This window comes from Streptomyces sp. NPDC005262 (assembly GCF_042872425.1).
Classification (GTDB): domain Bacteria; phylum Actinomycetota; class Actinomycetes; order Streptomycetales; family Streptomycetaceae; genus Streptomyces.
Genome location: NZ_JBIAKK010000004.1, coordinates 44,622 through 101,248 on the forward strand (window position 1 = coordinate 44,622; position 56,627 = coordinate 101,248).

The following is a 56,627-nucleotide window of genomic DNA, read 5'->3' on the forward strand; positions in this document are numbered from 1 at the left end:
CCCCCCCCCCCCCGGGGGGGGCCCCCCCCGCCCCCCCCCCCCCCGCCCCCCCCGCCCCCCCCCCCCCCCCCCCCCCGCGGGGGGGGCGGGCCCCCCCGGGGGGCCCCCCCCCCCCCGCGGCTCTGTCTGTCGTGCGGGTGCCCCCGGGGCAGGCACCCCACCGGACGGCCTGTGCGGCTCCACGGCGCAGGGCGAGGTTCCCGGCACGCCCGGACGTCGAGCGTTCGCGGAAGGTCCGCCGGACCTCACGTGGACGTGCTCAGCGCCGCACGGCTCGGATTTCCCGGCCGGTGCCGACTCGAGCACGAACGCCCGACGCGCTCGGATTCTCCGGACGTGAACACGGACACGGACGGACAAGTCCGTCCGGGCCGAGGACAGCGGTTCGGCGCAAACCGTGGGACAGGGCCCGGTCAGGGGGTCAGCGGGGGGCGCGGCTTCTCGTCCGGGTGGGAGTCGGTGTCGCGGATGACTTCGCCCTGGACGACCTTTCCGTCCGGGCGGTGGATCCGGGCCTGCTGGAACGCGTCGGAGAGGCTCCCCGGTGTCGCGGTGCGCATGCGCCGCTCCAGGGACTTCTCCACGCGCCTGCCGAGCATCGCCCGCACCGGCGGCACCAGCAGCAGAAGACCCGCCACGTCCGAGATCAACCCCGGGATCATGATCAGCAGGCCGCCGAGCATCAGGAGCCCGTTGCCCTTGCTCCCCGACGGGGCGGCAGATGACGCGGTGGTGGCCCCCGGCTGTCCCGGCATCCGCTGCAGCGTCTCGGTGAGATTACGGAAGGCCCGGCGGCCGGCCGACTTCATCACGACGGCCCCGAGCACGACGCCCCCGATCAGGAGCAGCAGCACGGTGAACCCGCCCGCGACGTCGGCCACCACGGTCAGCAGCCAGATCTCCAGCACCGCCCAGGCGGCGACGGCGAGAGGGATGAAGGTGCGGGCGCGCGAGCGCCGCGGGGCGGTCGGGGGCGGTGTGCCGGTCGTCATGGTCCCCAGTGTGCCTGGACGCACGTCCGAGCGGGGTAAGCGGGATGTGAGGGCGATCAGGAGGGCTTGCGGCCCAGGACCCGGTTCGCGCGGGCGGTTACGCCCCAGGCCGTGACCCGCCACAGCGCCTCGACGAGGATGTCGCGGCTCATCTTGGAGTCGCCGATCTCGCGGTCCACGAAGGTGATCGGAACCTCGACCACGTGGTATCCCGCGTCGACGGCGCGACGGGCCAGGTCGACCTGGAAGCAGTAGCCCTGGGAGGCGACCTCGTCGAGGCCGATGCCCTGCAGTGTCTCCGCCCGGAAGGCCCGGTAGCCACCGGTGACGTCCCGGGTCCGCAGCCCGAGCAGCAGCCGGGAGTACGTGCTGCCGCCCCGGGAGATCATTTCGCGGGACTTGGGCCAGTTGACCACGCGCCCGCCCGGCACCCAGCGGGAGCCGAGCACCAGATCGGCCCCCTTGAGGGCGGTGAGCAGCCGGGGCAGCTCCTCGGGCTGGTGGGAGCCGTCGGCGTCCATCTCGACGAGGACGCCGTAGCCGTGCTCGATGCCCCAGCGGAAGCCCGCCAGGTACGCGGCACCGAGCCCTTCCTTGGCCTGCCGGTGCAGTACCTGGACCTGACTGTCGGCGGCGGCGAGCTCGTCGGCGATCTTGCCGGTGCCGTCGGGGCTGTTGTCGTCGGCGACCAGGATGTCCGCGTCCGGCACCGTGGCGCGCACCCGGGTGACGATCGGCTTGATGTTCTCGGCCTCGTTGTAGGTCGGGATGATCACCAACGCTCTGCCGAGCGGGCCGTATCGCCTCTGACCGCCGTCGTTCACTTACTGCCCCTCACGTCCGTACGCAGGTGCACACCATATCGACCGCATCCGGGGCCGAGGACAGACGTGGTCGGAAGGTACCGGGAGCCGGGCCGGACAGAAGGAGGGAAGTACGGACAGAAGCCCGGATGGAACTGCGGATCGGGGCCCGGCGTCCTTCGGGCCGACCTGGGTCCCGCTGGCTGCGGGTCGACCGAAAGCCGTTGTCTACTGAACGTCCGGGCCCCACCCGGGTCGCACCTGCCGTCCGGTTCGAACCTTCCCTCGCCCCCGAGGCGCGGGCGCTGAACCTGGCTGTCAGTGGTGGTGCACCGGTGCGGCGCACCACCCCATGACCCAGCGGCGTTCGACGACTGCATGGAGGTTCAACCGGTCGGACGTCCTGTGGTGGACTCGGCCGAACCTACCGGCCCGTGGGCGCATTCTGTCAATACCCGTCTGACCTGCGGCGTTTACCGAAGTCGCCTGGTCAGTACCGGAGATTCCCAGGTCGCGGGGAAGCGACGGCGCCTTCGATCGGCGGTACGAAATGTCCGGACGTCACCCGTTCGGCCTTACGTAGACAGTTTGTCCGAAGATCACGGTACGCAGACAGACCGGAAGTTCACCGCCAGGGGTGAGGTCCGGCAGTCCGGGCGTCCCGGACCGCGGGTCCGTGGACCAGCGGGCGACCCGGTCGTCCGGCGCCTGGACCACAAGCTCCTCGGTGCGCCAGACGGCGTAGTCGGCAGGCGCGCCGGGCACGAGCGTGCCCGCGTCGTCGCGGCCGACGGCCCGCCAGCCGCCCCTGGTGTGCGCGGTGAATCCCGCCCGTACGGAGATCCGGTGCTCCGGCGAGCGGTGGAACGCGGCGGCCCGTACGGTCCCCCACGGATCCAGCGGGGTCACCGGGCTGTCCGAGCCGAAGGCGAGGGGCACACCGGCCCTCAGTAGGCCCGCATAGGGGTTCAGGGTGCGGGCCCGTCCGGCGCCGAGCCGCCGCGCGTACATGCCGTCCTCGCCGCCCCAGGCAGCGTCGAAGGCGGGCTGGACGGAGGCGGTCAGACCCAGCTCCGCGAAGGCGGCGATGGTCTCGGGGGTGAGCATCTCGGCGTGCTCGACGCGGTGCCGGGCGGCCCGGATGCGAGCCAGTCCGAGTGTTTCGGAGGCGGCCCGGACCCCGGCCACCACGGCGGAGACCGCGGCGTCGCCGATGGCGTGGAAGCCGGCCTGCAGACCGGCCTCGGTGCAGGCGGTGACATGGGCTGCGATCTGCGCCGCGTCCAGGTGGGCGGTACCGGTGTGTCCGGCCGGACCGTCGGCGTACGGCTCGTGCAGGTACGCGGTGTGCGAGCCGAGGGAACCGTCGACGAAGAGATCCCCGGCGGCGCCGGTCGCGCCGAGTTCACGGATCCTGCGGGCGTCCTTCTCGTCGGCCACCTGCTCGGCCCAGTACCCGAAGACCCGCGGGCCCGGCCGCCCGGCGGCGAGCTTCAGCAGCCCGGTGAAGTCCTCCTCGTCGGAGATGTCGGGTCCGCCGCACTCATGGACGGTGCCGATGCCGAGCGAGGCGGCGTGGTCCAGGGCGGCGCGCTGGGCGTCGGCGCGCTGCTGCGGCGAGACGGCGCCGTGCGCGGCGGCACGCACCGCGTGGTGGGCGGCGCCGGTGAGCGGGGCGTCGGGGTGGTAGCCGGCCATCGCGGTGACACCGGGGACCAGATCGAGGAGGGCTGTGGTGACGACGGCGGAGTGCACATCGATCCGGGGCAGATAGACGGGCCGGCCGCCGGCCGCCGCGTCGAGTTCGCCGCGCGACGGGGGGCGCTGCTCCGGCCAGCGCGTGGCGTCCCAGCCGTGGCCGAGGACGACCCGGTCGGCGGGGTGCGCGACCGTGTGCGTACGAACGCGATCGAGGGCCTCGGCAAGGGTGCGGGCACCCGAGAGGTCCAGACCGGTGAGGGCCAGACCGGTCGACGTGGTGTGGACGTGCGCGTCGGTGAACGCCGGAGTGACCAGCGCCCCTTCGAGGTCGATCACTTCGTCGACGCCGCCCGCGAAGGCGCCGGCGGCCCCTTCGGAGCCCACCCAGGCGACATGGCCGCGTTCGACGACCATGGCGGTGGCGAAGGGGTCGGCGGGGCTGTGGACGTCTCCACCGCGCAGCAGCACGGTGCGGTGTTCGCTCTGGGGGGCGGTGCTCTCGGTCATGACACCAGTCTCGCGCCTGCGCGGAGCGGCGCGGTCCGCACCCCCCTCCTCCGGGGCGGGCGTGTCTCAGATCTGCGGGGGCCGTGCCTCGTACGGGGTGGAGAGGACCACGGTGGTGCGGGTGGAGACGCCGGCGAGCGAGCGGATCCTGGTGAGCAGGTGCTCCAGCTCCAGCGGGGTCGCGACCCGCACCTTGAGGATGTAGTTCTCGTCGCCCGCGACGCTGTGGCACGCCTCCAGTTCGGGCACGCCGGCGAGCCGCTCGGCGATGTCGTCCGGCGCGCTCGGGTCGAAGGGTTTCACCGAGATGAACGCGGTGAGGGGCAGCCCGACGGCCTCGGGGTCGACGACCGCGGCATAGCCCCGGATCACCCCGCGCTGCTCCAGCCTTCGGACACGCTGATGAACGGCCGAGGTGGACAGGCCGGTGGCCTTGCCCAGGTCGGTGTAGCTCATCCGCCCGTCCTTGACGAGCAACTCCACAATCTGACGGTCCAGCTCCTCCATGCGGTCAACCTATGGCCCCGGGTCCCTCCAGGCACAGTCGCCGGGGCTCCGAACAGGGCACCTGCACCGGGCATGTGACGAATGCCACAGGTTTACGGGTGGGTAGCCGGCGGCCTCGCGGTTACGGCCGATGCGCGACGGGAAGTGCTTGCTGTGGTCGAGGCCGTGGCGCCTTGTCGGCCCACCCGAGGGGGAGATTCTCCATGCAGAGCCTGAAGCTCACCGGACGTACCGAACCGGAGCCTGTCGAACCCGTCGAGGACTCCGCTCCCGACGCCTACGACACTTTTGAGATGTACCGGGTGATCTGCCCGGACTGTGCGCAGCCGATCGCGCTGCTGGCCGACGAGGATGTGCTGCCGGAGCACGCGCTGTGCCCGACCCCGTGGAACCCGTTCGTGCTCACGGTGTGCGCCGGTACCGGCCGCGGCGTCGCTCAGACGCGTCCCGCCGACGAGTCGCTCGAACTCCACGAGCAGGAGACGGCACTGCTGTTGACGCTCCCTCAGGGGCTCGACTGGCGGATGCAGCCCTTCTCGCACGCCGGTGGTGCCGGTTCGCGCCCGCTGCGCGTCCCGCGGATGCGCCGTAACGCCGCCTGACACGGTCCGACGCCGCCCTGCGCGGCCGTCCTTGCCACCGGAGACCTCCGGCGGCACCTGAAGTCACCTGCACTGCACCACGTCGGCCGGACCGGCGTGGTGCAGTGCAGCATCGAGCCACGCCCGCGAGGCAGGGGAACCTGGCGAACGGGCGCTCGAATCCCCCCGGCAGTGACCCGGCCCCGCCCCACGCCGTTGGCCTGACATGACGCTGCTGCATTCAACAGCCGGCCCCGGTCGCCGCCGTCTCGCCGCTCCGGCCTCCGAAGAATCGGTTCCGCACCCTGGCTCCCAGCCGGCGCCGAAGTCCGCGCCCGCACCTTCTCCGCCGCGCCCGGTGCCGCATTCGACCGATCCGCCCATCTACCGGGCCATGCTGAGCCATTGGGAGTCCACCGGGCGGACCCTGCCGGGCCGCCATGACCAGGAGTGGAACCGGATCATGACGACGCCGGTGTGGTCGGACCGGCCGCTGCGGCTCAGCGCGTCTCGGGACCTGCGAGGTGGCGCGCGATGACCATGCGCTGAATCTGGTTGGTGCCCTCGACGATCTGCAGCACCTTCGCCTCGCGCATCAGACGCTCGACGGGGAAGTCGAGGGTGTAGCCGTAGCCGCCGAGGACCTGGACGGCGTCGACGGTGACCCGCATGGCCGCGTCGGTGCAGAACAGCTTGGCCATGGCGGCCTGACGGGAGAACGGCCTGCCTGCGTCACGCAGCCTGGCCGCCTCCAGGTAGAGTGCGCGGCCCGCCTCGATCTGGGTGGCCATGTCGGCGAGCATGAACCGCAGTCCCTGGAAATCCGCGATGGGACGGCCGAACTGCTGCCGCCCGGTGGCGTATCCGACGGCCTCGTTCAGGGCCGCCTGCGCGACACCGATGGCACAGGCTGCGATACCGAGACGCCCGGAGTCGAGTGCCGACAGGGCGATGGCGAAGCCCTGCCCCTCCTCACCGATCCGGCGCGCGTCGGGCACCCGGACGCCGTCGAAGTGCAGTTGGGCGGTGGGCGAACCCTTCATGCCCATCTTCTTCTCGGGGAGGGCCGCGTTCAGCCCCTCGGCGTCGCCGGGGACCAGGAAGGCGGTGATGCCGCGGGCACCCTCGACGCCGCTCCGCGCCAGAACCGTGTAGAAGTCGGCGATCCCGCCGTGGGTGATCCACGCCTTGGTGCCTGTGATGACCCAGTCGTCGCCGTCCCGTACGGCCTTCGTACGAAGTGAGGCGGCATCGGAGCCCGAGGCGGGCTCCGAGAGGCAGTAGGCGCCCAGCAGGCCGCCGCCCAGCATCGCCGGCAGATGTTCCGCCTGCTGATCCTTGGTGCCGTATCCGGCGAGGGCGTGGCAGGCGAGCGAGTGGACACTGACACCGAGACCGACGGTGAGCCGGGCGGCCGCGAGTTCCTCGAGAACCTGGAGATAGACCTCGTACGGCTGGTCGCCGCCGCCGTAGGCGGAGTCGTACGGCAGACCGAGGAGTCCGGACTCGGAGAGCAGGGTGAAGACCTCGCGCGGGAACCGGCCGGCGTCCTCCTCCTCCGCCGCCCGTGGCGCGATCTCCCGCTGGACGATGTCGCGGACCAGCGCGACAAGCTGCCTGGACTCCTCGGTGGGCAGACGACGCTCCACCAACTGCGGGGCACGGTCGGACATGACGGCGCTCTCCTCCCTGTCGGGCGTTGCGGCGGTCGCGCGCGCGGGGTGTGAGCGGCGCCGCCGGGGAATTCCGGGCCGGGGCCCGGACAAGCACTACTGCTCAGCCGATGCTGCCCTCCCGGATTACGAGAGTTGCTGGCCAGCGGCTGTGGCGGGTCGAGTATGCCCGATCGGACGGTATCCGTCACCGGGTGCCGGAGCGGGCGGCCGGGCGGTCCACGCGGGGCCCGGATCGCCATCGGAATGGTCCGAACCATTGACCAACTGGTCTAGTCCATCTACGGTTCCAAACCGGTCGGCCTTATCGCGTTCATGCCAAGTCCGAGCGGGGTCGGCCGCACGTCCCCCCACTCGCAAGCCCCCTCCCCCACGAGGAGCCACGATGATCGGACTTCACCGTCCCCGCGCCCGGTTCCGGGCGCTCGCCGCTGCCGTCTGTACCGCCGCCCTCGGCGCCACCCTCCTCGGTGCCGCGGGCCCGGCATCGGCCGGCGCGGCCACCGCCACCGAGCGCGCCTCGGCCACCGCGGCCGCCGAAGCCACCACTGCGGCGGCCGGCAGCAAGGTGGTCGGATACTTCACCGACTGGGGTGTCTACCAGCGCAATTACCACGTCAAGAACATCGAGACCTCGGGCTCGGCCGACAAGCTGACACACATCAACTACGCCTTCGGCAATGTCACCGGCGGCAAGTGCGCGGTCGGCGACAGCTACGCCGACTACGAGAAGGCGTACACCGCCGACCAGTCGGTCGACGGCGTCGCCGACACCTGGGACCAGCCGTTGCGCGGCAGTTTCAATCAGCTGCGCAAGCTGAAGAAGCTGCACCCGAATCTGAAGGTCATCTGGTCGTTCGGCGGCTGGACCTGGTCCGGCGGTTTCGGTGAGGCGGCGAAGAACCCGGCCGCGTTCGCCCAGTCCTGCTACGACCTGGTGGAGGACTCCCGCTGGGCCGATGTCTTCGACGGCATCGACATCGACTGGGAGTACCCCAACGCCTGTGGTCTGACCTGCGACACCAGCGGCCGTGACGCGTACGGCAACGTGCTGGCGGCGCTGCGCGCCAAGTTCGGCACGGGCAACCTGGTCACCTCGGCCATCACCGCCGACGGCTCGGACGGCGGCAAGCTCGACGCCGTCGACTACGGGGGCGCCGCGCAGTACGTCGACTGGTACAACCCGATGACGTACGACTTCTTCGGCGCCTGGGACGCGCAGGGCCCGACGGCCCCGCATTCCCCGCTCACCTCGTACACCGGCATTCCGAAGGAGGGCTACACCAGCGACGCCGCCGTCACCAAGCTCAGGGCCCTCGGCGTCCCCGCCTCGAAGCTGCTGCTCGGGATCGGCTTCTACGGTCGTGGCTGGACGGGCGTGACGCAGGACGCGCCAGGCGGTACGGCGACCGGCGCGGCCACGGGTACGTACGAGGCAGGCATCGAGGACTACAAGGTCCTCAAGGGCAGCTGCCCCGCGACCGGCACCGTGGCCGGCACGGCGTACGCGCACTGCGGGACCAACTGGTGGAGCTACGACACCCCGGCCACCATCGCCACGAAGATGGACTACAAGAACCAGCAGGGCCTGGGGGGCACGTTCTTCTGGGAGTTGAGCGGTGACGCCGCCAACGGCGAGCTGATCAAGGCGATCAACTAGCCGGAACCGTGCGCCCCCAAGGGGCGGGGAGCCCGAGAGGCTTCCCGCCCTTGTTCCGCCGACGGCCGGCTTCTCACATGAGGCCGGCCTGGGTGACGAACATGGCGATGAGGACGACGAGCGTCCAGCCCAGGACGTTCTCCAGCAGCTTGGACCGGTCCTCGGGACCTCCGGTCCGCGCGCGGCGGCGGGCAGTGACGGTTGTTGCGGTGGTCGCGGTCATGGCATCTCGCTCGGTCGTCCGGCAGTGACGTCCCCCCGTGACCCGTCCAGAGTGCCAGCCGGTCAGGCTCCGGGGGTAGATGACATCGGTCACTGCCCCGGGAGCGCCGGACCGCGTCAGCGGATGCCGGCGGCAGCCGGAGCCCACTGCTGGGCGGGCGTCGGGTGCGCCAGGAAGCAGAGGTGACAGACGCCGCCTGTGCCGGACACCACTTTTCCGCTCGCGTCGCAGCGCTTGGTGCGGAGAGGGATCGTCTCCAGATGCGCGGGCGTTACCTGTCCCGCACCGCCCTCCGAACAAACATGCAGGTCACAGACGTGGAGCACGTGAGACGTATGCAGCGCATACACGCCCGTGCCGACCCGGTGCCGGGCAGCGCTGCGGGGCCGGGGCCGAGGCCACTCGGGGCCCCTCCGGGCTGGACGCCACCGCACCCGGGCCTGGCGCCCGGCTGTCCTGCCGGCCCGGACACTCTCGCTCCAGACCTGGCGGCCATCCCCTGGCGCCGAAAGAGCGGCCGCGTCTGACGGCCACCTCACGATCGAACTGTTGCGCGAGTGATCGGCCAGGATCCGGTTCGACCGACAGCAGATCGCGGAAGGCCAGGTACACGACGCCCGAGGTCCGAGGGCACGTCGCACTCCGTCCGATGCGCGTCCGCAAACCAGTCATGAGCGATCTTGAGGTACTTCGGCGAGCGCAACGGACGTCGACCTCCGGCACAAGCGGCGAGCCGCACTTCAAGGAACTGATCCGCGGGCCGCGATGCTGCGTGGCCGTGGCTCCTACGTTGACCCGAAGCCGGGCGTGACCGGCTGCTCCTGCCCGGCCCCGAGGCACCAACGGCAAGCGGTACGGGCGGAGTTGAAGACTCCGGAAGGCTGCTGGAATCAACATCGGATCACCCGCCGCCTCCCTCATGACACGGGTCCGGTCGAAACCCGGACCTTCGACGCGATCACCGATCCGCCAAAGGATCTTGTGCACCTGGAGGACGCTTCCCGGAGTGGATCGGCGAGGCGAGCACCCAGGCCTTCCCAGCCGTCCGCCGCCTGGATCCCGAAGCCCATACGTTGAACTGACTGCTCATCAGAATCCGCGCCACCCCCAGGACCTGCTGCGATGCCGGACCGGCACCTTCCCCACGTACGGACACACCCCCGCACCGAACCAGCCGCACCGACCTGACGAAGCAGTCCAGGTCTCGACAACGCCCGCCCCCAGGGCCTCACTTCGACCGCCCGAAGCCCACCACCCGACTCGCGTGCGGGACGCGTCACATCCCGCACGTGGGGCACGAAACAGGTTGCTTTCCGTGATTCCTTGGCCCTAGGATCACGCTGGCTTTTGCATCTGCAGAGGCTCAAAGTTCGTACAGGGGGCACGACTTGAGACTAGGACGTATGGCCAGTGTGGTCGCCGCGAGCGCCGCGCTCGTTCTGGGAGTGACCAACTCCGCGGTGGCGGCCGACCACACCATGCACACGGGGGATGCCTGGGGAAACGTTCCCGGCGTCGACTGGAGCGGTACCGGATTCTTCAACGAGTACGGTGACGTCGTAACGATCAAGGACAATGACGCCGACGGCCGCGGTGTCACGATGAACGTGTACATCGGCGACCCGAGCGGCAACCCGCGCTATTCGTTCAGCGTCGGCGGCGAGGGCAACACCAACACCCGCAAGGCCTCGATGGGTGGCGTGTACAACCTGCCGGAGAACACCTACATCGGCTTCAAGTTCTGCCGTTCGCCTGACGGCGAGTGCAAGGACTACAAGTTCCTCAACGACCACTGATGTCGGTGTGAACCACGACGGCCCCACTCCACTTCACAGGGGTGGGGCCGTTCCCGCGCAGTTGGAGACGCGCTGGGAGTCTCCGATTCACCGTGTAAGCCCTGGTGCCGACGTGTGTTCTCTGACGTCCGGTGCTACTGATTGCCAACTCCCCTCCGTGCGTGCGTTGTTCGCGCTGTCGCGGGGCGTTCGTCCTTACTTCCCACCGGTGGTCCTTCCTGGGTGAGCGCCGCCCACTCCCGGACGGTGGCGTTCTCGTCGGCCAACAGTCGATCCGCGCGGGGCCGCAGCGCGGATCGCCCACCTACTCGAAGACCTCGACAGCGGACAGCCGGCCGAAGCCGCCGAGCGACGGGAGGCCGTCGGCATTCGCAGGGCGTCGCCTGAAGACCGGCAGCCATCAGCACAGCCGTGAGCGGTCCTGTGGCCATGGGACACATTGCTCGGCCTCCCACTCCTCAAAGGACTCCCTGGACGGATCGATCGGGCGCCAGGCCGGATCAAGCGGTTCGTCCGCCGCTGGTGGGCGTACGTGCGGCAACCCCTGCCGGTCGCGGGCACCGAAGTCCTGATCATTGCGCTGTGCCTCGACGAGCGAGGTCTTATCGGCTCCGCCGGCCATCGCCGGCCACCGGAACTGCACCCGGTCGTCCTCCGAAGCAGACGGCTGCCGTGGTGATCCGATGCCCGAGCACGGCCTTGGCAACAGCCGTTCCGGAGGCTCTCTTTCATGTCCATAGACGGCCAAATTCTCGGTTCGCACCGTTACCCCGAAGGCTTGAACACTTTCATGACCTCCCGAACAGCCCTTCTCCGGCGGCGCCTGCCCCTCTGGCTGATCCCGATGCTATGGACCCTCGCCCTCGGCCTGTGGGGACTGTCCCGGCAGCACAGCGTATGGCGCGACGAGGCCGCGACCTGGCAGGTGGCCCGGCGGTCCACCGCCGACATCTGGCACATGCTCGGGCAGGTCGACGCCGTGCACGGGCTCTACTACGAGCTCATGCATGGACTCTTCGAATGCTTCGGGCCCAGTACCACGACGCTGCGGCTGCCCTCCGTACTGGCCACGGCGGTGGCGGCGGCCTGTGTGACGGTCATCGGACAGCGGCTGGCCGGGGCCTGGGCCGGCTTGGGGGCAGGGCTGGCGTTCGCCCTGCTTCCGGCCGTGCAGTTCTATCTCCAGGAGGGGCGCCCGTACGCGCTGGTCGCGGCAGGGGCCGGGATCTCGACACTGCTGCTGCTGACGGTGCTTGAGGGACGCGGCCGGGCGGTGCATTGGGCGGCGTACGGCGGCACAGTCCTCATATGCGGCCTTCTGAACTGGCTCTCGCTGCTGATTCTGCCCGCGCACTTGGCGACCTTGGCATGGACGCAGGCCGGACGTGCGATCTGGGTGCGCTGGGCGGCGGCCTCGGCGGCCGCCACGGCGTTTGTGCTGCCGTTGATCCTTTTCAGTCGAGGCCAGTCCGCGCAGGTGTCCTGGATACCGCCGCTGACCTGGCACATGATGATCGGTCCTGCCATCCTGCTGGCGATCGGCGGCCTCGGGGCAATACTGGACCGGCCACAGGTGGGCCGACTGTCGACGGCGGCCGTCGCACTACCGCTGCTGGCGGTGCCGCAGGTCGGTCTGATCAGTCTCTCCCTGATCCAGCCGCTGTTCCTGGACCGGTACGTTCTGTTCAGCCTGCTGGGTCTGGCGCTGCTGATCGGCGTGGGGCTGGGTACGGCCGTACGGGCCACCAAGCCGCGGTTCCCGAAAGCATCGGCGTGGCTTCTCCCTGGGGTGGTAGCGGTAGCGGTAGCGGCGTTGTTGCCACAGTCCCTGGCCAAACGCTCGCCGGCCAGCCGGGTGGACGACGTCCTGTCGGTAGCGGCAGACGTGCGTCGGCTGAAGGAGAACGGCGCTGCGGTCCTCTTCGTGCCGGCGGCGCGGCGCGACACCATGTTCGTCTCCCCCGACGCCTTCATCGGTCTGCGGGACATCGCTCTGGCGTCGAGCCCGGAGGAGTCAGGGACGCTGAAGGGTGTGGAGGCCGGCCCGGCTCAGATACGGGCAGCGATGCTGGCCCAGCGGCGAATCCTTCTGGTCACGGACGCAACGACGGTGGCGACGCCGGTGTCGGCGGAGCGGGACAGGGTGAAGTCCTCCGTGCTGAGAAAATACTTCACGGTCGTGGCGGACGAGCAGGTCCGAGGCCGAAGGGTGACTGTGTACGAGCACCTCGGACCAGCGCACTGATCATCCGCCGGAACGCCGGCGGGCGTGGGATCGCGTCATGTCATCAGGCGGTTCGGTCCGCCCGGAGACATCCGCACGACTACGGCGCAGGTGGACCACCGTGACCCCGACGAGCGGGGTGTCCGTCGGCGAGTTGTCCCGTCGGCTCGGACATCGCTCGATCAAGGTCACGGTGGACCGGTGCGGTCACCTCACGCAGGACGGCCAGGAACGCTGCCGTCAGGTCGTCGGGACGGCCGCAGGGTCGCTCATGCTCACACCAGGCCCAGCGACTGCAGCGCGCGGCGCTGACTCGGTGTCGGCTTGGCGGGCCAGTAGATGTAGCAGACGCCGCCTGTTCCGGACACCACCTTGCCGCTCGCGTTGTAGCGCTTGGTGCGGAGCCAGATCGTCTCCCACTCGTGCCGCTTGTAGATCCGGCGGACGGCCTCGTCGCTCGGCGAGGCCGGGTCGTTGGCGATCACGTCGCCGTCCGCCGTGAACCCGATCACGGTCATGAGATGGCCCGAGGTCCCGTACCCCGCCCCGGTCAGCTCCTCCTTGAGGAAGGACTGCGACGTTATGGCCGGGATACCGGCCCGGATCAGCGTCTCCAGGTCGGCCAGCGAACGCAGCCGCGTGACGACCGAGCTCATGTCGTCGTACGTGGCGGCATAGGCGGCGTTGAACGGCCAGTTGCCGCAGCCCTCGTACTGGTAGTCGTACGTGAAGCGCGCCGCATGGCAGACCTGTGGATCGGCGAGGCCCGGCTCCACCCAGGCCAGGTCCTCGGCGGTGGGCCTGCGCCCCCAGTACTCGATGATCATCTGTGAGGAGGTGGGGCTGCACCACGCCTCACCGCCGTTGTCGTACTCCGGGTACTGGCCCGCGTGCACGCTCTGCGAGTAGCGCGGCACCGGCAGCTCCCGGGCGAGGCCGGGGGCGCTGGGCTCCACGGTGAAGCGGTCGGGGATGTCCGAGGCCATCGCGCCCAGCCGCCACACGGTCGGGGTGAGGCTGCTGCCCGGGGTGCGGTACAGGGTGAGTCGCAGCTCGTACGAGACCAGCCGCAGCCCGCTCGCCGCGTCGTCCACCGAGAAGGTGTCGGTCCAGATGGAGCTCCTGCCGTCGGTCTGGTCGTCGACGGAGGTGCGGCGGATGTCGCCGTCACCCGCCGCCCAGCGGCCCATCACGTACCAGGGGGTCTCGGTGCCGTCCGAGTAGCGGCCGCTCAGCTCGATCTGGATCCAGGTGCCTGCGGGGGTGTCCGCGTTCCAGGACGCGATGACCTCGGTCGCCGGGACCGTGGAGCCGTGGCGGGGCGAGGTCCAGGTCGCGTACTCCCAGGTGGCGGTGTTCCCGGTGTGCGGGTCGGTGTAGTCGGTACGCCCCCGGGGGACGCCGATCACCAGACCGGGCCTGCGTCCCGCGACGGCGCGCGTTCCGGCGCCGCAGCCGCTGCGCCAGTCGGTGTACGTACTCCAGGAGTGGTTGTCCACGAGCGAAGCGGCCGCCGCAGCCGCTTCGGGCGGGGCAGCAGCCGGGATCGCGGCGGCTGCGGAGCCGGCGGACGACGCCGTACCGGCGCCGGCCGCCGCCGCGAGCGCGGCGGTCAGCACAGTTCTGCGTGAGGTCGGTCGGTTCATGGGCGAAACCCCCGGTCGTAAGCGGAGTGGGGCTGCGGGTGCACGACAGTGCGCCAACTATTGCGGTTCGCAGCCGGATTGGGCCAGCGAATCGCAGTGTGCCGACGAACCAATATTGGTCTGGTCCACTGGCGTGACCTGCGATTGCTCCGGACCGGCTCGTAGGCTGGGCCACATGAACGACCTCTCGTGCCACGCCGCCCGGCTGCGCACCCTGGCACCGTCCTGCGGGCCGGTCCGGCTGATCGGCGTCGACGGCCACGCAGGGTCGGGCAAGAGCACCCTCGCGTCCCGCCTCTCGGCCGCGCTCGGCGACGCGCCCGTCCTGCGGCTGGACGACCTGGCCACGCACGAGGAGCTCTTCGCCTGGGTGGACCGGCTGCGCGACCAGGTGATCGGGCCGCTGTCGCGCGGCGAGAGCGCGCGCTATGCGCCGTACGACTGGACCGCTCGGCACTTCGGCCCGTCGCGCACTCTGGAACCCGCACCGGTGGTCCTGATCGAGGGCGTGGGTGCGGGGCGCCGTGCGCTGCGCCCGCATCTCGCACAACTGTGGTGGATGGAGCTCAGCCCCGCGGCGTCGTGGGAGCGGGGCCGGCGCCGGGACGGGCCCGCGCTTTCGGAGTTCTGGGACGGATGGACCGAGGCCGAGGAAGAACATTTCGCCGCCGACCCCTCGCGCCCCTACGCGGATGCTCTGGTACGCCAGTTGCCTGTGGGGTACGAGTGGCTGGAGAGGCCTCGTGCGACAGCAGGAGCGAACCATTCCGTCACCCACCGTGATCCTCCCGCGACGACATACTGAGCAGTCGGGAATCGGCCCGGAACTGCTCCAACTGTGCTTGACCCAGGGGTGGTACAGGTCTTACGTTCTCAATGTGCGGCTTTTCGAAGCCCCCACGGACACGAAGCCCCCGGTTGTTCCCCCGTGATCGGGGGCTTCGTTCTGTCCTCGCGCCCCTTTTCGCGCTGCTGCGCACAACCTTCCGCTTACCCTCGGTCACGGTCTCCGTCCTGCCTGCGGCGCTCTTAGTCGCGCACTCCCCGCGCAGGTACGATGCCTTTCGGTGCGGTCAATTCCCGTCCGTGGCACAGTGGTTCAGCGCGCCCCGACGGGCGGTCGTGCGGCGGGACATCCTGGGGGCACGGCTTGTGGGGGACCTGATGGACATCGGCACGCAGGGCGCACAGGCCCCGGCCGACCTCGCCTGGCTGCGCGGCGTGGACGCCTACACGATGGGCGCCTACCCGCAGGCCGAGGAGGAGTTCAGAACAGCGGTGCGGCTGGATCCCGGCATGGCGGACGCCTGGCTCGGCCTCCATGCCCTGCGCATCGACACGACGACCGCGCTGCTGCGCATGTACCGGCATCGCGACCGGTTCGGCGATCAGCGCACCCGCCATCGACGCACGCTCAACTCCTGGTACTGGCTGGGCTGGTGGGTGCAACCGGTGCTGGAGAGCCCACGCGACCTGCTGCTCGCGCACGCGTCGCACTGGCTGGACGGGCGTCATGTCGCCGAGCTGGACCGGGCGTTGGCCGGACTGCCGCCGGTGGACACGGACCCGCAGGTGCGGTTCCTGCACGCCTGCCGGTCCTATCTGGTCAAGGACTGGGAACAGCTCGTACGCAACACCGAGCAGCTCGTCGACGATCCGCTGCTCGGTATCGAGGCGGGACTCTTCGGCGGGATGGCGCGGGTGCGGCTGGAGATGTACGGGCAGGCCGAGCCGCTGCTCTCCACCGCACTGATGCGCTGCCGCAGCGAACAGCCGCAGCGCAAGGAGCTGCGCTACTGGCTGGCCCGCGCGCACGAGGGCACCGGCCGCAGCGCGGCCGCACTGCCCCTCTACCGGGCTGTGCACCGGATCGACCCGGCGTTCATGGACACCTCGGCACGGCTCGCCGCCATCGCGGACTACGACGGGCTCGAAGGCACCGACGAGGCGTCAGGTCTCGCCTCCGTGTCGCTGACCGGGTTCGGCATGGACGGCACGGTCGCGGAGGCGCAGCAGGACGGCGACTCGCTGCTCGGCACCGATCTGGTCGACGGCCGGGAGCTGCGGCCCGGCGGCGAACCGCAGAACCTGCCGGGCGTCGGCGGACTGCCTCCCGCCGACAGGGCGGGAGCACGGGAGAAGACGGCGGTGCCCGGTCAGTCGTCGCCGCAACCGTTCCCGGCAGGGCCCAGCGATCCCGTGCTGCTCGCCGAGGCGCTGGCGGAACTGGAGCGGATGGTCGGCCTCGAACCCGTCAAGCGCCAGGTCAAAGCGTTGTCCGCGCAGCTGAACATGGCGCGGCTGCGGGCCGGCGAGGGGCTTCTGGTCCAGCCTCCCAAGCGTCACTTCATCTTCTCGGGGCCGTCCGGGACCGGGAAGACCACGGTCGCCCGGATCCTGGGCCGGGTCTTCTACGCACTGGGGCTGCTCGGCGGGGACCACCTCGTCGAGGCCCAGCGTTCCGATCTGGTCGGCGAGTTCCTCGGCCAGACCGCGGTCAAGGCCAACGAGCTGATCGACTCGGCGCTCGGCGGAGTGCTGTTCGTCGACGAGGCGTACAGCCTCTCCAACTCCGGCTACAGCAAGGGCGACGCGTACGGTGACGAGGCCCTTCAGGTGCTCCTCAAGCGGGCCGAGGACAACCGGGACCATCTCGTCGTCATTCTCGCGGGCTACCCCGAGGGCATGGACCGGCTGCTGGCCACCAACCCCGGGCTCTCCTCCCGCTTCACCACCCGGGTGGACTTCCCCAGCTACCGGCCGCTGGAACTCACCTCGATCGGCGAGGTGCTGGCCGCCGACAACGACGACGTGTGGGACGAGGAGTCCCTGGAGGAGCTGCGCTCGATCAGCGGCCATGTCGTCGACCAGGGCTGGATCGACGAGCTGGGCAACGGGCGGTTTCTGCGCACGCTGTACGAGAAGAGCTGCGCGTACCGGGATCTGCGGCTGTCCGGCTACGCGGCGGTGCCCACGCGCGACGATCTGGCGACACTGCGGCTGCCGGATCTGATGCAGGCGTACGGCGAGGTCCTGTCCGGCCGAGGGCCGGTGGACCGGGGGCCGCAGGAGCCTCCGGGGCTGTGACGGTGCGGTGCGGCGACAGGCACCGGGCCCGCACGGCGGCCGGTGTGTCCACGCGCGCCGGACGCGCTTGATTCCGGCGCGCCCCGCCCCCGCGCGGATGTTCGACCACCGGACGGGCCTGACTGCGCCGTCCCGAACGCCGGACGGGCTCGGATGTGGCTCCCGTCCGGCGATGAGACCGGGCCTCGTTGTCAGGTTCGGGCCGCCAGTGGCTGGAGTTCGTCCGCGCCGGGGCCCGCTGGTGCGGCCTCCACCGTCCGGCGGGGTACGGAGACCCGGTGCGCCGGGTCGCGTACCTCGCCCACCAGCATCTCCAGGACGTCCTCCATCGCGACCAGCCCCAGCACCCGGCCCGACGCGTCGGCCACCTGGGCGAGGTGGGTGGCCGCGCGGCGCATCACCGTCAGCGCGTCGTCCAGGGGAAGCTCCGCCCGGAGCGTCGCCATCGGGCGCCAGACGTGTTGCGGAACGGCCCGTTCACCGTCCTCCAGATCGAGGACGTCCTTGACGTGCAGGTAGCCCATGAACGGGCCGCCGCCCTCCGCACAGACCGGGAAGCGCGAGTAACCGGTCCGTACGGTCAGCTCCTCGATCCGGTGCGGGGTGACCGAGGGGTCCACGGTCACCAGCGAGGCCCGGTCGAGCAGTACATCGGTGACCGGCCTGCTGCCCAGCTCCAGCGCGTCCTCCAGCCGCTCCTGCGCCTCCGGTTCGAGAAGTCCGGCCTGTCCGGAGTCCTCGACGAGCCGGTTCAGCTGCTCGCTGGTGAAGACGGCCTCGACCTCGTCCTTGGGTTCGACGCGGAACAGCCGGAGCACCAGCCGGGCGCAGGCGCCCAGTGCCGAGGTGACCGGGCGGCAGAGCCGGGCGAAGCCGACCAGGCCGGGGCTGAGCCACATCGACGTCTTCTCCGGGGCCGCCATGGCCAGGTTCTTCGGAACCATCTCGCCGATGACGAGGTGGAGGAAGACCACGAAGACGAGGGCCAGGACGTAGCCGAGCGGATGGACGAGGCCCTCCGGCAGGTGCACCGCGTGGAAGACCGGCTCCAGCAGATGGGCGACGGTCGGTTCGGCGACGGCGCCGAGGGTCAGTGAGCAGACGGTGATGCCGAACTGTGCGGCGGCCATCATCTGCGGCAGGTTCTCCAGGCCGTACAGCACCTGACGGGCCCTGCCAGATCCGGCCGCCGCGAGGGGTTCGATCTGACTGCGGCGCACGGAGACGAGTGCGAACTCGGCACCCACGAAGAACCCGTTCGCCAGCACGAGGAGCCCGGCGAAGAGCAACTGGACGACGCTCATCGTGCGGCCTCCAGGACACCACGTTCCGCCGACGGCGCGTCGACGGTTTCGGGCACATCGGCGATGCGTACGAAGCGGACCTGTTCGGCGCGGTAGTGACCGACCTGGCGGACCGAGATCCGCCATCCCGGCAGTTCGGCCCGGTCGCCGGGGGCGGGGATGCGTCCGAGGAGATCGGCGACCAGTCCGGCCACGGTCTCGTACGGTCCTTCCGGCACGTCAAGGCCTATCCGGCGCAGGGTGAGGACCCGGCAGCTGCCTTCGGCGTCCCAGGCGGGCCGGCCGTCCTCGGGGGCGGCGACGGCCAGTTCGGGCCGGTCGGCGCCTTCCGCGTCGTGCTCGTCCCTGACCTCGCCGACCAGTTCCTCGATGATGTCCTCGAGCGTGACGACACCGGCGGTGCCGCCGTACTCGTCGACGACGACGGCGATCGGCTGCTCCTTGCGCAGGCGCTGGAGCAGCTGTTCGACGGGGAGCGTCTCGGGGACGAGAAGGGGCGGTACGGCGATCCGCCCTGCCGGGGTGCGTCGCCGCTCCTGGGCGGGTACGGCGAGCGCGTCCTTGAGGTGGATCATGCCGACGACCTCGTCGATCCGGTCCCGGTAGACCGGGAAGCGGGAGAGGCCGGTGGCACGGGTGAGGTTGAGGACGTCCGCCGCGGTCGCGGTCGACTGCAGGGCGCTGACCCTCACGCGCGGGGTCATGACGTGCTGGGCGGTGAGTCCGGCGAGCGACAGGGTCCGTACGAAGAGATCCGCGGTGTCCTGTTCGAGGGTGCCGGCCTCGGCGGAGTGCCGGGCCAGGGAGACCAGTTCACCGGGGGTGCGGGCGGAGGCCAGCTCGTCGGTGGGTTCGACGCCGAGCAGCCGCACCAGCCGGTTGGCGACGGTGTTCAGCAGGGTGATCACCGGCCGCAGCGCACTGGCGAAGCGGTGCTGGGGGCCGGCGACGAACCGGGCGACCTGGAGCGGCCGGGAGACGGCCCAGTTCTTCGGTACGAGCTCGCCGATCACCATCTGGACGGCGGAGGCGACCAGCATCCCGATCACCACACTGACCCCGGGTACGGCCCCGTCGGGGAGTCCGGTCGCGGTGAGCGGCCCGGCCAGCAGCTGGGCGAGGGCCGGTTCGGCGAGCATGCCGACGACCAGTGAGGTGATGGTGATGCCGAGCTGGGTGCCGGAGAGCTGGAAGGAGAGCTCGCGCAGGGCGTCGACGACGGTACGCGCACGCCGGTCGCCCGCGGCGGCGGCGCGCTCGGCGTCCGGCCGCTCCACCGTGACAAGCCCGAACTCGGCTGCCACGAAGAATCCGTTGGCGAGGATGAGAAGGAATGCCGCACTGAGAAGCAGCAAGGGGGTGGTCATGCCGCCGCCTCCTGGGATGGGGCGGCGCAGGTACTACCGGACGATCCGTCCATTGCTGGAGGGAGTCACTCCTTGGGTCGAAGGAAAGCCCCGCCGGCCTCAGGGGCCCTCTGTGCGGGGCGGGGCGCACACGGGGCGCCGCCGCCCTCCAGAGTAATCAAGAAGTGGCCGAACGGGGCAGTGGGCTCAGCCGTTGTCCGTACCCGTGCCGTGATTCTCGGCGAGGGCGCGGAGCGTGCCGGCGTCGCGAATGGCCTGTTCCTTGGCGATTCCGGGCTGGATGCCGAGGGCGGGCATGCTGGTGCCGTCGCTGAGGTCGAGGAAGACCCACGGGTCACCCGCGCGCAGGTTGACGCGGACGATCTCCGCCCAGGACAGCCGTCGGGTGCGGGTGAGATTGACCACGGTCACCCCGTGGTCGTCGGCGACGACCTTGGGGCGGCTCAGCAGCGCCAGGACGGCGAAGAAGAGCAGCGCGGTGAAGATGAAGCTGACCCGCTCCCCCGGGCTCAGCTGCTCCAGGCTCATCGCGATGACGGTGATGACGACGAACATCGCCGCTCCCACGGCCAGCAGGACCACCCGGGTACGGGTCGGCCGGAAGGTGACCGGGAGAGTAGGGAGTTCGGGCCGGGACGCGGGGGCGGACATGATGTTCTTCTGTCTTCCGGTGGGTCTGGCTGCCGGTGGGTCGCTGGTTGTCCGGCCGTCAGAGGCGGCAGGCGTGGATGGCCGTGGTGAGGATGGCGCGGGCGCCGAGCTCGTACAGGTCGTCCATGATCCGCTGGGCCTCCCTCGCGGCGACCATGGACCGGACGGCGACCCAGCCCTCGTGGTGCAGCGGGGAGATGGTCGGCGACTCCAGGCCCGGGGTGAGGGCCACCGCGCGCTCCAGGTGCTCGACGCGGCAGTCGTAATCCATCATCACGTAGCTGCGGGCGACCAGGACGCCCTGCAGGCGTCGCAGGAACTGCTGCACCTTGGGGTCGTCCTGGGGGGCACCCGTACGACGGATGACGACGGCCTCCGACTTCATGATCGGCTCGCCGATCACTTCGAGTCCGGCGTTGCGCAGGCTGGTGCCGGTCTCCACCACATCGGCGATGACCTGGGCCACCCCGAGCTCGATGGCGGTCTCGACCGCGCCGTCGAGGTGGACGACGGAGGCGGTGACGCCCACGTCGGCGAGGTGCTTGGCGACGATGCCCTCGTAGGAGGTGGCGATGGTCATGCCGTCGAAGTCCTGCGGGCCGTGGGCCGTGCCGGGCTTGGTGGCGTAACGGAAGGTGGAGCGTGCGAAGCCGAGCTGGAGGATCTCCTCGGCATCGGCCCCGGAGTCCAGCAGCAGGTCGCGGCCGGTGATGCCGATGTCGAGGCGGCCGGAGCTGACGTAGATGGCGATGTCGCGCGGCCGCAGGTAGAAGAACTCGACCTCGTTATCGGGGTCGACGAGGACGAGTTCCTTCGACTCCTTGCGCTGCTGGTAGCCGGCCTCATGGAGCATCGCCATCGCAGGCCCGGAGAGTGAACCCTTGTTGGGGACGGCGATGCGCAGCATGAGGTCAGGTTTCCTTTGCGAGGAGGGAGTCTTGGGTGGATGTGAAGGTGTGCGGCGGTCGTGCTCAGAGGTGTGCGTAGACGTCGTCGAGGGAGATCCCGCGGGCGACCATCATCACCTGGACGTGGTACAGCAGCTGCGAGATCTCCTCGGCGGCGGCGTCCTTGCTCTCGTGCTCGGCGGCCATCCAGACTTCGGCGGCCTCCTCGACGACCTTCTTGCCGATGGCATGGACTCCCTTGTCCACCAGCTCGGCGGTGCGGGAGGTGGAGGGGTCGCCGTTGGCGGCCTTGAGCTGCAGCTCGGCGAAGAGCTCTTCGAAGGTTTTGTTCGCCATGATGGTTCTTAGAGTACGGGGTGCCGCCCGCTCGCTCAGCGCCAGGGCTCGCTGACGGTGCGCAGCGTGGCAGCGGTGGCGACGGCCGCGGTGACCGCCTCGTGCCCCTTGTCCTCGTTGGACCCTTCGAGACCCGCCCGGTCGAGCGCCTGCTCCTCGGTGTCACAGGTCAGTACGCCGAAGCCGACCGGGACCCCGGTGTCGACGGCGACCTGGGTGAGGCCGTTGGTGACGCCGTGGGACACGTACTCGAAGTGGGGCGTACCGCCGCGGATGATTACGCCGAGGGCGACGATCGCGTCGTAGCCCCGGCCGGCCAGCACCTTGGCGACGACCGGGAGCTCGAAGCTGCCGGGGACCCGGAGCAGCGTCGGCTCGTCGATGCCGAGGTCGTGCAGGGCGCGCAGGGCGCCGTCGACGAGGCCGTCCATGACCTTCTCGTGCCACTGGGCGGCGATCACCGCCACTCGCAGGTCACCGCAGTTGCGTACGGACAGTTCGGGTGCGCCCTTGCCACTCATGTTTCTCCTACCGCTCGTTTCCGTGCTCGTTATGGTCGTTACTGGTTGCCGCAGGTCGACGCCGACGCGGTGTCGAGCCAGGGCAGGTCGTGTCCCATGCGGTCCCGCTTGGTGCGCAGGTACCGCAGGTTGTGCTCGCCGGCCTGGACGGGCATCGGCTCGCGGCCGGTGATCGCGAGGCCGTGCCGCACGAGTGCGGCGGTCTTGTCGGGGTTGTTGGTCATCAGACGGACGCCGTGGACGCCGAGGTCCTTGAGGATCTGGGCGCCTGCCCCGTAGTCCCGGGCGTCGGCGGGCAGGCCGAGCTCCAGGTTGGCGTCGAGGGTGTCGACACCGTGCTCCTGGAGTTCGTACGCGCGCAGCTTGGAGAGCAGGCCGATGCCGCGGCCCTCGTGGCCGCGCAGATAGACGACGACGCCGCGGCCCTCGTCGGTGATGCGCGCCATGGCCGCGTGCAGCTGGGGACCGCAGTCGCAGCGCTGCGACTGGAAGATGTCGCCGGTCAGGCACTCGGAGTGGACCCGGACGAGGATGTCGTCGCCGTCACCGAGGTCGCCGTGGACGAGCGCGACATGCTCGACACCGTCGACCGTGGAGCGGTAGCCGTACGCGGTGAACTTGCCGAACGATGTCGGCAGCCGGACCTCCGCCTCGCGGCGGACGGTCGGCTCGGAGGAGCGGCGGTAGGCGATCAGGTCCTCGATCGAGATGATCGTGAGGCCGTGCTTGCGGGCGAACGGCACCAGCTCGGGCAGACGCAGCATCACCCCGTCCTCGCCGGCGATCTCGACGATCGCACCGGCGGGCCGCAGCCCGGCGAGCCGGGCCAGGTCGACGGCGGCCTCGGTGTGGCCGTTGCGGACGAGTACACCGCCGGACCGGGCGCGGAGCGGGAAGATGTGGCCGGGGCGCACGAAGTCTGCGGGGCCCGCCTGACCGCCCGCCAGCATCCGGAGCGTGGTGGCCCGGTCTGCGGCTGAGATACCGGTGGTCACGCCGTGTGCCGCGGAGGCGTCGACCGAGACGGTGAACGCCGTGCGCATCGACTCGGTGTTGTGGGCGACCATCTGCGGCAGTTCGAGCCGCTCCAGTTCGTCGTTCTCCATCGGCGCGCAGATCAGGCCGCGGCATTCGCTCATCATGAAGGCGACGATCTCGGGCGTGGCCATCTCGGCCGCGATGACGAGGTCGCCCTCGTTCTCCCGGTCCTCGTCGTCGACGACGACGACGGGGCGTCCGGCCGCGATGTCGCGGATCGCCTGCTCGACGGGGTCGAGGGAGAGGTCCTCGACGACCCTGTCGTGTTCCGGGTGCAACCAGGTGGGCTGGGCAGTCATGCCGTGGCTCCTTCCAGAGCGGGTGTCCGCGTACGCAGCCACCAGTCGCGCATGCCCCACAGGACGAGGGCGCCGTAAATGACGTAGACGAAGCCGGAGAAGGCGAAGCCGTTGGCGAAGTTCAGCGGCACACCGACCAGGTCGACCAGCAGCCAGGCGAACCAGAACTCGACCATGCCGCGGGCCTGGGCGTACATCGCGACGACCGTGCCGACGAAGATGTACGCATCGGGCCACGGGTCCCACGACAGCGTCGGGAACGCGGTGAACAGCCCGCCGACGGCGAGGGTGCCGAGGGCGGCGCCGCCGAGCAGGAAGGCGCGCTCGCGCCAGCTGGCGAACCGTACGGCGATGGAGCCGTCCTGGGCCTGCTGCTTGCCGCGGTTCCACGACCACCAGCCCCACGCGGCCACGACGATCACCACCAGCTGCTTGCCCGCGCTGCCCGAGAGGTGGGCGGAGGCGAAGGCGGCCAGCAGGATCACGCCGGAGACCAGCTGCGCGGGCCAGGTCCATATGGAGCGTCGCCAGCCGAGCGCGAGGGCGGCCAGACCGACCGTGTTGCCGATCATGTCGGACCACTTGATGTGCTGGCCGAACAGGGCGAAGGCCTCCGAGTTGAGCCAGCCGACGGCGCTCACTTGGTGTCCTCCCGGTCCCGGTCGCCGAGCAGCCGCTCGACGTACTTCGCGATGACGTCCACCTCGAGGTTGACCGGGTCGCCGGGTTCCTTGATGCCGAGCGTGGTCAGGGCGAGGGTGGTGGGGATGAGGCTGATGGTGAAGTAGTCGGGTCCGGCGTCGACGACGGTCAGGCTCACGCCGTCGACGGTGATCGAGCCCTTCTCCACCACGTACCGGGTCAGCTCCGCCGGGAGGGAGATCTTCACGATCTCCCAGTTCTCGGAGATCTTGCGGTCGACGATGCGGCCCGTGCCGTCGACATGCCCCTGGACGATGTGCCCACCGAGCCTGCCGCCGACCGCCATGGGGCGCTCCAGGTTGACCCGGGAGCCGGCCTCCAGTGCGCCGAGGCTGGACCGGTCAAGGGTCTCGGCCATCACATCGGCGGTGAACTCGCCGTCGCCGAGGTCGACGACGGTGAGGCAGACGCCGTTGACGGCGATGGAGTCGCCGTGCTTGGCGCCTTCGGTGACTACGGGACCGCGCAGGCGGAATCGGGAGGCGTCGTCGAGCTTCTCGACGGCGGTGACCTCACCCAGTTCTTCGACAATTCCGGTGAACACTCAGTTTCCCTTCCGGGCAGGGCCGGGGACGGCGGTGATGCGCAGATCGGGGCCGATGCGTACGGTCTCGGTCACGTCGAGGCGCAACGCCTGCGCGATGGTGGAGATTCCTGCGTCGGCGAGGGCCGCGGGGCCGGCGCCGAGGAGCACGGGGGCGAGATAGCCGACGACCTTGTCGACCGTTCCCGCCGCGACGAAGGCCCCGGCCAGGGTCGGGCCGCCTTCGAGGAGTACGGAGCGGACGCCGCGCGCGTGCAGGGCCGCGAGCAGGGCGTGGATGTCCAGGCCGGGGCCGGTGGCGGCACGCGGCAGCCGCAGGACGGTCGCCTCGGGCAGCTGGCCGGTTTCGGCGTCCTCGGCGACCGCGACCAGGGTCGGCGCCGTGTCGTCGAGGACGCGGGCGCCGGGGCGCACCGCCGTGGCACCGGTGTCGACGACCACGCGCAGCGGCTGCACGGCCCCTTCGATGCCTCGCACACCGAGCTGGGGGTCGTCGGTACGGGCGGTGCCGGAGCCGACCACGACGGCGTCGGCCTCGGCGCGCAGCCGGTGGACGTCGGCGCGCGACTCGGGCGAGGTGATCCAGCGGCTGGTGGCGTCGGCGGCGGCGATCCGGCCGTCGAGCGTCGCGGCGTACTTCCACAGGACGTACGGACGGCCGAGCCGCACCGAGGTCAGCCACGCGGCGTTGCCCGCCTCGGCCTCGTCGGCGAGAAGTCCCTGTTCAGCCTTGATCCCGGCTGCGCGGAGGGTGTCCGCACCCCCGGTGGCCTGCGGGGTCGGGTCGGCCACCGCGTACACGACACGGCTGACGCCGGCGTCGATCAGCGCCTGGGCGCAGGGGCCGGTGCGACCGGTGTGGTTACAGGGCTCGAGAGTGACGTACGCGGTGCCGCCGCGGGCCTTCTCGCCTGCTGCGCGCAGGGCGTGGATCTCGGCGTGCGGCCCTCCGGCGCGCTGGTGGAAGCCTTCACCGGCCGGGCGTCCCTCGGCGTCGAGAATCACGCATCCGACAACCGGGTTGGGGCTGGTGGAGCCGAGTCCGCGGGCGGCGAGCGTGATCGCTCGGCCCATGGCGGTGCTGTCGGCTGCGGTGTCCACCGGGTCCTCCTGCCTCTTCGGGCACGGACTCCGGGGCCTGTCGATGACGACAGATGAAGCGGAACGCAACAGGGAACGCCGAAACCGAAGACGCGGACGCGAATCTTCCGGAAACCCGGAAAACGCATCCGCCTACGGCGGCGTGTCTGTGACGGCCCGCCGCGCACTGCCTCCCATCCGGACTTTAACCGTCGGTCCAGGAATCTCACCTGGTCAACCGGCCGCTGGATGCGGACGGGTCGCGGACTATAACCGCCGGTTCGGAATTGCACCGACCCCGGAGTGCGCTGCTGCTGTTACAGGATCAGTGTGCCACGCCTGTCCATGGGCCATACGGACGAGAGGTGTGGAGTGGCTCACAGCCCGGCCCCGGGCGGGCTGGCGCTCGTACGCACGGACGTGCGCACGAGCGGATCCGGCCCGCCCGTTCGCCTGCCTCCGACAGGTCGGTTCCATGACCACGATTCCGGTGAGCGGCGGAACCGGAACCCTGGGACGAGAGGTGACGGGGCGGCCGCGCACCGACGGGCACGAGGTCCGGGTGCCGAGCCGCCGTTCACAGCCGTATGCCGGCTACCGGCGGGGCGAGCATCCGACTCCCCGACGGGTCGTCGGGAAGACCACGTCCGAGTAGTTCCTCACGGAGCGCTGCCGACGCCACCCGGGGTGAACAGCTCGTCCTGAGCCGCATCGCGGGCGGCGAGCAGCGCGCCGCGGAGTACCGCGGAGCCGCCCAGCAGGCCCGCTCTGACCTCCGTCCGCAGCGGGGACATCATGGCCAGCCGCTCCTCGACCCGGGATGCCAGCGCTTCGCCGCCCGCGTGACCGACCTCGCCGGCGAGGACCACACAGCCGGGGTCGATGACCGAGGCGACGGCGGCGGCGCCCACCGCGAGGCGGTCGGCGAGGGCGGAGAGGAACGCCTCGCTCTCCCCTTCTCCGGACAGGGCGGCCCGTACGGCGAACGCGGCGGCCGGCTCCTGCTCCCCGGCGCCCATCCGCCTGCGCACGTCGATGCCGTATCCCCGGGCCAGTTCGCCCACCGGCGCAGCGGCCACCAGGGAGTGGAACCCGCCGTCGCAGTTGACCGCGGAGGGTATCCCCACCGTGCCGGGTACCGGCAGGAAGCCGATCTCGCCCGCACCGCCGGAGGCTCCGCGGCGCAGCCTGCCGTCCAGCATCACTGCGGCGCCGATGCCGTGCCCGAGCCAGAGCAGGACGAAGGTGTCGCGGTCCTGGGCCGCGCCCAGACGGTGTTCGGCGACGGCGGCCAGGTTGGTCTCGTTCTCCACGAGCACGGTCGCGGGCAGCCGATGCTGGAGCACCCGGACGAGGCGACGGTGCCAGGCGGGGAGTCCGGTGGTGTCGCGGAGTTCGCCGGTGACCGGGTCGATCAGGCCTGGGGCGCCGATGCCGACGCTGTGCAGCGGTGCGGCGCCTGCCTCGCACGCGGTGCTCTCCAGCAGTGCGGCGGCACGTTCCGCGGCGGTCTCGGTGCCGGTGTCGCTGCCGATCGGCAGGGTGGCCTCGGCGAGCGTCACGCCGAGGAGATCGGCGACGACGACGGCGACGCTGTCGGTACGCACGTCGAGGGCGGCGAGATGGGCGCGGTCCGCGACGATCCCGTACAGCCGGGCGTTGGGGCCGCGCCGCTCGGCGCCGCTCTCGCCGACGACCTGGATCAGGCCGGCTCCCTGCAACCGCTCCACCAGGTCGGCGACGGTGGGGCGGGAGAGCCCGGTCAGGGTCTTGAGCTGGGTGGCCGTCAGCGGACCGTCCTCCTGGAGCAGCCGGAGGGCGAGCCGGTCATTGATGACCCGGGCGGTGCTCGGTGATGCGGGCATGCCGGGATCCTTCCAGATCACTGCCGCGCGGGCCGGGGCCTTGACGGCCTATTTATCAGGCAGGGTTCCTGATAGTTTACTGCCCGCACCGTGACGTCAGGCGCGGGGGTCGACCGCGACAGAGAATTCCCAGGGGAGGGCACGGCGGCATGACGACGGAATCCACAGAGACGGTCTTCGGCACGGAGCAGGTGAGGCGGGCCAGGTTCGCGATCGCCGCGGTCTTCACCGTGCACGGCGCGGTGACCGGCAGCTTCGCCACCCGGGTGCCCTGGATCCAGGACCACGCCGGGGTGAGCGCGGGTCAGTTGGGCATCGCCCTGGCCTTCCCGGCGATCGGCGCCTCGCTCGCCATGCCGCTGGCCGGTGCGATCAGCCATCGCTTCGGCGCCAGGACCGCCCTGCGCGGACTGCTGGCGCTGTGGACGCTGGCCCTGACGCTGCCCTCGCTGGCACCGAACCTGCTGACGCTGTGCGCGGTGCTCTTCCTGTACGGGGCGTCGGCCGGCATGTCCGACGTGGCCATGAACGCCCTCGGCGTCGAGGTGGAGAACCGTCTCGACAAGTCGATCATGTCCGGGCTGCACGGCATGTGGAGCGTGGGCGCCCTGATCGGCTCCGCGGCGGGCACGGTGGCCGCCCATGTCGGCGCCGACGCCCGGCTGCACCATGTCCTCGCCGCCCTCGTGCTGACCGCGCTCGGCCTGATCGCCTGCCAGGGCGTACTGGATCTGCGCAGCGAGCCGGACGAGGAGCCGCCACCGCGGTTCGCCCTGCCTCCCAGGTCGGCGCTGGTCATCGGTGCGGTGGGGTTCTGCGCGGTGTTCGCGGAGGGAGCCAGCCTGGACTGGTCGGCGGTCTACCTCCGGGACATCATGGACAGCTCCGCCGGGCTCGCGGCCGCGTCCACGACGGCGTTCGCACTGACGATGGCGGTGGCCCGGATCGCCGGGGACAAGGTCGTCGACCGGTTCGGTGCGGTCAGGACCGTGCGGGTGGGCGGAGTGCTGGCAACCGTCGGAGGTGTGCTGGTGGTCGTCGCGCCGGGGGCGGTTCCGGCAATGTGCGGTTTCGGGCTGATGGGCCTCGGTGTCGCCGTGGTCGTCCCCCTGGCGTTCGCGGCGGCGGGGCGCAGCGGGCCGAACCCGAGCCAGGCGATCGCGGGCGTCGCCACGATCACGTACACCTCGGGGCTGATCGCCCCGTCGGCGATCGGTTCGCTGGCCGAGGCGACCTCGCTGGTCGTGTCGTTCGGCCTGGTGACGGTGTTGGCTTTCGGTCTGGTGCTGGGGGCCGGGGTGCTGCGGGCGGGCGACCGCCAGGTCGCGGCGAAGGCGGTCGGCGTACCGGAGACGGCGGTCGAGCCCCGGGCCTGAAGGGCCCGTTCCGCGGGCGGGGCTCCTGGTGGAGCCCCGCCCGCCGACGTTCAGCCGGCGATCGAGTCGAGCTGCTCCGCTGCGGGCCGCAGCGCCCAGAGGTCGCCGCCGGGCGGCGTCTCCAGTTGCGGTACGGCGGCCTGTGCCTGCCGGTCGCCGGCGTCGGCGGCAGCGTGCACGATGTCACTGGCCGCGTACCGGTAGAACTCCAGCTCCGGGTGCGGCCAGGGGGCCGCCCCGGTCGCGGCGGGCAGCAGATAGTCGACCGCCTTGAACAGGCTCTGCCCCTGCGGTCCTTGGTACGCCCAGAGGTCCACACCGACCTGCTTGCCTATTGCGGCGAGCCGCGTGTAGGCGACCAGGTCGAAGGTCGAGTAGTGCCAGCTGCGGGTGCGCGCCAGCTCCTGCGGCTGGGTGCCGTCGGAGGCGATCTGCGGGTCGATCCGCAGCGCACGCGCGTCGAGGACGACCTTGCGGGCGAGGTCCTTGTCACCGGTGGCGAGGGCGAGTCCGGCGATCTGCATGTCCTGGAAGGTGCCGTGGTTGTTCTGGGCGGCCGATTCCTGCTTCCCGAAGTCCGAGTCGACCAGCCAGTCCAGGAACGAGGTGTTCCAGGCCCGCATGCCGGTCCGGTCGCTCTTCGACCAGCCGGGCGCACCGGTGTCGAGGAGGGCGACGGCGTCCAGGACCGAGGTGTACTGCTGGGAGAAATCGATGATGCCGATGGCCCGGCCGTCGTACTTGCAGGGGATGAACTGCCCGTGGTTCAGGTTGGGGTTCATCCGGGTCGCGGGGTCGAGGAACCAGGTGCGCAGGATGTCCGAGGCGTGCTCGGCGTACTGCTTCCGGCCCGTGTAGTACCAGGCGAGGCTGAGCGTGGTGACCGAGTTGAAGACCTTGCCGATGTCCGGGCGATCGGTGCCGGTGTCGACCTCGGGGTTGCGTTCGCCGTCGCGCTGGACGTACGGACAGCCCCACGGGTTCTCCGCTGTCTTCGGCTGGGAGGGCCACCAGTACGGGGCCTGGCTCAGGTAGTCGTGCGGGTCCCCGCTCGGTGCGGGCTTCGGCTTGTCGACAACCGTCCAGGGGCCCTGGTCCAGCCAGCTGTCCGCCTTCACGGTCAGCGCTTCGACGGCCGTGCGCAGAGCCCGGTCGCCGTGGTCGAGCCGTAGCTTGGCCTGCTGAATGCGGTGGCCGTCGATGACCACGGTCCCCGGCACCCGGGGCGGCGGGCGGTGGCCGTGGGCGGTGGCGGCTGCGGAGGAGGCGGCCGGCACCAGGACGGCGGCCAGGGCAACGGCGGTGGTGAGCAGGGCTCCGAGACGCCGACGAGGTCTTTCGCTCATCGAGCACTCCTCTCATGAATCAGATACATGAATGATGTTCACGAGCAAGACCGTGTGAGCGTAGAGCTGCCTGTTCGGAGTGACAATGCTTCGCGCACGATTCATGGATGAGACCTTCGGGCGGGGCTCGCGCAACGCAACCCGGACACGGGTGAAGTCCGCTCCGGCATTACCATGGCGCTGATCTTCTTCGCGGTGGCGTCGGGCCGTACGAACACGGCACCGGGCACCGCACGGACCCACACACGGACACACAGGGAGCGACCATGGGCGGCCTCGGCGTGCGCTGGACCTTGCACGGCGACGGAAAGACCCCCGCACCGGGGGCCGTGGTCCGGCCCGATGAGCGGCTCTCCTGGCCCCGTACGTTCGGTCTCGGCGCCCAGCACGTGGTTGCGATGTTCGGCGCTTCGTTCGTCGCCCCGGTGCTCATGGGGCTGGACCCGAACCTCGCGATCATGATGTCCGGTGTCGCGACGGCCATCTTCCTGCTCGCCACGCGCGGCCGGGTGCCCAGCTATCTCGGCTGTTCGCTCTCCTTCGTCGGCGTGGCCGCGACGATCCGGGCCGGTGGCGGAGACAGTGCCGTCGTCACCGGGGCGGTCTTCGTCGTCGGCGTGGCGCTCTTCCTCGCGGGTCTCGCGGTGCAGCGCTTCGGTGCCCGGATCATCCACGCGGCGATGCCGCCCGTGGTCACCGGCGCCGTCGTCATGCTCATCGGCTTCAACCTGGCGCCGGTCACCGCGTCGACGTACTGGCCGCAGGACCAGTGGACCGCGCTGCTGGTCATGCTCTTCACCGGTATGGCCGTGGTGTGCCTGCGCGGGTTCTTCTCGCGCATCGCGATCTTCCTCGGTCTGGTCTTCGGCTATGTGCTCTCCTGGGTGCTGGACCGGGTCTTCGGCAAGATCCATTCACCGGCGGGCGGCCCCGGGGCGGTCGACCACTGGCGGCTCGACCTGTCGGGTGTCTCCAAGGCCGACTGGATCGGACTGCCGTCCTTCCACGCTCCGAGCTTCGAATGGTCGGCGATCCTGGTCGCACTGCCGGTGGTGATCGCGCTGATCGCGGAGAATGCGGGGCACGTCAAGGCCGTGGGCGAGATGACCGGCGACTCGCTCGACGACAAGCTCGGCACCGCGATCGCGGCGGACGGCGCAGCCTCCATGCTCTCCACCGCGGTGGGTGGCCCGCCCAACACCACGTACTCCGAGAACATCGGCGTCATGGCCGCGACCCGCGTCTACTCCACCGCCGCGTACTGGGCCGCCGCCTGCTTCGCCCTGCTGTTCGGTCTCTGCCCCAAGTTCGGCGCGGTCGTCGCCGCCATCCCGGGCGGGGTCCTCGGCGGCATCACCGTCATCCTGTACGGGATGATCGGTCTGCTGGGCGCCCAGATCTGGATGAGCGGCAACGTCGACCTCCGCAACCCGCTGAACCTGGTGCCGGCCGCCGCAGGCATCATCATCGGTGTCGGCGGGGTCAGCCTGAAGATCTCCGACGACTTCGAGCTGAGCGGGATCGCACTCGGCACCATCGTCGTGATCACCGGCTACCACGTGCTGCGGGCCTTCGCCCCGGCCCATCTGAAGCCGCAGGCGCCCCTGCTGGACGCGGGCACGTCCACGTACGACGACACGAAACCGCCCACGCAGTAGCCCGTTCCGGGAAGAACTCATGTCCACCACCATCCGCAGGGCAGTGATCCCCGCTGCGGGCCTCGGCTCACGCCTTCTCCCACGCGGGCAGCCGCGCCGTGTCCGGGCAGGTCATCGAGGGCCAGTGGTACGACACCGGCAACCCGCTGGCGTATCTCACCACCCAGTTCGCCGCCGCGCCCGCCGACCCGGAGTACGGCCCGCACCTGCGCAGGCTCGCGCAAGAAGTCGGCGAGACGCCCCCGGCCTGACCGCGCACCGCCTCGCTCCCCCGTCCGAAAGGCCCCGGGACGGGCCTCCCGGGCACCGATGGCTCTGCCGTCGTTCCCCCGTTCCGATGAACCCACGGCCCGTCGGCGCCACGGCGGGCCCATGGCTGGGACGCTGCCCCCATGGCGCAGTTCAAGCAGATGGAGCAGTTCGCGGACCGGGCCGGTCCTGTCACCGCGCCGCCCGCTGTCACCTCGGTGCTCGGGCGGATGCGTGACCTTCAGTCCTCCTGGCCGCCGGTGGACGGGGTGGCGGTCTTCAACCGGATCTATCTGACAGTCACCGAGAGCATCGACCGGCAGATCACCGAAGGCGCGTTCCCTGACCGGATGGCCGCAGCCGCCTTGGACGTGAAGTTCGCGGAGCGCTATCTCGCGGCCGTCGACGCGGCGTCGGCGGGGCACCGGCCGCCCGACTGCTGGCGCCCGCTGTTCCAGTACCGGCACCATCCCGGCCTACGTCCCCTGCAGTTCGCGATGGCGGGGATCAACGCACACATCGGGCACGATCTGGCGCTCGCCGTGGTGGACACCTGCCGCACGCTCCGCTGCGCTCCGCCGGATCTGCAGGAGGAGTTCGACCAGGTGGGCGATCTCCTCGTGACGCTGGAGGAGCAGATCCGGGAGGATCTGATGCCGGGACCGGATCTGCTGGAGGTCGCGGATCCACTGACCCATCTGCTCGGGTCATGGAGTCTGGACCGGGCCCGCGAGGCTGCGTGGTCGGCGGCCCGGGTGCTGTGGCGGCTGCGTGATCTCCCGGTACTCGCCGAGGAGTTCCGGCAGCGGATGGACGCGGGCGCGGGTCTGGTGGGGCGCTGTCTGCTCACTCCGTGCCGCTGACCGCACACCCTCGCGAAGGCGACCGCACCGCCACGGCGGCACATCCGGTGCACCATCCGTCGCCCGGTGCCGGAGCCCGGCCGGGGCCGGCGGCGCGGTGTCCGCCGACTCGCGTGACGCCGGTCAGTCCTCCGGGAGTTCGACCGGGGCGATGTCGTCGAAGACGTCACCGGGGCCGGGGTTCGTCGCATCCGTGGCGCCGCCGAACTGGTTCATCACGCCCCAGACTGCGTTGAGCGCGGTCTGCACGGCGCCCTCGGCCCATCCGGCCGTCCACGAGATGTCGTCGCCCGCCAGGAAGAGTCCGCGCTTGTCGGCGGGCAGCCGGTCCTGCATGAAGTGGGTGAACAGCCGTCGCTGATAGCGGTAGTGCCCCGGCAGGTTGGCCTTGAACGCGCCCATGAAGTAAGGCTCGTTCTCCCAGGACACCGTCACCGGGTTGCCGATGATGTGCTTCCTGATGTCGACGTCCGGGTAGATCTCGCCGAGCGACTTCAGCATGACCTCCATGCGCTCGTTCGGGGAGAGCGGCAGCCACTTCAGACTGTCGTCGCACCAGGTGTACGAGAGGCAGATGACGGCCGGCTTGTCGGGCCCGTCGTCGAGGAGGTAGGTACCCCGGGTCATCCGGTCGGTGAGCGTCATCGACATGACGTCCCGGCCCGTGGGAACCCCCCTGTCGTCGACGGCCTTGTCCAGCCAGAACGGCCGGTCGACAGGAACGAACAGCTTCGACGACTCCATGTAGTGGGTGCGCTCCATCGCCGTCCAGTGGTCGATGGGGAACAGCGCGTCGTCGCAGTCGATCTTCGAGAGCAGCAGCCAGGACTGGCCGGTGAAGATCGCCGCCCGGAAGGTGCGGATGTCGCCGGTCGCGTCGGTGACCGTGATCCGGTTCCCGGCGGTGCGGTGCAGCCGGGTCACGGCGGAGCGGGGCTCGCCGTCGTGCAGCGAGGACAGCGACGTGCCGAGCGGCCAGTGCACGATCTTCTGCGGCTCGCGCTCCCAGAGCCGCAGCGGCAGCTGCTGGCTGCCGCCGACGATGCCGCGGTGATGGTCGTCGGCCTCGGTGTAGACGACCCGCAGGATCTCCAGGATGGAGTTGGGGAAGTCGGTGTCCCAGCCACCGGTGCCGAAGCCGACCTGGCCGAAGATCTCACGGTGCCGGAACGACTTGAAGGCGTCGGAGGCGCAGAGGAAGCCGTAGAAGGTCTGGTTGTCGAGCTTCTCGACAAGCTTCGACCAGATCTCCCGGATGCGCGGGACGTCTCGCTCGCGCATCGCCCGGTTCATGTCGGAGAAGTCGGCGCCCTCCTCCAGGCAGGCGTTCCAGGCGTCCATCACGTCGCGGTAGACCTGCGGCAGGTCGGCGATGGTCTCCGCGTAGTGCGACTCGCCCTTGAGGTCGACGACGGTCGACGGGGTGGCGGGGGACAGCGGGTTGGGGAACGGCTCGGTCCGCAGGTCCACCAGGTCGATGTAGTGCTGCAGCGCCGTGGACGACGGCGGGAAGCGCATCGCGCCCATCTCGGCGGTCAGCGAGGGGTCGCAGCCGTCGAAACCGACGGTACGCAGCCGCCCGCCGATCTGGTCCGCCTCGTAGACGACGGGCTTGAGACCCATCTTCATCAGTTCGTACGCGGCCACGATGCCGGAGAGCCCACCACCGATGACGGCGACCTCGGTGCCGTGCTCGGTCGCCGGTATCTGGCCGAGCCCCGCGGGGTGGGCCAGGAAGTCGTCGTACGCGTAGGGGAAGTCCGGCCCGAACATGGTGATCGGCGGCTGCGCGTCGGTGTGCTGGACGGCGTTGGGCACCGTGGACGTCATGGGGTACGGACTCCTTGCACGGGAAAGAGGAAGCGGGAGGGCGCGGGCTCAGACGAGGGAGCCGTACAGACCGGGGCGACGGTCGTGCAGATACGGGTTGGCGGCGCGGGACGCGCTCAGGAACTCCGGGTCGACATCGCCGACGACAAGCTCCTCGCCGCGTCCGGCCCGGGTGCGGACGGTGCCGTCGGGGCCGGCCAGGCAGCTCAGCCCGACGAACTCGAACTCGCCCTCCGGACCCGTCCTGTTGACGTACGCGACATACATCTGGCTCTCGAAGGCACGGACCGGTACGACGGACTCGGCGACGAACTGGAAGGGGTGCATCTGCGCGGTCGGCACCAGCAGCAGGTCGGTGGCGGCGAGCGCGTGCGCCCGTACGTTCTCCGGGAACTCGACGTCGTAACAGATCATGATCCCGATGCGTACGCCGTCCAGCTCGGTCTGGACGACGGGCTGCTCGCCGGGGGTGAACCACTGCTGCTCGAAGCAGCCGAACAGGTGGGTCTTGCGGTAGTTGGCGAGCCGGGTGCCGTCCGGGCCGATCAGCTGCGCCGCGTTGAAGATCTGCTCGTCCGCGCGCTCCGGGTAGCCGTACAGGACCGCGAGCCCGTGCCGTACGGCGATGTCGGCGACGGTCCGCGCGGAGACACCGTCGGCGGGCTCGGCCAGCCGGGGCACGTCGTCGCCGATGGCGTAGCCGGTGAGGAACAGTTCGGGGCAGACCAGCAGCCGGGCACCGGCCGCTGCCGCGCGGCCGGCGGCCTCGTCGAGCACCTTGATGTTCTCGGCCACCGAGCCCGGACGTCCGGAGCTCTGGAGCAGGGCGGTGCGCAACGGCGGCATGGCAGACCTCGGGCGGTGCGGGCTGAGCGGGGACGTATAGACGGTACGGGCCGGGATTCCGGCCGGACAAGGCGCGAGCGTTGCGCGCCGACCGTCGATCCATTGCGTGATCCACCGGTGCGGCGGCGATTCGTTGCGTGGAGTGTCGTTGCAGGTCAGAGGGGTGATTTCGGTCTCGCCGAGGACCACCTGCCCAGGTGTGTGTCCGCGGCCCCGGCAGGACGGGACGGCGAGCCGCCGAACGACTGCGTGATCAGCCCGGAGTCCCCGAGGCGTACCGCCGCAGCAGCGGCGACAACACCAGCACCGACTTGGTGCGCTCCACATAGGGCTCGCCCGCGATCCGCTCCAGCACCTGCTCGAAGTGGCGCATGTCCGCGGCGAAGACCTGGACGATCGCGTCGGCCTCCCCGGTGACCGTGGAGGCCGACGCGATCTCCGGATAGCGCGCCAGCCCGCTCTTGATCGCCTCCGGAGAGGTGTTGCGGCTGCAGTAGATCTCGATGTATCCCTCGGTCTCCCAGCCGAGTGCCGCCGGGTCCACCCGCACGGTGAAGCCGGTGATGGCCCCCTCCGCGCGCAACCGGTCGACGCGGCGCTTCACCGCGGGTGCGGAGAGGCCGATGATCGCGCCGATGTCGGCGTAGGAGCGGCGGGCGTCCTCGGCAAGGGCGTGGACGATGCGTTCGTCGAGATCGTTCAGTCGCACTTCAGGTGGATCACTTCTCTGCGATGGGTGTTCGGGGACTGCGGCACACCGTGCCGCACCCGAAGTAGAACACGCGGTGGAGGACGGGGCCGTACGGAGGACGTCGGGGCGACGCGGCGGGGTAAGGGTGCAGTGCGCACCCCTACCGAACGGAGACCCGATGACCTGGCTCGACCCCGACCCCTTTCTGCGCGGTGTGGCCTGGCGGGACGGCGTGCGTGCGGTGCGGGCCGACCCGGCCGATCTGGCGCGGCTGCCGTGGGACACCGGGGCGCGGGCGCTGCTGCCCATCGGGGTACGGCTGGAGTTCCTGGCACCGGGCGCGCGTGCGGTGGAGATCCGCTACCGCGCCGCGGTGCCCGACCCGGCGGACGCGCTGCACGACCTCGCCCACGTGTTCGCACTCTGGCAGGGCGACCGGTGTGTGGCGGAGATCTTCGCGGAGCCCGCCGAGGAGGCGGTCGCGGTGCTCGAACTCCCTCCCGGGAAAGGCCCGTTCACCGTTCATCCCCCGCAGGGACAGTCCCCCCTGATCCTCGGCGTGCGGGCGGTGGGCGGCAGGCTGCTGCCCGCGCCGGCGCAGCCACGATGGGTGGTTCACGGCGATTCGATCACCGAGGGCTGGTGGTCCACGCGCCCCGCCCACGCGTGGCCCGCGGTGGCCGGCCGTGCGCTCGGGCTGGACGCGGTCAATCTGGGGTACGCGGGGTCGGCGCGCGGGGAGCTGTGCGTCGCCGAGCAGATCGCGGCGCTCCGGGCCGACGTACTGACGCTGGCGTTCGGTACGAACTGCTGGTCAGGAGTGCCGTTCTCGGCGCCGCTGCTGTACGAGACGGTGCGCGCGTTCATCACTCTGGTGCGCGCGGGCCACCCCGGGACACCGTTGCTGCTCGTCTCGCCGCTCCTGTGCCCGGACGCCGAGGACACACCGAATGCCCTCGGGGCCACGCTGCGCGAGCTGCGGACGGCGCTGGAGGAGGCCGGCGCCGACCTCGTCCGCGCAGGCGACTCCCGGCTGTCCGTGCTGCCGGGACACGATGTCCTCGGGCCGGAGCATCTGGCGGACGGCCTGCACCCTCACGACGCCGGGCACGCCCGTCTGGCGGCGGCCGTCACGGAGGCGCTCAAGCCGTACACGGCGGACTGCTGAGCGGCGTCCTCCCCCGCCGACGGAAGAAGTCCGGACCGCGTCGGCGGCCCGGACTTCTTCCTCGTCGCCTCCCGGCGCTGCCGGGAACGCGTGACTAGCTCCAGCTGGCGTGGAGCGCCTTGCCCTCGGCGTAACCGGCGGCGCTCTGCACACCGACGACCGCCTTCTCGGCGAACTCCTCGAGGGACGCCGCACCGGCGTACGTGCACGAGGAGCGGACGCCCGCGATGATCGAGTCGATCAGGTCCTCGACGCCGGGGCGGGCCGGGTCCAGGAACATCCGCGAGGTGGAGATGCCCTCCTCGAAGAGCGCCTTGCGGGCGCGGTCGTACGCCGACTCGTCCGACGTGCGGTTCTTCACGGCGCGCGCGGACGCCATGCCGAAGGACTCCTTGTAGTAGCGCCCGTCGGCGGACTGCTGGAGGTCCCCGGGCGACTCGTACGTACCGGCGAACCAGGAGCCGATCATCACGTTGGACGCGCCCGCGGCGAGCGCCATGGCGACATCGCGCGGGTGGCGGACGCCGCCGTCGGCCCAGACGTGCTTGCCGTACTTCTTCGCCTCGGCGGCGCACTCGAGCACCGCGGAGAACTGGGGCCGCCCGACCCCGGTCATCATCCGGGTGGTGCACATGGCGCCGGGGCCGACACCGACCTTGATGATGTCCGCGCCGGCCTCGATGAGGTCGCGCACGCCTTCGGCGGCGACGATGTTGCCGGCCACGATCGGCACCTGCGGGTCGAGCGCACGGACCGCGCGGACCGCGCTGATCATGGACTCCTGGTGGCCGTGCGCGGTGTCCACGACGAGGGTGTCGACGCCCGCGTCGAGGAGCAGCTTGGCCTTGCCCGCGACATCGCCGTTGATCCCGACGGCAGCGGCGATCCGCAGCTTGCCGTCGGCGTCGGTGGCCGGGGTGTAGAGAGTGGCGCGGAGCGCGGCCTTGCGGGTGAGGATGCCGACGAGCCGGCCGTCCGCGTCGACCGCGGGGGCGAGCTTGCGGTGGGCGCCGTCGAGCTTGTTGAACGCGTCGCGCGGATCGATGTCCGCGTCGAGCAGCACCAGGTCCCTGGACATGACCTCGGAGAGCTGGGTGAAGCGGTCGACGCCGGTCAGGTCGTGGTCGGTGACGACGCCGACGGGCCGCTGCTCGTCGTCGACGACCACGCCGGCGCCGTGCGCGCGCTTCGGCAGCAGGGACAGGGCGTCGGCGACGGTCTGGCCCGGGGTCAGCACGATAGGCGTGTCGAGTACGAGGTGGCGCGTCTTGACCCAGGAGATGACATCGGTGACGACGTCGATCGGGATGTCCTGGGGGATGACGACCAGCCCGCCGCGGCGGGCGATCGTTTCGGCCATCCGGCGGCCCGCGATCGCCGTCATGTTGGCGACGACGAGCGGGATGGTGGTGCCGGTGCCGTCCGGCGAGGAGAGGTCGACCCCCTGGCGGGAACCGACCGCTGAGCGGCCCGGAACCATGAAGACATCGTCGTACGTGAGGTCGTACGGGACCGAGGGGGACTCTGTGTAGCGACCGGTGCCGGGCTCAAGAAAACGCATAAGGCTCATTTTTTCATACGGAACCGCGCAGGTCGCTGCCCTGAAGACACAGCAAAAAGCTCCCGCGTTCGTACGTTCCTACAAGGGCTGCGTGCGGGAGTCCCGGGCAAGTGGAACCTGCCTTACCGACAGACAGTACCCGAACAGCTTTCAACCATTCGCGATCATCTTCCCTGGACCTGGTGACAAGGGGTCAGGTAGCTTCAAACGCGCAGGTCCCGCGGGTCGCATCCAGGTCCCGAGGAACAGGCGGAACGGCCCCAACTTCCGTCACACGTACGACCGGAGAGGATCCAGACCCGCCCGTGGAGAACGAACTGCCGGACATCTACTGCCCGTTCCCCCAGCAGACGAACCCGCACGTCGCGCACACTCGTGCGCACCTCGACAGCTGGACGCGCAGCACCGGTCTGGTACACCGGGATTCAGCCAGGGAACGCTTCGAGCAAGCCGACTTCGGCGCGTTCGTCGGCATGGTGTATCCGACCGCGAACGCCGAGAATCTCGATCTCGTCGCCGACTGGTTCGTGTGGCTGTTTCTCGTCGACGACCAGCTCGACGACGGCCATCTCGGCCGCAGCCCGGACCGGGTCCGCGACGTGGTGGCGCTGATGCGCACAGTGGTCCAGGGCACCGGCGCCGGCCCGCTGCCGGACGAGGAGCTGCCGGCCGCGGTGGTCGCCCTGGCCGACCTGTGGGAACGCACGACGCCGAACGCGGCCGCGCACTGGCTGCGACGGTTCGCCTGGCACCTGATCACGTACCTCACCACGGCCACCACCTGGGAGGCGGGGAACCGGGCGAACGGTGTCGTGCCGTCCGAGGAGACATACATCGCCAAGCGGCGGCACACCGGCGCCATACATGTCTGCATGGACCTGATAGAGATCGTGGCCGGCATCGAGGCACCCGAGTCGATCCACAACGACCCCCGGTTCATCGTCGCGCTCGAAGCCTCGTGCAACGTCGTGTGCTGGGCCAATGACGTGTACTCGTACGAGAAGGAACAGGTCCTCGGCGAGATCCACAACCTCGTCCATCTGGTCCGGCACCACCGCGGATACGGCAAGCAGCAGGCGCTCGAGCACGTCTGCGCGGAGATCGCCAGGGAGACGGAGCGTTTCCTGGCTGCCGAGGCGGAGCTGGTGACCGCCTACCCGTTGCTGTCCGGGATGCTCGTCCCGTACCTGAACGGGATGAGGAGCTGGATGCGCGGCAATCTGGACTGGTCACGGCAGACGCCGCGATACAACCCGGCAGACGTCAGCCAGTACAAGGAGCCGCAGCAGTACTTGGAGCCGACGGTCCTCGGCGTACGGCAGGACTGACCCCGGAGCTCATCGCATCGGCCGCCGGGCGGGGCGTGGAGCCCGTCCGGCGGCCGGGGCGCAGAGTGACACGGGCGGCCCTGTCCAGGACGCCGCCCTGCCCCGCTCAGTCCCCGTCCGGGTCGGCCCGCTCCAGTGCGGGCCGCCGCGGCGCCGCAGACTCCGTCAGCAGATATTCGGCGGCCGATGTGTCCGTCACCAGACTGGTGACCAGACCGGACCGCAGGACCGCCCCGATCGCCGCCGCCTTGCGCTGGCCGCCCGCGATCGCCACCACCTCGGGGATCCGCCGCAGCCGGTCCGCCTCCACGGTGATGCACCGCTCGCCCAGGTCACGGCCGACCCGGCGCCCCTCCGTGTCGAAGAGGTGCGCGGACATCTCGGCGGCGACGCCGAGCGACGCGTAGTGCTCCCGCTCCTCGTCGGTCAGCATGTCGTGGACGGTCGAGATACCCGGCTCCCAGGAGCCGATGGAGACCGCGGCGACCGTCACCTTGTCGAAGTACTCGAAGGCGCGCGCGATGCCGGTCTGGTGGCGCAGCGCGGCGGCCGTGGCCGGGTCGGGCAGCAGCATCGGCGCATAGATCGGGTGGGCCTCGCCACCGGAGACCTGGGCGGCCCGCCGGACCGCCTCGACCGAACCGCGCTCGGCGGTCCCCGCGTCGTACACCCCGGTGAGCTGCACGACCGTGCACGGCGGCAGCCGGTCGAGGGCCGCCGCCATGTGGATGGTGGACCGGCCCCAGGCCAGGCCCAGGACATCGCCTTCGTTCACCAGTTCGCCGAGAAGATCGGCCGCGACCTCGCCCAGGTTCTCCGGATCCGGGGCGTCGTCCTGCTCCTCCGCGGGAGACTCGACGACGACCGCGTGCCGCAGCCCGTAGCGGGCCCGCAGCGCGTCGGAACGCTCCGCGTCCAGCTCCGCGGGGACCCGGATCTCGATCCGTACGAGGTCACGCTCGAGCGCCGTCTCCAGGACCCGGGCCACCTTGAAGCGGCTGACGCCGAACTCCTCGGCGATCTGGATCTTCGACTTCCCCTCGAGGTAGAAGCGGCGGGCCATGGCCGCCGCCTGCACCAGCTCCGCGGGCCCCATCCGCAGGGCGGACCGTCCCGCCGACATAGCAGACACCGCGATCTCCTCACTGCTGTTCACACGCTCGATACGCCGTTCATCCTGTCAGATCCGGCGGTCCTTGATCGGTCCCGTCGGACCGCGTTCATCTGCCCTTGGCCCGGCCGACCGGCAACCGGGGCCCGACCGGGCTGCGTCGTCACTGCCGACGTCGCCGCCGGCTTCAGTGGTTGCACGCCCAGGTCGCCGAGGCGATCGTCCCGTCCGCCTTGGCACGCAGGGCGCGTACCGCCTTGGCCGGGTCCTGGGCCCCGTACACCGCGGAACCGGCGACGAAGACGTCCGCACCGGCCTCGGCGCACCGCTCGATGGTGGACTCGGAGACCCCGCCGTCGACCTGGAGCCACATCTCCAGACCGTGCTTGGAGATCAGCTCACGGGTACGGCGGATCTTCGGCAGCATGATGTCCAGGAATGCCTGGCCGCCGAAGCCCGGCTCCACCGTCATGATCAACAGCATGTCGAGCTCGGGAAGCAGGTCCTCGAACGGCTCGATGGGCGTCGCGGGCTTGAGTGCCATGGAGGCGCGGGCCCCCTTGGCCCGGATCTCCCGCGCCAGCCGTACGGGCGCTGCCGCGGCCTCCGCGTGGAAGGTGACCGAGCCGGCCCCCGCCTCGACGTACTGCGGTGCCCAGCGGTCCGGGTCGTCGATCATCAAGTGACAGTCCAGCGGAGTGTCCGTGGCCCGGCTGAGCGATTCCACGATGGGCACGCCGAGGGTCAGGTTGGGCACAAAGTGGTTGTCCATGACATCGACGTGGAGCCAGTCGGCGCCTTCGACGGCCTTCGCCTCCTCTGCGAGGCGAGCGAAGTCGGCGGACAGGATGCTCGGGTTGATCTGGGCCATGTGCCAAGCCTGCCATGTTCCGCGGCACTTCCCCGCCCGAGCGCGGGCCAAAGCCTCACGGGATCATTACAGTTCGCGAAATCCAGGGGTTTCCGTCGCCCGATCCGGGCGATTCGGCCCTCGTCGCGCCGATCGGCAGCCGTCCGGGCCCTGCGCGGCGGCCTTTTCCCGGCACCGCGCACCGCAGCGGCGAGGGTTTCGTCAGGCAATTTCGTCACGTGCGCGTCCGGACACCGGCCGTAGCCGCTCGGGGCGCACATTCCGCCACCGGCCGCACGCGTCACGGGTCACCGCAGCGCGTGAGGCCGGCGGTGCCGGGCCTTACGCCGTACGCCGCAGCAGGGCGAGATACATCGCGTCCGTGCCGTGCAGGTGCGGCCAGAGCTGGACGTCGGGTCCGTCGCCCAGTGCGGGCACCCCGGGCATCAGCGGGCGCGCGTCCACCCACTCCGCCTCGACCGGCTGACCGCCGCGCCCCTTCAGCACGTCCTCGACGACCACTCGGGTCTCCGCGAGATGCGGGGAGCAGGTCGCGTAACCGACGACGCCGCCGACCCGCACGGCCTTCAATGCCTCCCGGAGCAGACCCCGTTGCAGCGGCGCGAAGCTCTCCAGGTCCTCCGCACGGCGGCGCCAGCGGGACTCCGGGCGGCGGCGCAGCGCGCCGAGGCCGGAGCACGGGACGTCCATCAGGACCCGGTCGAAGCTGTCGGGCTGCCACGGCGGGCGGGTGCCGTCGGCGGTGACGACCTGGTACGGGCCGGGGTTGCCGGCCAGCGCGCGCTCGACGAGCCGTGCCCGGTGCGGCTGCTTCTCGGCGGCGAGCAGGGCGGCGCCGCGTTCGGCGGCGAGGGCGGCGAGCAGCGCGGCCTTGCCGCCCGGCCCGGCGCAGCCGTCGAGCCACCGGGTGTCACTGCCGTCGACCGGCGCGTTGGCGAGGGCCGTGGCCACCAGCTGGCTGCCCTCGTCCTGGACCCCGGCACGGCCTTCCTGCACGGCGGCGAGGGCGCCGGGCTCGCCGCCCTCGGCCATCCGTACGGCATAGGGCGACCAGCGGCCGGGCAGCCCGTTCTCGTCGCCGAGGGCGGTGAACAGCTCATCGGTGGTGGAGCGGCCCGGACGGGCGACGAGGGTGACCTCGGGCCGTTCGTTGTCGGCCTCGAGGAGATCCTCGATCCCGGCGCGGCCGCCGCCCAGCGCGTCCCAGAGGGCGGAGACGATCCACCGGGGGTGCGAGTGCACCACGGCGAGGTGGTCCTCGGCGTCCTCGTCGTACGACGGGGCGACACGCGCCACCCAGCCGTCGAGGTCGTCCGCGGAAACCTTCCGCAGCACGGCGTTGACGAACTTGGCCCGTCCCTCGCCGAGCACCACCCGGGCCAGCTCCACGCTGGCGGAGACCGCGGCGTGGGTGGGGATACGGGTGCCGAGCAGCTGGTGGACGCCCATGTTCAGTACATCGAGGACCGGCGGGTCGACCTCGCGCAGCGGCCGGTCGATGCAGGAGGCGACGATCGCGTCGTACGTGCCCTGGCGTCGAAGCGTCCCGTAGACCAGCTCGGTCGCCAGCGCCGCGTCCCTGGCGTCGAAGTCACCCTTGGCGCGTGCCTTCTTCAGCAGCGGGGGCAGGACGAGGTTGGCGTACGCGTCGCGTTCGTCGACAGCCCGGAGCGCCTCGAAGGCGAGGAACCGGACCGGGTCCTTCTGGGGCCGGCGATGCGGCTTGGCGGGACGGCGACGCTGCTGGTCGTTCACGTGAAAGGTGCTCCGCTGATGGTGAGGGGGGCGAACCCTCCCAGCCTACGTCGCCGTCGGATCGAGCCCGTCCGGCGATCCAGGACAGGACCGGCCGCCCGCAGGTCTTGTCCTGCGTCCCCGCCGGACGGGGTGCCGGGCAGGTCTCAGACCCCGATCAGCTCCCCCGGAGCGATCCGCACCCCACGCGCCCAGTCCGCGGCCCGCATCGGCTTCTTGCCCTGCGGCTGGACCCAGAGCAGCTCGACGGCGTGCGATCCGGTGCCGACGTACACATTGTTCTTGGACGCGGACAGCTCGCCGGGCGCCAGGTCGGCGCGGTCCAGGACGGGCACGGCCTGGATCAGCTTGAGGCGTTCCCCCCGGAAGAGCGTCCATGCGCCGGGGGCGGGGGTGCAGCCGCGCACCACCCGGTCGACCCGGAGTGCCGGCGCCGACCACTGCACCTGGGCGTCCTCGACGGTGATCTTCGGCGCGAGAGTGACGCCCTCCTCCGGCTGCGGCACGGCGTGCAGGGTGCCGTCCTCGATGCCGTCCATGGTCGCGGCGAGCAGCCCGGCGCCGGCGAAGGCGAGCCGGGTGAGCAGATCGCCGCTGGTGTCGGTGGGCCGGACCTCCTCGGTGAGGACGCCGTACACCGGTCCGGAGTCGAGTCCCTCCTCGATCAGGAAGGTCGAGGCACCGGTGACCTCGTCCCCGGCCAGCACCGCGTGCTGCACGGGGGCCGCTCCGCGCCAGGCCGGGAGCAGCGAGAAGTGCAGATTGACCCAGCCACGGGCGGGAATGTCGAGCGCGGTCTTGGGCAGCAGCGCCCCGTAGGCGACGACCGGGCAGCAGTCCGGGGCGATCTCCCGGAGCCGTGCGAGGAAGTCCTCGTCCCGCGGCCGGGCAGGCTTCAGCACCTCGATCCCGGCCTCCTCGGCGCGCTCCGCGACGGGGCTGGCGACCAGTCGACGGCCGCGTCCGGCCGGAGCGTCGGGGCGGGTGACGACGGCGGCCACTTCGTGCCGGCCGGAGGAGATCAGGGCGTCCAGGGCGGGTACGGCTACCTCGGGGGTGCCTGCGAAGACGAGCTTCATGGGTGGCTGACTGCCTCTCAGGCCGAAACGTACGGTGACGAGCAACGCACCAGTCTACGGGTTGTCCCGCGATCCCTGGCGGGCGCGCGACGACGGTCACGGCGCCTCGCCGCGTCGTCGGAACGCCCGGGTACATCCACTACGCGGATGTCCCTCCGTCCTGCGGTGCACGGCACCTCATCCGACGCCGCGCACCGACTCACCAGGGAGGACGGGACGCCCTCGGGCGGCAACCGCCCGGGGGCGTACGCACGACCGTGCGCCCCGCGCATATGCGCGTACGCCCCTGAAGCGTGACCACAGCCCCGGGTGACGCGTTGGTCAAGAGAGATTGACCGAAGCGGGCCGCCAGGTGCGGTCCGGCCCCTTTCAACGCCGGTTCGAGAGGCTTCTTCATGGCCGACCACGCAACCCACGACGCCCAAGCGCGGGCCAGCCTGCATCTGTTGGTGCGGGACATCGAGCGGGTCCGGCGGCAGGTGGACGCACTACGCACGCTCACGGCCCAACTGGGCAACGTCTACCGTCCCCGCCGCTCCGGCCCGTCCACGGGCTTCGTCGTCTACGGCAGGGCCCCGGCCCCCACGGTCAGGCTGGCCCAGGAACTGCGGGACAGCGTCGAGACCCTGGTGACGGCGGCAGTGGACTTCGACCGCTCGCTGGGCTTCTCCTGGGACGCGGTGGGCTCCGCACTCGGGGTCACCAAGCAGGCGGTCCACCGCCGCTACGGCGCCCGCCGGAACACCCCGCAGCCGGGGGCGGCGGAAGTGGCTGCGGAGACCGCGGGGACGCGTCCGCTGCCCGTGACGCCCGGGTCCGGCGCATCGTCGGTACTGCCTGCCGTACCCGCGGCCCGCTCGATGCCTCCACAGCCCTCGGTGGACCGCCCGGCCCTGCGTGAGGACCTGCGCCCCGGCGCCTTCCCCGGCCCGCGCAACGGCTGACCGAACCCCCTCTGCCCCGCCGTGCCCGACGCACGGAGGGGCAGTCGTGTGTGGCTCGCCGCGCGTCCGGTCAGCCGATGTCCGGGGGATCGATCCTGATCCTTACCGGATCGCCGTTCCCCCGGGCCGTCCGCGCCGCCTGCGCCGTCTTCAGAGCGGCGGCGAGCGCGGCGCCGCTGCCCGTCGGCACCCGGAGCAGTGCCCGCTCCCAGCTCTCCCCCACCGGCGCCTCCCACGGCCTGCGTGGTCTGCCGGGTTCGGTGCGCGGCGCGGGGACCGGGCCGAGCACCTCCGCCTCCGGCGGCAGTTCAGCGGCGGCCAGGAAAGCGGCGAGAGCCTCCGGCGGGCCGGTCACCGACGCCATCCTGGACACCGGCGGGAAGCCCAGCTCGGCGCGTTCCGCCAGCTCGCGGCGGGCGTGACCGACCGGGTCCCAGCGCACCAGCGCCTGGACCGGCCGCAGCGTCGGTTCGGCGACGATCACCACCGTGCCGCCTTCCTGCTGCCCCCGTACCAGTGAGGCCGCGGCGGTCCAGCGCCGCAGCGCCTCCTCGCCGGCCCTCAGGTCGGGGCGGCCGACCATCGCCCAGCCGTCGAGCAGCAGCGCGGCCGCGTAGCCGCCCTCGGCGACGGGCTCGGCGCCGGGGGTGCTGACCACCAGCGCGGGCACACCGGGCACGGAGTCGAGGACGTGGTCGCGCCCGGACGTGCGCACCGGCACGGCAGGGAACGCCCGGCCGAGCTCCTCGGCGGTCCGACGGGCGCCGACGATCTGGGCCCGCAGCCGGTTGGCGCCGCAGGCGACACAGTGCCAGGCGGTTTCGGCCCGGCCGCACCAGGCGCAGTTGAGATCCCGCTGGTCCGGTGCCTCCAGCGGTCCCGCGCAGTGCCGGCACCGGGCGGGTTCGCGGCAGCGCTCGCAGGCCAGCCGGGGCGCGTACCCCCGACGCGGCACCTGCACCAGCACCGGTCCGCTGCGCAGCCCGTCCCGCACGGTCTGCCAGGCGAGGCTGGGCAGCCGCGCCGCCCGGGCGGCGCCGTCCCGGGCCAGCTCGCCGTCGCCGACGGTACGGATCAGCGGCGCCGCGATCCGCAGCTGTTCCCGGTCCGCGCGCAGCGGCAGCGCCCAGCCGCTCTCCACCAGCTGGGCGGCCTCCACCGTGCAGTTCGTCCCGCCCAGCAGGAACGCGCACCGGCCGTGCGCGGCCCGCAGCTCCAGTACCTCGCGGACATGCGGGAACGGGGCGTTGTCGTCGCTGTGGCTGGAGTCGCCGTCGTCCCACACGGCGACCAGGCCCAGATCAGCGACCGGTGCGAACATGGCGGCCCGCGTGCCGACCACCGCGCGCACGGATCCGCGCCGCACGGCGAGCCACTCCCGGTACCGCTTCTCGGGCCCGGAGTCCGCGGTCAGCAGCGCATGGCGGCCCGCCCCCAGCACCTCGGTGAGCGCGGCGTCCACCCGCCCGGCACTACGCCCGTCGGGTACGACGACGAGCGCGCCCCGCCCGGAGGCGAGGGTCGCGGCGACCGCCCTGGCGATCTCGTGCGGCCAGTGCGGGCCCGGCAGCGCCGTCCATACGGCCCGGGGCGCCCCGCCCTCGGCCAGCGCCCGCAGGAACGCGGGCCCCTGCTCGTACCGCTCCCAGCTCCCGGCCGACGGCGCCGGAGGCGGCGGCAGCGGTTCCGGCGACGGCTTGGACTCGGCCCGTCCGTTCCTGGGCGGCACGGCGAGCTGCAGCACATCGGCGAGACTGCCCGCGTACCGGTCGGCCACGGCGCGGGACAGGGCGAGGAGCTCGGGTCCGAGCACCGGCTCGGGCGATACGACATAGGCGAGCGCGGCGAGCGCCCCCGGGTAGTCCGACTCGGCGCGCCGTTCGATGAGGAACCCGTCGATGAGCCCGCCGCCCTCACGGCGCCCGCCGCGGACGTTGCGCCCTCCGGCCCCGAACCGCACCCGCACCCGCACACCGGGCTGCGCCTCGGCGTCGAGCTCTTCCGGCACGGCGTAGTCGAAGTACTGGTCGAGGTGGAGCACGCCCTTGTTGACCAGCACCCGGGCGACGGGCAGCTCCTTGGCGAGTGCGGCCCCCCGCCAGGTCCGCGGCTTGGCCCGCGGCACGTTCGCCTTCCGTACGGTCTCCCGAATGAGCGCAAGCTGCTCCGGGGCCCCGCCCTCGGGGTCCACGGACTGCTCGTTGTCGCTGCTCACAGCCAAATTCCTACCAGACACCACTGACAGCGGCCCCTGCCCGGGACCGTTCTCCCCGGCCCTCCGGGGCCGCACGCACCGGGGCCCGGACACCGCGTTCGGCGTCCGGGCCCCGGCGTACGGGCGAGAGCGGCAGGCTTACAGCCCGGCCGCCTTGCGCAGTGCTTCCACGCGGTCCGTGCGCTCCCAGGTGAAGTCGGGAAGCTCGCGGCCGAAGTGGCCGTACGCCGCGGTCTGGGCGTAGATCGGACGCAGCAGGTCGAGGTCGCGGATGATCGCGGCCGGGCGGAGGTCGAAGACCTCACCGATGGCGTGCTCGATCTTCTCGGTCTCGATGGCGGCGGTGCCGAACGTCTCGACGAACAGGCCGACCGGCTCGGCCTTGCCGATCGCGTACGCCACCTGCACCTCGCAGCGCGCCGCGAGGCCCGCAGCGACGACGTTCTTGGCGACCCAGCGCATCGCGTACGCCGCCGAGCGGTCCACCTTCGACGGGTCCTTGCCCGAGAAGGCGCCACCGCCGTGGCGGGCCATGCCGCCGTACGTGTCGATGATGATCTTCCGGCCGGTCAGACCGGCGTCGCCCATCGGGCCGCCGATCTCGAAGCGGCCGGTCGGGTTCACCAGCAGCCGGTAACCGTCGGTGTCCAGCTTGATGCCGTCCTCGATCAGCTGCGCGAGGACGTGCTCGACGACGAATTCGCGGATGTCGGGGGCGAGCAGCGAGTCGAGGTCGATGTCGCTCGCGTGCTGCGAGGAGACGACGACCGTGTCGAGACGGACGGCCTTGTCGCCGTCGTACTCGATGGTGACCTGCGTCTTGCCGTCGGGACGCAGGTAGGGGATGGTCCCGTTCTTGCGGACCTCGGACAGCCGACGCGAGAGGCGGTGCGCCACGTAGATCGGGAGCGGCATGAGCTCCGGGGTCTCGTCGCAGGCGTAGCCGAACATCAGGCCCTGGTCGCCCGCGCCCTGCTTGTCGAGCTCGTCCTCGTCGCCTTCGACACGCTTCTCGTACGCCGTGTCGACGCCCTGCGCGATGTCCGGGGACTGTGCGCCGATGGACACCGAGACGCCACAGGAGGCGCCGTCGAAGCCCTTCTTGGAGGAGTCGTAACCGATCTCCAGGATCTTGTTGCGCACCAGCGTCGGAATGTCGGCGTAGGCCTTGGTCGTGACCTCACCCGCGACATGCACCAGACCGGTGGTGATCAAGGTCTCGACGGCGACGCGCGAAGTCGGGTCCTCGCGCAGGAGGGCGTCGAGAATGGTGTCGCTGATCTGGTCAGCGATCTTGTCGGGGTGACCCTCGGTGACAGATTCCGAGGTGAAGAGACGGCGGGACACATCGCTCCCTGGGGGTTGCAGCGGCTGCTGGCTGATCATTGGCGGACCGTCCGGGAGCTGCGCCCGGCACGGTCCGGGACCCAGTTTATCGGTCGCTATCGGCTGTCGGACAACGTGTCTCGCCCTTTGGAAGTTCTGTGACATGCGGCACTGCTTGCTGCGGTACGACAATCACGCCCCGAAGAGACCATGTACGCCCATTTTCCGGGGGTTTCGATCCCTCTTGAGGGGCAAAACGAGGAATTCACACGAAACGCTCCGACACGAGATCCCAGATCGTGTCGGCGAGCCCTTCCTTCGGACCGTACGGCACGGGGGTCTCGCCGCCGTCGGCCGCCAGCACCACCGCTTCGTTCTCCTCGGAGCCGAAGGTCTTGCGCTCCCCCACCTCGTTGACGACCAGGAGATCGCAGCCCTTGCGGCGGAGCTTCTCCCGGCCGTTGGCGAGGACGTCGTCGGTCTCGGCTGCGAAGCCGACGACGATCTGGCCCGGCGTGGCCCGCTCGGCGGAGACCTCGGCGAGGATGTCGGGATTGCGCACGAGCGTGATCGGGGCGGGCTCCTGGCCGTCCTTCTTCTTGATCTTCCCCTGGGCGTACTCGGCCGGGCGGAAGTCGGCGACCGCGGCTGCCATCACCACGACATCGGCGTCGGACGCGGCCTTCAGCACGGCTTCACGCAGTTGCACCGCGGTGCCGACCCGCACGACGTCGGCGCCGGACGGATCGGGCATCCCGGTGTTGGCCTCGATGAGGGTGACGCGGGCGCCGCGGGCGACCGCGGTGCGGGCGAGCGCGTACCCCTGCTTGCCGGAGGAGCGGTTGCCGAGGTAGCGGACCGGGTCGAGCGGCTCCCGGGTACCGCCCGCGCTGATCACCACGTGGCGGCCCGCCAGATCGGGTTCGACGGGCCCGCGGACCAGCACCCGGCGGCAGACCTCGAAGATCTCGCCGGGGTCGGGAAGCCGGCCCTTGCCGGTGTCGACGCCGGTGAGCCGGCCGACTGCGGGCTCGATGACGACGGCGCCGCGCCGGCGGAGCGTGGCCACGTTCTCCTGGGTGGCGGGGTGCTCCCACATCTCGGTGTGCATGGCGGGCGCGAAGACCACCGGACAGCGGGCGGTGAGCAGCGTGTTGGTGAGGAGGTCGTCGGCGAGGCCGTGGGCGGCCTTGGCCAGCACGTCGGCGGTGGCGGGGGCGACCACGACGAGGTCGGCACCCTGGCCGATGCGCACGTGCGGCACCTCATGGACGTCGTTCCACACCTCGGTCGACACCGGGTGTCCGGAGAGCGCCGACCAGGTCGCGGCGCCCACGAAGTTCAGCGCCGACCCGGTCGGGACGACGCGTACGTCATGACCGGACTCGGTCAGCCGTCGCAGCAGCTCACACGCCTTGTAGGCGGCGATGCCCCCGCTGACCCCCAGAACGACCTTCGGCTTCTCCACTGCGTCTCCCCGCACTCGGGTACGTACTCGGATACGTACACCCCCCATGCTGCCTCACGGCGTCCGGGCGGCCCCCACAGCCCCGGACACACCACAGGCCCGACGGGTGACCGCCGGGCCTGTGGTGAGGGTGCAATTCCTGCTTACTGCGCGGGGCCCTCGATGGCCTCCGAGGTCAGCAGGCCCGCGTTGATCTCGCGGAGCGCGATCGACAGCGGCTTCTCGTGCACGTGGGTGTCGACGAGCGGACCGACGTACTCGAGGAGGCCCTCGCCGAGCTGCGAGTAGTACGCGTTGATCTGGCGCGCGCGCTTGGCGGCGTAGATCACAAGGCTGTACTTCGAGTCGGTGGCCTCGAGGAGCTCATCAATCGGCGGGTTGATGATGCCCTCGGGCGTGGTGATGGAAGAGGACACTCTCTGCCTTCCGAAGGGGGTAAAAATCAAAGAGATCTTTGACAGTGCTGGTTCCGCCGGGGTGGCGATCCGGGTCGGCTGCGTCAGTCGCTGCTCTCACGGCGGGCGGAAGTCTGCAACATGAAGGCTAGCAGCTCGCGTGCCACGTCCTCGACGGAGGTGTTGACCAGCGTCGTATCGAACTCGGATTCGGCAGCGAGTTCGACCTTCGCGGCGGCGAGTCGTCGCTCGATGACCTCCGGCGCCTCGGTCCCGCGGCCGGTGAGCCGGCGCACCAGCTCGTCCCAGCTGGGCGGGGCGAGGAAGACCAGCCGCGCGTCGGACATCGACTGACGGACCAGTCGGGCCCCCTGGAGGTCGATTTCCAGGAGCACCGGTTCGCCCGCCTCCAGGCGTTCGAGCACGGCCCGGCGCGGTGTGCCGTAGCGATTGCCGGCGAACTCGGCCCACTCGAGCAGCTCGCCGTTGGCGATCAGCTTGTCGAACTCGTCGTTGTCCACGAAAAAGTAGTGGACACCGTTGCGCTCGCCGGGGCGCGGCCTGCGGGTCGTCGCCGACACCGAGAGCCAGACCTCGGGGTGGACCTTGCGCATGTGCGCGACGACCGTGCTCTTGCCGACCCCGGAGGGGCCGGAGAGCACGGTCAGCCGCGGACGTACGTCCGGGGGTACGGGGGACGTCCCCCGGGATGTTGCAGCCATGGAGCGATTATCCCCGTTCTCAGGGGTGCCTGAGAACGTCAGGCGGGAGAGCCACCGAACTCTCGCTCCAGGGAAGCAATCTGGTTGGAGCCGAGACCCCGGACCCGGCGGCTCTCGGAGATCCCGAGCCGCTCCATGATCTGCTTGGCGCGGACCTTGCCCACGCCCGGCAGGGACTCGAGAAGGGCGGAGACCTTCATCTTGCCGATGACGTCGTTCTCCTGGCCCTGCTTGATGACCTCGTGGAGGGAGGCGCCGGAGTGCTTGAGTCGATTCTTGACCTCGGCCCGCTCCCGGCGAGCCGCGGCGGCCTTTTCGAGCGCGGCTGCGCGCTGTTCAGGGGTAAGGGGCGGAAGAGCCACGCCTACGTCACCTCGGATGTCGATCTGTCGGATACGGACCGGTGAGGAACCTGATCGCCCCACACCTGGTGAGCAACGAACAACCTGTGCACGTTGGCTCTCGACGGAGACTAGCGGCCAAGGCCGTCTGAGTCAGCGAGAACAGACGAAAAGTCCTGGTCAGCCTTGGCCGACCAGGACATTTCAGGCATAACTACCGAGATTTTTGGTCAGGATTCCGCCAACACGCTGTTACGTGGCATCGTCAGCTTGCCGGGACGGCCGCGCGGACCTCGTCCGTGAGCCGATCGGCGGCTTCGCGCAGCCCTGACGCGTCGGGTCCGTGGCGCAGCACGCCCCGGCTCACGCTCGGCAGTACGTTTCCCACCGCGGCGCCGAAGACACCCGGCAGATCGGCTGGGGTGGCGCCCTGCGCACCGATGCCGGGGGCCAGCAGCGGTCCGTTGACCGCCAGGTTCACCCCCGCGTCGCCGAGTGTGGCGCCGATCACCGCACCGACCGATCCGAGCGGCGTGGCGCCCTCGTTCTCGGCGGCCACGTGGTCGAGCATCAGCTGGGCCAGCGACCGGCCGTCGGCGGCGCTGGCGCGCTGCACCTCGGCGCCCTCCGGGTTGGAGGTGAGACCGAGGACGAAGACGCCCGAACCGGAGAGGACGGCCGCGTCGAGCGCCGGTCGCAGCGAACCGAAGCCGAGGTACGGCGAGACGGTGAGCGCGTCGGAGAAGAGCGGTGAGCCCTTGTCCAGGTAGGTCGCCGCGTAGGCGCCCATGGTGGAGCCGATGTCGCCGCGCTTGGCGTCCATCAGGACGAGCGCTCCGGCGGCCCGCGACTCTTCGACGGCCTTCTCCAGGACGGCGATGCCGCGCGAGCCGAACCGCTCGAAGAACGCGGACTGCGGCTTGAGGACGGCCACCCGGTCGGCCAGCGCCTCGACGACCGTACGGGTGAACCGCTCCAGGCCCGCGATGTCGTCGTTCAGACCCCAGGCGGTGAGCAGCGAGGCGTGCGGGTCGATGCCGACGCAGAGCGGCCCGCGGGTGTCCATGGCGCGGCGCAGTCGCGCGCCGAAGGGTTCAGGGGTCACTTCATGACCTTCCGGGTCTCGGCGCCGACGGCCTCGGCGAGGGTGGCGTACGGGGAGGCGGCGAGGCGCGCGGCAAGGCCCTTGTGGATCGCGCGGGCGTAGAACGGGCCCTCGTAGATGAAGGCGCTGTAGCCCTGGACGAGGGTGGCGCCCGCGAGGATGCGCTGCCAGGCGTCCTCGGCGGTCTCGATGCCGCCGACGCCCACGAGGGTGATCTCGTCGCCGACGCGCGCGTAGAGCCGCTGCAGGACCTCCAGCGAGCGCACCTTGAGGGGCGCGCCGGAGAGTCCGCCGGTCTCCTTGACCAGCGACGGCGAGGCCTTCAGCCCGAGGCCGTCGCGGGCGATGGTGGTGTTGGTGGCGATGATGCCGTCCAGGCCCAGCTCGACCGCGAGGTCGGCGACCGCGTCGACGTCCTCGTCCGCGAGATCAGGGGCGATCTTGACGAGGAGCGGGACCCGGCGGTCGGTGACGGTCCGGTCCGCCGCCTCGCGAACGGCGGTGAGCAGCGGGCGCAGGGCCTCGGTGGCCTGGAGGTTGCGCAGGCCGGGCGTGTTGGGCGAGGAGACGTTGACGACCAGGTAGTCGGCGTGGCGGGCGAGCCGTTCGGTCGACTTCACGTAGTCGCCGACGGCTTCGGTCTCCGGCACGACCTTGGTCTTGCCGATGTTGACGCCGACCGTGGTCCGGAAGACCGGGTTGCGGGTGGCCAGGCGCTCGGCCACGGCCGCGGAGCCCTCGTTGTTGAAGCCCATGCGGTTGATCAGCGCGCGGTCCGCCACGAGGCGGAAGAGGCGCTTCTTGGGGTTGCCGGGCTGCGGCTCGCCGGTGACCGTACCGATCTCGATGTGGTCGAAGCCGAGCATCGACATGCCGTCGATCGCGACGGCGTTCTTGTCGAAGCCCGCGGCGAGGCCGAACGGGCCGTGCATGCGCAGGCCGAGGGCCTCGGTGCGCAGCTCCTTGTAGCGGGGGGCGAGCGCCGCCGCGACGAACGTACGCAGCACGGGGATGCGGGCCGCGAGGCGGATCCACCGGAAGGCCAGGTAGTGGGCCTGCTCCGGGTCCATCCGCTTGAAGACCAGCTGGAAGAAGAACTTGTACATCGGGTGTCCTCGGGTGTCCTCACAGAGAGGGGGACACCGTTTCCGGTGTCCCCCTGCTGGGCCTGCTAGTCGCGCGCCGCGGTCAGATGCTCCGCGTGTTCCTGGAGGGAACGTACGCCGACGTCTCCGTGGTTGAGCGCGTCGATGCCCTGGACGGCGGCGGCGAGCGCCTGGACCGTCGTGAGGCACGGCACGGACCGGGCGACGGCCGCGGTACGGATCTCGTAGCCGTCGAGCCGGCCGCCCGTTCCGTACGGCGTGTTAACAATCAGGTCGACCTCGCCGTCGTGGATGAGCTGGACGATGGTCCGCTCGCCCTGCGGTCCGACACCCTCGGACTGCTTGCGCACGACCGTGGCGTGGATGCCGTTGCGCTTCAGCACCTCGGCGGTGCCGGACGTGGCCAGCAGCTCGAAGCCGTGGGCGACCAGCTCACGCGCCGGGAAGATCATCGACCGCTTGTCGCGGTTGGCGACGGAGATGAACGCGCGGCCCTTGGTGGGCAGCGGGCCGTACGCGCCGGCCTGCGACTTGGCGTACGCCGTGCCGAAGACCGAGTCGATGCCCATGACCTCACCGGTGGAGCGCATCTCCGGGCCGAGGACGGTGTCGACACCGCGGCCGTGGATGTCGCGGAACCGCGACCACGGCATGACGGCCTCCTTGACGGAGATCGGCGCGTCGAGCGGCAGGGTGCCGCCGTCGCCGTTCTTCGGCAGCAGGCCCTCCTCGCGCAGTTCCGCGATGGTCGTGCCCAGCGAGATGCGGGCGGCGGCCTTGGCGAGCGGGACCGCGGTCGCCTTCGAGGTGAAGGGGACGGTGCGCGAGGCGCGCGGGTTGGCCTCCAGGACGTACAGGATGTCGCCGGAGAGCGCGAACTGGATGTTGATCAGTCCGCGGACGCCGACACCCTTGGCGATGCCCTCGGTGGAGGCCCGGAGCCGCTTGATGTCGTAGCCGCCGAGGGTGATCGGGGGCAGTGCGCAGGCGGAGTCTCCGGAGTGGATACCGGCCTCCTCGATGTGCTCCATGACGCCGCCGAGGTAGAGCTCGGTGCCGTCGTAGAGCGCGTCGACGTCGATCTCGATGGCGTCGTCGAGGAAGCGGTCGACCAGGACCGGCCGGGTGGGGCTGATCTCGGTGGACTCGGCGATGTACGAGGACAGCCGCGCCTCGTCGTACACGATCTCCATGCCGCGGCCGCCGAGCACGTACGACGGGCGCACGAGGACGGGGTAGCCGATCTCGTCGGCGATGG

General features: G+C 70.9%; 50 protein-coding genes, 1 pseudogene and 1 riboswitch (1 of these 52 only partly in view). Of the genes and pseudogenes, 13 read left to right on the top strand and 38 right to left on the bottom strand.

The window, feature by feature from the left end:
* Positions 1-413 precede the first annotated feature (413 nt).
* The 4 genes from fxsA to ACFYP5_RS13305 all read right to left on the bottom strand — a co-directional run bounded on the left by fxsA (position 414) and on the right by ACFYP5_RS13305 (position 4,510).
* Complete coding sequence (fxsA, locus tag ACFYP5_RS13290) at positions 414-992, bottom strand: FxsA family membrane protein (RefSeq protein ID WP_389034577.1); 579 nt, start codon at positions 990-992, stop codon at positions 414-416.
* Between the two features lie 56 nt (positions 993-1,048).
* Positions 1,049-1,816 (bottom strand): polyprenol monophosphomannose synthase, encoded by a 768-nt coding sequence (locus ACFYP5_RS13295; protein WP_389034580.1) that lies wholly within the window; start codon positions 1,814-1,816, stop codon positions 1,049-1,051.
* 540 nt (positions 1,817-2,356) lie between these two features.
* Entirely contained in the window at positions 2,357-4,003 is a 1,647-nt protein-coding gene (locus ACFYP5_RS13300; RefSeq protein WP_389034583.1) for an amidohydrolase, read from the bottom strand.
* 66 nt (positions 4,004-4,069) lie between these two features.
* Complete coding sequence (locus ACFYP5_RS13305) at positions 4,070-4,510, bottom strand: Lrp/AsnC family transcriptional regulator (RefSeq protein WP_024493538.1); 441 nt, start codon at positions 4,508-4,510, stop codon at positions 4,070-4,072.
* A 203-nt stretch (positions 4,511-4,713) separates the two neighbouring features.
* Between ACFYP5_RS13305 and ACFYP5_RS13310 the strand changes: the two genes are divergently transcribed.
* On the top strand, positions 4,714-5,112 hold the full coding sequence (locus tag ACFYP5_RS13310; RefSeq protein WP_389034584.1) for a hypothetical protein: 399 nt from the start codon (positions 4,714-4,716) through the stop codon (positions 5,110-5,112).
* 479 nt (positions 5,113-5,591) lie between these two features.
* Here the strand turns inward: ACFYP5_RS13310 and ACFYP5_RS13315 are convergent, their stop codons facing one another.
* Positions 5,592-6,764: an acyl-CoA dehydrogenase family protein gene (locus ACFYP5_RS13315; protein ID WP_030919043.1), complete on the bottom strand. Its 1,173-nt coding sequence runs from the start codon at positions 6,762-6,764 to the stop codon at positions 5,592-5,594.
* 385 nt (positions 6,765-7,149) lie between these two features.
* On the opposite strand from ACFYP5_RS13315, the gene ACFYP5_RS13320 reads away from it, so the two are divergent.
* Positions 7,150-8,424: a glycoside hydrolase family 18 protein gene (locus tag ACFYP5_RS13320; protein WP_389034587.1), complete on the top strand. Its 1,275-nt coding sequence runs from the start codon at positions 7,150-7,152 to the stop codon at positions 8,422-8,424.
* Between the two features lie 73 nt (positions 8,425-8,497).
* On the opposite strand, the gene ACFYP5_RS13325 is transcribed toward ACFYP5_RS13320, so the two are convergent.
* A complete protein-coding gene (locus tag ACFYP5_RS13325; protein WP_267006251.1) occupies positions 8,498-8,647 on the bottom strand; it encodes an SCO1431 family membrane protein in 150 nt (49 codons plus the stop codon).
* A 116-nt stretch (positions 8,648-8,763) separates the two neighbouring features.
* Positions 8,764-8,904, bottom strand: a pseudogene (locus ACFYP5_RS13330) (peptidase C39 family protein); the annotation flags it as partial.
* 1,146 nt (positions 8,905-10,050) lie between these two features.
* Between ACFYP5_RS13330 and ACFYP5_RS13335 the strand changes: the two are divergent.
* On the top strand, positions 10,051-10,443 hold the full coding sequence (locus ACFYP5_RS13335) for a hypothetical protein (protein ID WP_389034590.1): 393 nt from the start codon (positions 10,051-10,053) through the stop codon (positions 10,441-10,443).
* 400 nt (positions 10,444-10,843) lie between these two features.
* Here ACFYP5_RS13335 and ACFYP5_RS13340 read toward each other — a convergent pair whose 3' ends face one another.
* Complete coding sequence (locus ACFYP5_RS13340) at positions 10,844-11,065, bottom strand: CPCC family cysteine-rich protein (RefSeq protein WP_389034593.1); 222 nt, start codon at positions 11,063-11,065, stop codon at positions 10,844-10,846.
* A 168-nt stretch (positions 11,066-11,233) separates the two neighbouring features.
* Between ACFYP5_RS13340 and ACFYP5_RS13345 the strand changes: the two genes are divergently transcribed.
* Entirely contained in the window at positions 11,234-12,688 is a 1,455-nt protein-coding gene (locus tag ACFYP5_RS13345; protein WP_389034596.1) for a hypothetical protein, read from the top strand.
* A gap of 254 nt (positions 12,689-12,942) precedes the next feature.
* Here ACFYP5_RS13345 and ACFYP5_RS13350 read toward each other — a convergent pair whose 3' ends face one another.
* Positions 12,943-14,313 carry a peptidase C39 family protein gene (locus ACFYP5_RS13350; RefSeq protein ID WP_389034598.1) on the bottom strand — a complete coding sequence of 457 codons (1,371 nt, stop codon included), beginning with the start codon at positions 14,311-14,313 and terminating at the stop codon, positions 12,943-12,945.
* A gap of 175 nt (positions 14,314-14,488) precedes the next feature.
* Here ACFYP5_RS13350 and ACFYP5_RS13355 point away from each other — a divergent pair, with 175 nt between their 5' ends.
* Both ACFYP5_RS13355 and ACFYP5_RS13360 read left to right on the top strand, forming a co-directional pair.
* Entirely contained in the window at positions 14,489-15,118 is a 630-nt protein-coding gene (locus tag ACFYP5_RS13355) for a uridine kinase (RefSeq protein WP_389034601.1), read from the top strand.
* A 359-nt stretch (positions 15,119-15,477) separates the two neighbouring features.
* Positions 15,478-17,400: an AAA family ATPase gene (locus ACFYP5_RS13360; RefSeq protein ID WP_389035315.1), complete on the top strand. Its 1,923-nt coding sequence runs from the start codon at positions 15,478-15,480 to the stop codon at positions 17,398-17,400.
* Positions 17,401-17,591: 191 nt separating this feature from the next.
* Here the strand turns inward: ACFYP5_RS13360 and ACFYP5_RS13365 are convergent, their stop codons facing one another.
* From ACFYP5_RS13365 to ACFYP5_RS13415, 11 genes are all read right to left on the bottom strand, one after another.
* Entirely contained in the window at positions 17,592-18,704 is a 1,113-nt protein-coding gene (locus tag ACFYP5_RS13365) for a hemolysin family protein (RefSeq protein WP_093775406.1), read from the bottom strand.
* The gene (locus ACFYP5_RS13370; RefSeq protein WP_384062578.1) at positions 18,701-20,071 is read right to left on the bottom strand and encodes a hemolysin family protein; all 1,371 of its coding nucleotides are present in this window, start codon (positions 20,069-20,071) and stop codon (positions 18,701-18,703) included. Before ACFYP5_RS13370 ends, ACFYP5_RS13365 begins: the two co-directional genes overlap by 4 nt.
* 186 nt (positions 20,072-20,257) lie before the next feature.
* Positions 20,258-20,722, bottom strand: coding sequence for a PH domain-containing protein (locus ACFYP5_RS13375; RefSeq protein ID WP_389034604.1), 465 nt, complete (start codon positions 20,720-20,722; stop codon positions 20,258-20,260).
* Between the two features lie 58 nt (positions 20,723-20,780).
* Positions 20,781-21,629, bottom strand: coding sequence for an ATP phosphoribosyltransferase (hisG, locus tag ACFYP5_RS13380; protein ID WP_389034607.1), 849 nt, complete (start codon positions 21,627-21,629; stop codon positions 20,781-20,783).
* A gap of 64 nt (positions 21,630-21,693) precedes the next feature.
* A complete protein-coding gene (locus ACFYP5_RS13385) occupies positions 21,694-21,966 on the bottom strand; it encodes a phosphoribosyl-ATP diphosphatase (RefSeq protein WP_018524273.1) in 273 nt (90 codons plus the stop codon).
* A 35-nt stretch (positions 21,967-22,001) separates the two neighbouring features.
* A complete protein-coding gene (gene ribH, locus ACFYP5_RS13390; RefSeq protein ID WP_030919009.1) occupies positions 22,002-22,487 on the bottom strand; it encodes a 6,7-dimethyl-8-ribityllumazine synthase in 486 nt (161 codons plus the stop codon).
* A 38-nt stretch (positions 22,488-22,525) separates the two neighbouring features.
* Entirely contained in the window at positions 22,526-23,824 is a 1,299-nt protein-coding gene (locus ACFYP5_RS13395; protein ID WP_389034609.1) for a bifunctional 3,4-dihydroxy-2-butanone-4-phosphate synthase/GTP cyclohydrolase II, read from the bottom strand.
* Positions 23,821-24,465 (bottom strand): nicotinamide riboside transporter PnuC, encoded by a 645-nt coding sequence (locus ACFYP5_RS13400; protein WP_389034611.1) that lies wholly within the window; start codon positions 24,463-24,465, stop codon positions 23,821-23,823. Before ACFYP5_RS13400 ends, ACFYP5_RS13395 begins: the two co-directional genes overlap by 4 nt.
* Positions 24,462-25,070: a riboflavin synthase gene (locus tag ACFYP5_RS13405; protein ID WP_389034613.1), complete on the bottom strand. Its 609-nt coding sequence runs from the start codon at positions 25,068-25,070 to the stop codon at positions 24,462-24,464. The genes ACFYP5_RS13400 and ACFYP5_RS13405 overlap by 4 nt, the downstream gene beginning before the upstream one ends.
* Positions 25,071-26,171, bottom strand: coding sequence for a bifunctional diaminohydroxyphosphoribosylaminopyrimidine deaminase/5-amino-6-(5-phosphoribosylamino)uracil reductase RibD (gene ribD, locus ACFYP5_RS13410; protein ID WP_389034615.1), 1,101 nt, complete (start codon positions 26,169-26,171; stop codon positions 25,071-25,073). It abuts the gene before it with no gap.
* Between the two features lie 159 nt (positions 26,172-26,330).
* Positions 26,331-26,461, bottom strand: a riboswitch (FMN riboswitch).
* A gap of 348 nt (positions 26,462-26,809) precedes the next feature.
* On the bottom strand, positions 26,810-28,015 hold the full coding sequence (locus ACFYP5_RS13415) for an ROK family transcriptional regulator (protein WP_389034617.1): 1,206 nt from the start codon (positions 28,013-28,015) through the stop codon (positions 26,810-26,812).
* Between the two features lie 149 nt (positions 28,016-28,164).
* Between ACFYP5_RS13415 and ACFYP5_RS13420 the strand changes: the two genes are divergently transcribed.
* Positions 28,165-29,391: an MFS transporter gene (locus ACFYP5_RS13420; RefSeq protein ID WP_389034619.1), complete on the top strand. Its 1,227-nt coding sequence runs from the start codon at positions 28,165-28,167 to the stop codon at positions 29,389-29,391.
* Positions 29,392-29,441: 50 nt separating this feature from the next.
* Here ACFYP5_RS13420 and ACFYP5_RS13425 read toward each other — a convergent pair whose 3' ends face one another.
* Positions 29,442-30,737, bottom strand: coding sequence for an alginate lyase family protein (locus ACFYP5_RS13425; RefSeq protein WP_389034620.1), 1,296 nt, complete (start codon positions 30,735-30,737; stop codon positions 29,442-29,444).
* A gap of 266 nt (positions 30,738-31,003) precedes the next feature.
* On the opposite strand from ACFYP5_RS13425, the gene ACFYP5_RS13430 reads away from it, so the two are divergent.
* The 3 genes from ACFYP5_RS13430 to ACFYP5_RS13440 all read left to right on the top strand — a co-directional run bounded on the left by ACFYP5_RS13430 (position 31,004) and on the right by ACFYP5_RS13440 (position 33,507).
* A complete protein-coding gene (locus tag ACFYP5_RS13430; protein WP_389034622.1) occupies positions 31,004-32,395 on the top strand; it encodes a uracil-xanthine permease family protein in 1,392 nt (463 codons plus the stop codon).
* A 98-nt stretch (positions 32,396-32,493) separates the two neighbouring features.
* Entirely contained in the window at positions 32,494-32,646 is a 153-nt protein-coding gene (locus tag ACFYP5_RS13435; protein ID WP_389034624.1) for a hypothetical protein, read from the top strand.
* Positions 32,647-32,805: 159 nt separating this feature from the next.
* Complete coding sequence (locus ACFYP5_RS13440) at positions 32,806-33,507, top strand: DUF5995 family protein (RefSeq protein WP_389035318.1); 702 nt, start codon at positions 32,806-32,808, stop codon at positions 33,505-33,507.
* 123 nt (positions 33,508-33,630) lie between these two features.
* Here the strand turns inward: ACFYP5_RS13440 and ACFYP5_RS13445 are convergent, their stop codons facing one another.
* The 3 genes from ACFYP5_RS13445 to ACFYP5_RS13455 form a co-directional block, all read right to left on the bottom strand.
* Entirely contained in the window at positions 33,631-35,337 is a 1,707-nt protein-coding gene (locus tag ACFYP5_RS13445) for a flavin monoamine oxidase family protein (RefSeq protein WP_389034626.1), read from the bottom strand.
* Positions 35,338-35,385: 48 nt separating this feature from the next.
* The gene (locus ACFYP5_RS13450) at positions 35,386-36,183 is read right to left on the bottom strand and encodes a carbon-nitrogen hydrolase family protein (protein WP_389034628.1); all 798 of its coding nucleotides are present in this window, start codon (positions 36,181-36,183) and stop codon (positions 35,386-35,388) included.
* A 253-nt stretch (positions 36,184-36,436) separates the two neighbouring features.
* The gene (locus ACFYP5_RS13455; RefSeq protein WP_389034630.1) at positions 36,437-36,892 is read right to left on the bottom strand and encodes an Lrp/AsnC family transcriptional regulator; all 456 of its coding nucleotides are present in this window, start codon (positions 36,890-36,892) and stop codon (positions 36,437-36,439) included.
* 160 nt (positions 36,893-37,052) lie between these two features.
* Between ACFYP5_RS13455 and ACFYP5_RS13460 the strand changes: the two genes are divergently transcribed.
* Positions 37,053-38,042, top strand: coding sequence for a GDSL-type esterase/lipase family protein (locus ACFYP5_RS13460; protein WP_389034632.1), 990 nt, complete (start codon positions 37,053-37,055; stop codon positions 38,040-38,042).
* Positions 38,043-38,136: 94 nt separating this feature from the next.
* Here ACFYP5_RS13460 and ACFYP5_RS13465 read toward each other — a convergent pair whose 3' ends face one another.
* Positions 38,137-39,603 (bottom strand): GuaB1 family IMP dehydrogenase-related protein, encoded by a 1,467-nt coding sequence (locus ACFYP5_RS13465; RefSeq protein ID WP_389034635.1) that lies wholly within the window; start codon positions 39,601-39,603, stop codon positions 38,137-38,139.
* 305 nt (positions 39,604-39,908) lie between these two features.
* On the opposite strand from ACFYP5_RS13465, the gene ACFYP5_RS13470 reads away from it, so the two are divergent.
* Positions 39,909-40,931 carry a terpene cyclase gene (locus tag ACFYP5_RS13470; protein WP_384111628.1) on the top strand — a complete coding sequence of 341 codons (1,023 nt, stop codon included), beginning with the start codon at positions 39,909-39,911 and terminating at the stop codon, positions 40,929-40,931.
* A gap of 106 nt (positions 40,932-41,037) precedes the next feature.
* Here ACFYP5_RS13470 and ACFYP5_RS13475 read toward each other — a convergent pair whose 3' ends face one another.
* The 4 genes from ACFYP5_RS13475 to fmt all read right to left on the bottom strand — a co-directional run bounded on the left by ACFYP5_RS13475 (position 41,038) and on the right by fmt (position 45,747).
* Entirely contained in the window at positions 41,038-42,054 is a 1,017-nt protein-coding gene (locus tag ACFYP5_RS13475) for a sugar-binding transcriptional regulator (RefSeq protein ID WP_030918957.1), read from the bottom strand.
* A gap of 175 nt (positions 42,055-42,229) precedes the next feature.
* A complete protein-coding gene (gene rpe / locus ACFYP5_RS13480; RefSeq protein ID WP_389034638.1) occupies positions 42,230-42,913 on the bottom strand; it encodes a ribulose-phosphate 3-epimerase in 684 nt (227 codons plus the stop codon).
* A gap of 321 nt (positions 42,914-43,234) precedes the next feature.
* Complete coding sequence (locus tag ACFYP5_RS13485; protein ID WP_389034640.1) at positions 43,235-44,668, bottom strand: RsmB/NOP family class I SAM-dependent RNA methyltransferase; 1,434 nt, start codon at positions 44,666-44,668, stop codon at positions 43,235-43,237.
* A gap of 146 nt (positions 44,669-44,814) precedes the next feature.
* Entirely contained in the window at positions 44,815-45,747 is a 933-nt protein-coding gene (gene fmt, locus ACFYP5_RS13490) for a methionyl-tRNA formyltransferase (RefSeq protein ID WP_327123852.1), read from the bottom strand.
* 395 nt (positions 45,748-46,142) lie between these two features.
* Here fmt and ACFYP5_RS13495 point away from each other — a divergent pair, with 395 nt between their 5' ends.
* Positions 46,143-46,691: a hypothetical protein gene (locus tag ACFYP5_RS13495; protein ID WP_389034644.1), complete on the top strand. Its 549-nt coding sequence runs from the start codon at positions 46,143-46,145 to the stop codon at positions 46,689-46,691.
* Between the two features lie 70 nt (positions 46,692-46,761).
* On the opposite strand, the gene ACFYP5_RS13500 is transcribed toward ACFYP5_RS13495, so the two are convergent.
* The 9 genes from ACFYP5_RS13500 to carB all read right to left on the bottom strand — a co-directional run.
* Positions 46,762-48,906: a primosomal protein N' gene (locus tag ACFYP5_RS13500; RefSeq protein ID WP_389034646.1), complete on the bottom strand. Its 2,145-nt coding sequence runs from the start codon at positions 48,904-48,906 to the stop codon at positions 46,762-46,764.
* A gap of 138 nt (positions 48,907-49,044) precedes the next feature.
* Complete coding sequence (gene metK / locus ACFYP5_RS13505; protein WP_030918939.1) at positions 49,045-50,253, bottom strand: methionine adenosyltransferase; 1,209 nt, start codon at positions 50,251-50,253, stop codon at positions 49,045-49,047.
* Positions 50,254-50,497: 244 nt separating this feature from the next.
* On the bottom strand, positions 50,498-51,700 hold the full coding sequence (coaBC, locus tag ACFYP5_RS13510) for a bifunctional phosphopantothenoylcysteine decarboxylase/phosphopantothenate--cysteine ligase CoaBC (RefSeq protein WP_389034649.1): 1,203 nt from the start codon (positions 51,698-51,700) through the stop codon (positions 50,498-50,500).
* 143 nt (positions 51,701-51,843) lie between these two features.
* Positions 51,844-52,116: a DNA-directed RNA polymerase subunit omega gene (gene rpoZ / locus ACFYP5_RS13515; RefSeq protein WP_003970369.1), complete on the bottom strand. Its 273-nt coding sequence runs from the start codon at positions 52,114-52,116 to the stop codon at positions 51,844-51,846.
* An 83-nt stretch (positions 52,117-52,199) separates the two neighbouring features.
* Positions 52,200-52,817 (bottom strand): guanylate kinase, encoded by a 618-nt coding sequence (gmk, locus tag ACFYP5_RS13520; protein WP_389034651.1) that lies wholly within the window; start codon positions 52,815-52,817, stop codon positions 52,200-52,202.
* A gap of 38 nt (positions 52,818-52,855) precedes the next feature.
* The gene (locus tag ACFYP5_RS13525; RefSeq protein ID WP_003970367.1) at positions 52,856-53,179 is read right to left on the bottom strand and encodes an integration host factor; all 324 of its coding nucleotides are present in this window, start codon (positions 53,177-53,179) and stop codon (positions 52,856-52,858) included.
* 244 nt (positions 53,180-53,423) lie between these two features.
* The gene (gene pyrF, locus ACFYP5_RS13530) at positions 53,424-54,263 is read right to left on the bottom strand and encodes an orotidine-5'-phosphate decarboxylase (protein ID WP_389034654.1); all 840 of its coding nucleotides are present in this window, start codon (positions 54,261-54,263) and stop codon (positions 53,424-53,426) included.
* Entirely contained in the window at positions 54,260-55,369 is a 1,110-nt protein-coding gene (locus ACFYP5_RS13535; RefSeq protein WP_389034657.1) for a quinone-dependent dihydroorotate dehydrogenase, read from the bottom strand. Before ACFYP5_RS13535 ends, pyrF begins: the two co-directional genes overlap by 4 nt.
* A gap of 65 nt (positions 55,370-55,434) precedes the next feature.
* On the bottom strand, positions 55,435-56,627 hold the 3' end of the coding sequence (gene carB, locus ACFYP5_RS13540) for a carbamoyl-phosphate synthase large subunit (protein WP_389034659.1). 2,116 nt of this gene lie beyond the right edge of the window; the window shows 1,193 of its 3,309 coding nt (coding positions 2,117-3,309); its start codon lies beyond the right edge, outside the window; its stop codon occupies positions 55,435-55,437.

Coding starts and splice junctions, on each gene's coding strand:
- fxsA (WP_389034577.1), bottom strand. CDS start 992: ATGACGACCGGCACACCGCCCCCGACCGCCCCGCGGCGCTCGCGCGCC.
- ACFYP5_RS13300 (WP_389034583.1), bottom strand. CDS start 4,003: ATGACCGAGAGCACCGCCCCCCAGAGCGAACACCGCACCGTGCTGCTG.
- ACFYP5_RS13305 (WP_024493538.1), bottom strand. CDS start 4,510: ATGGAGGAGCTGGACCGTCAGATTGTGGAGTTGCTCGTCAAGGACGGG.
- ACFYP5_RS13310 (WP_389034584.1), top strand. CDS start 4,714: ATGCAGAGCCTGAAGCTCACCGGACGTACCGAACCGGAGCCTGTCGAA.
- ACFYP5_RS13315 (WP_030919043.1), bottom strand. CDS start 6,764: ATGTCCGACCGTGCCCCGCAGTTGGTGGAGCGTCGTCTGCCCACCGAG.
- ACFYP5_RS13320 (WP_389034587.1), top strand. CDS start 7,150: ATGATCGGACTTCACCGTCCCCGCGCCCGGTTCCGGGCGCTCGCCGCT.
- ACFYP5_RS13325 (WP_267006251.1), bottom strand. CDS start 8,647: ATGACCGCGACCACCGCAACAACCGTCACTGCCCGCCGCCGCGCGCGG.
- ACFYP5_RS13335 (WP_389034590.1), top strand. CDS start 10,051: ATGGCCAGTGTGGTCGCCGCGAGCGCCGCGCTCGTTCTGGGAGTGACC.
- ACFYP5_RS13340 (WP_389034593.1), bottom strand. CDS start 11,065: ATGGCCGGCGGAGCCGATAAGACCTCGCTCGTCGAGGCACAGCGCAAT.
- ACFYP5_RS13345 (WP_389034596.1), top strand. CDS start 11,234: ATGACCTCCCGAACAGCCCTTCTCCGGCGGCGCCTGCCCCTCTGGCTG.
- ACFYP5_RS13350 (WP_389034598.1), bottom strand. CDS start 14,313: ATGAACCGACCGACCTCACGCAGAACTGTGCTGACCGCCGCGCTCGCG.
- ACFYP5_RS13355 (WP_389034601.1), top strand. CDS start 14,489: ATGAACGACCTCTCGTGCCACGCCGCCCGGCTGCGCACCCTGGCACCG.
- ACFYP5_RS13360 (WP_389035315.1), top strand. CDS start 15,478: ATGGACATCGGCACGCAGGGCGCACAGGCCCCGGCCGACCTCGCCTGG.
- ACFYP5_RS13365 (WP_093775406.1), bottom strand. CDS start 18,704: ATGAGCGTCGTCCAGTTGCTCTTCGCCGGGCTCCTCGTGCTGGCGAAC.
- ACFYP5_RS13370 (WP_384062578.1), bottom strand. CDS start 20,071: ATGACCACCCCCTTGCTGCTTCTCAGTGCGGCATTCCTTCTCATCCTC.
- ACFYP5_RS13375 (WP_389034604.1), bottom strand. CDS start 20,722: ATGTCCGCCCCCGCGTCCCGGCCCGAACTCCCTACTCTCCCGGTCACC.
- hisG (WP_389034607.1), bottom strand. CDS start 21,629: ATGCTGCGCATCGCCGTCCCCAACAAGGGTTCACTCTCCGGGCCTGCG.
- ACFYP5_RS13385 (WP_018524273.1), bottom strand. CDS start 21,966: ATGGCGAACAAAACCTTCGAAGAGCTCTTCGCCGAGCTGCAGCTCAAG.
- ribH (WP_030919009.1), bottom strand. CDS start 22,487: ATGAGTGGCAAGGGCGCACCCGAACTGTCCGTACGCAACTGCGGTGAC.
- ACFYP5_RS13395 (WP_389034609.1), bottom strand. CDS start 23,824: ATGACTGCCCAGCCCACCTGGTTGCACCCGGAACACGACAGGGTCGTC.
- ACFYP5_RS13415 (WP_389034617.1), bottom strand. CDS start 28,015: ATGCCCGCATCACCGAGCACCGCCCGGGTCATCAATGACCGGCTCGCC.
- ACFYP5_RS13420 (WP_389034619.1), top strand. CDS start 28,165: ATGACGACGGAATCCACAGAGACGGTCTTCGGCACGGAGCAGGTGAGG.
- ACFYP5_RS13425 (WP_389034620.1), bottom strand. CDS start 30,737: ATGAGCGAAAGACCTCGTCGGCGTCTCGGAGCCCTGCTCACCACCGCC.
- ACFYP5_RS13430 (WP_389034622.1), top strand. CDS start 31,004: ATGGGCGGCCTCGGCGTGCGCTGGACCTTGCACGGCGACGGAAAGACC.
- ACFYP5_RS13440 (WP_389035318.1), top strand. CDS start 32,806: ATGGAGCAGTTCGCGGACCGGGCCGGTCCTGTCACCGCGCCGCCCGCT.
- ACFYP5_RS13445 (WP_389034626.1), bottom strand. CDS start 35,337: ATGACGTCCACGGTGCCCAACGCCGTCCAGCACACCGACGCGCAGCCG.
- ACFYP5_RS13450 (WP_389034628.1), bottom strand. CDS start 36,183: ATGCCGCCGTTGCGCACCGCCCTGCTCCAGAGCTCCGGACGTCCGGGC.
- ACFYP5_RS13460 (WP_389034632.1), top strand. CDS start 37,053: ATGACCTGGCTCGACCCCGACCCCTTTCTGCGCGGTGTGGCCTGGCGG.
- ACFYP5_RS13465 (WP_389034635.1), bottom strand. CDS start 39,603: ATGCGTTTTCTTGAGCCCGGCACCGGTCGCTACACAGAGTCCCCCTCG.
- ACFYP5_RS13475 (WP_030918957.1), bottom strand. CDS start 42,054: ATGTCGGCGGGACGGTCCGCCCTGCGGATGGGGCCCGCGGAGCTGGTG.
- rpe (WP_389034638.1), bottom strand. CDS start 42,913: ATGGCCCAGATCAACCCGAGCATCCTGTCCGCCGACTTCGCTCGCCTC.
- fmt (WP_327123852.1), bottom strand. CDS start 45,747: ATGAAGCTCGTCTTCGCAGGCACCCCCGAGGTAGCCGTACCCGCCCTG.
- ACFYP5_RS13495 (WP_389034644.1), top strand. CDS start 46,143: ATGGCCGACCACGCAACCCACGACGCCCAAGCGCGGGCCAGCCTGCAT.
- gmk (WP_389034651.1), bottom strand. CDS start 52,817: ATGGCTGCAACATCCCGGGGGACGTCCCCCGTACCCCCGGACGTACGT.
- ACFYP5_RS13535 (WP_389034657.1), bottom strand. CDS start 55,369: ATGTACAAGTTCTTCTTCCAGCTGGTCTTCAAGCGGATGGACCCGGAG.